The sequence below is a fragment of the Streptomyces cacaoi genome (genome assembly GCF_006539165.1).
GTDB lineage: Bacteria > Actinomycetota > Actinomycetes > Streptomycetales > Streptomycetaceae > Streptomyces > Streptomyces cacaoi.
In genome coordinates this window covers 55,843-113,513 of record NZ_BJMM01000007.1, presented here as the reverse complement: position 1 = coordinate 113,513, position 57,671 = coordinate 55,843, and the positions used below count along the sequence as shown (strand labels likewise).

The window sequence follows — 57,671 nt, the reverse complement described above, 5'->3', positions numbered from 1 at the left end:
GGAGGAGGGGCCGAACCGGTGCAGCAGGAACTCCGGCACCGAGCGGACCTTCGAGCCGTAGTAGAACGGCATCATCACCAGGCCCAGGAAGACCATCGCCGGGACGGCGCCGATCCAGTACCAGTGCACGGTGTAGGCGCCGTACTGCGCGCCGTTGGCGGCCATGCCCAGGATCTCGGTGGCGCCGAGGTTGGCCGCGACGAAGGCCAGGCCGGTGATCCACGCGGGGAGCGACCGTCCGGACAGGAAGAAGTCGAGGCTCGTCTTGACGCTGGTCCGGGCGGCGAAGCCGATCCCGAGCACGACGGCGAAGTAGATGCCGAGAAGTGTGTAGTCAAGGGCGTTGGTCGGAAGCCGTAGCCCTTCGGCCAGGTGCAACATGGATCACTCGCTTCGTTGCGCGATCGGAACGGACGTGAAGGTACCTGGAACCGTTCACCTTCTGAAAGGAGTCTTGCTGAGGTTTGTTTGATTGTGATGAAAACGGATGGGGGACGGTGAGTGAGCCGGACGCCTTGGGTGGTATGCGGCTTTTGTAGCGTGGGACGCCGGGAACTCGGCCCGTTGATCTTGCTGTTGGCTCATGGTTCCTTGTGTGTGATTATGTTCAGGTCAAGGAACGAGGAGCTCGCCCGGTGAAGAAGACCTCACACCGTCTCGCCGATGGCCGCGAGATCATCTACTACGACCTGCGTGACGACGTGACCCGCGAGGCCGTCGATCACCGCCCGCTGCCCCCGGCCCAGGCACACTCCGAGATCCGCCACGATCCGCTGCTGGACGACTGGGTCGGCGTCACCGCGCACCGCAACGTGCGCACCTACCACCCGCCGGCCGACGAGTGCCCGCTGTGCCCCTCCCGTGAGGGGCGGATGAGCGAGATCCCCGAACCCGGTTACGACGTCGCGGTGTTCGAGAACCGCTTCCCCTCCTTCGCCGGCGAGCCGGGCCTGGAGAACGCCGCCGACGCCGCCCCCGGCGAGCCGGGACTGTTCCGCAACCGGCCCGGCGCCGGGCGCTGCGAGGTGGTCGCCTTCACCGCCGACCACAACGCCTCCTTCGCCGACCTGAGCGAGGAACAGGCCCGTCTCGTCCTGGACGTGTGGACGGACCGCACCGCCGAACTCGCCCGCCACCCCGGCGTCGAGCAGGTCTACGTCTTCGAGAACCGGGGCGAGGAGATCGGCGTGACCCTCCCGCACCCGCACGGCCAGATCTACGGCTATCCGTTCACCACGCCGCGCACCGCACGGATGCTGCGCTCCGTGGCCGACCACGCCGGGATCTCGGGGCAGCCCGGCGGCGACAACCTCTTCGACGACCTCGTCGCCCGGGAACTCGCCGACGGCGAACGGGTGGTCATCGACGGCGAGCACTGGACGGCCTTCGTGCCCTACGCCGCGCACTGGCCCTACGAGGTGCACCTCTACCCCAAGCCCCGGGTCCCGGACCTGCTCGCGCTCGACGAGCCGGCCCGCGCCGAATTCCCCGGCATCTACCTGGAGTTGCTGCGCCGCTTCGACCGGCTCTTCGGCACGGAAGAACCGCGCACCCCCTACATCGCCGCCTGGCACCAGGCGCCCTTCCCCAAGGGGCGGGGCCGCGCCGGCCGGACCGCGCTGCGCGAGGAGTTCGCGCTGCATCTGGAGCTCTTCACCATCCGACGGGCTCCCGGCAAGCTGAAGTTCCTCGCGGGTTCCGAGTCCGGCATGAATGTGTTCATCAACGACGTGCCGCCGGAGCAGGCGGCCCGCAGACTGCGGGAGGTCGCCTCGTGACACGGGGACGGCCGGGCAAGCGAGCGCAAAGGGACACGCAATGAGCAAGTACCTGGTGACCGGCGGGGCCGGTTACGTCGGAAGCGTCGTCGCGGCACATCTGCTGGCGGCCGGGCACACGGTCACCGTGCTCGACGACCTCGACACCGGCTTCGAGCGGGGCGTGCCCGCGGGCGCCGCGTTCGTCCGGGGCCGCATCCAGGAAGCGGCGGACGTGCTGGACCCGTCCTACGACGGCGTGCTCCACTTCGCCGCGCACTCCCGCGTCGGCGAGTCCGTCGAGGACCCGGAGAAGTACTGGCGCAACAACGTCGCCGGCACCCTCGATCTGCTGGCCGCGATGCGCGCCGCCCAGGTGCGCACCCTGGTGTTCTCCTCCACGGCGGCCGTCTACGGCGAGCCGGAGCGCACCCCCATCACGGAGACCGACCCCACGGCGCCCACCAGCCCCTACGGCTCCTCGAAGCTCGCCGTCGACCACATGATCGGCGGCGAGTGCGCGGCGCACGGGCTGGCCGCCGCCTCGCTGCGCTACTTCAACGTGGCCGGCGCGCACTTCACCGACGACGGCGCGGCCTACGGGGAGCGGCACGACCCCGAGACCCATCTGATCCCGCTCGTCCTCCAGGTCGCACAGGGCCGCCGGGAGTCGGTGTCCGTCTTCGGCGACGACTACCCGACCCCGGACGGCACCTGCGTGCGCGACTACATCCACGTCGCGGACCTCGCCCGCGCCCATCTGCTCGCGCTGGAGCAGGCGATGCCGGGGGAGCACCTGATCTGCAACCTGGGCAACGGCAACGGCTTCTCGGTGCGCGAGGTCATCGAGACCGTCCGCGAGGTCACCGGGCACCCGGTGCCCGAGACCGTCGCCCCGCGCCGCAGCGGCGACCCGGCCGTGCTGGTCGCCTCGGCCGACCGGGCACGCGGCGAACTGGGCTGGCGCCCCGAGCGCGCCGATCTGGCCGCCATCGTCGAGGACGCCTGGCGCTTCGCGCAGCGCGTCGCCGAGGAGTCCGCATGAGCCAGGACGCACGGCGGGGCTTCCGCGAGGTGTACGGCGCCGAGCCGGAAGGGGTGTGGGCGGCGCCGGGCCGGGTGAACCTCATCGGCGAACACACCGACTACAACGACGGCTTCGTGATGCCGCTCGCCCTGCCGCACACCGTGCACGCGGCGGCGGCCCGCCGGGACGACGGGGTGCTGCGGCTGCACTCCGGCGATGTGCCGGGCGGCGCCTTCCAGTTGGCGCTGGACGCCGTCGAGCCCGGCGCGGGCGGCGGCTGGGCCGCCTACCCGTCCGGTGTGATGTGGGCGCTGCGCGAGGCCGGACTCCCGGTGGGCGGTGCCGATGTGCACATCACCAGCACGGTGCCGACCGGCGCCGGCCTGTCCTCCTCGGCCGCGCTGGAGGTGGCCACGGGCCTGGCGCTGTCCTCGCTGTACGGGCTGGAGCTCGCACCGGAGCGGCTCGCCCGGCTGTGCCAGCGCGCCGAGAACGAGTTCGTGGGCATGCCCAGCGGAATCATGGACCAGATGGCCTCCGCCTGTTGCACCGAGGGCCATGTACTGCACCTGGACACCCGCGATCTGACGCAGCGCCAGGTGCCGTTCGACCTGCGGTCGGAGGGCCTGCTGCTGCTCGTCGTCGACACCCGCGTCAAGCACACGCTGGCCGACGGCGCCTACGCGGGGCGGCGCCGCGCCTGCGAGGCCGGCGCCCGCGCGCTGGGCATCCCGGCGCTGCGCGACGTGCCCTACGAGGAGCTGCCGGCGGCGCTCGGCCGGCTGGCGGGCGAACCGGAGGACGTGCGCCGCTGTGTGCGCCACGTCGTGACCGAGAACCGCCGGGTCGAGCGGACCATCGCGCTGCTGGACGCCGGCGACACCCGGGCCGTCGGCGAGATCCTCACCGCGGGCCACGCCTCGCTGCGCGACGACTTCCGCGTCTCGTGCGAGGAGCTGGATCTGGTCGTCGACACGGCGCTCGCCGCCGGCGCGCTCGGGGCGCGGATGACCGGCGGCGGCTTCGGCGGCTCGGCGGTCGTGCTGCTGGAGGAGACGCTGGCGCAGAAGGTGTCCGAGGCCGTGACCTCGGCGTTCGCGGACGCCGGACGGCTGGAGCCGCATGTGTTCGAGGCTGTTCCCAGCGCGGGCGCGCGGGCGCTGTGAGCCGACTGCCCCCGGGCGTGCCCGGGGGTGCACCGCACTCGTGCGTGCGCCCGGGCGTCTTTTTCTCCTCCTCCCTCCGTTGACACACCCCGTCCCTACGCTGACCCTGAAGCAACAGCACCGGTGGGGGCCGGTGTTGGTCAGGGGGCGAGACAGCCGGGTACGACGCCCGGGGGCGGGGTAGGCAGCGTGCACGGCGGCGGCCGTGCGACTGCACCCCGCTCGTACCGGGCGCCGTGCCCGCACTGCCAGGGGGTGCCATGCAACGAATCCGCGTGCTGGTGGTCGACGACCACCGCATCTTCGCCGAGTCGCTCGCCGCGGCACTGGCGGCCGAACAGGACGTCGACGTGGCCGCGGCCGGCAGCGCGACGGCCGCACTGCGCCATCTGGAGCGCGGCGCCGCCGACGGACGGCGCTTCGACGTCCTCCTCGTCGACGCCGACCTGGGCGCACCGCTGCCCCCGCCACCGGGTGCGGCACAGGCCCTCTCCGCCGCCCTTCCCGCGCCCCGCGGCAACGGCAACGGCGACGGCCCGGCGGCCGTCCCCGGCCCGGGCTTCGTCGACGGCCCGCCCGCCGCGCTGGATCCCGCGCGCGGCGTTCCCCTCGTGGCGCGGGTGCGCTCCGAACACCCCAATGTGCGCTCCGTCGTGCTGGCCGAGCGGGACGACGCCCGGCACGCGGCCGCGGCCCTCCAGGCCGGGGCGGGCGGCTGGGTCGCCAAGGACAGCTCGCTCTCCCGGCTCCTCCAGGTGATCCGCGGGGTGCTGCGCAACGAGACGCATCTGTCCCCGGCGCTGCTCACCGGCGTCCTCAAGGAGTTGACGGCCACACGGAAGCACCGCACCGAGAGCGAGCGGCTGGTGGAATCGCTCACGCCGCGCGAGCGGGAGGTGCTGCGCTGCATGGTCGCCGGGCTGGGCCGCAAGGCCGTCGCCGAGCGGCTGTACCTCTCGCCGCACACGGTCCGCACCCATATGCAGAACGTCCTCGGCAAGCTGGGTGTGCACTCGACGCTCGCCGCGGTCGCCCTGGCCCGCAAGGCGGGGGTCGGCCCCGCCGAACTGGAGCCGGCCGCGGCCCGCTGAGGCCCGCGCCGCCGGGGCCGGTGGCGTCGTTGGCGCCGGTGGGACCGCCGGGACCGTCCCGGATCGTCCCGGATCACGCCCCGGGCGGGGCCGCGGAGAGCACGGCCACACCGCCGGGCGGCAGCGTCACCTGGTAGACGGGCGCGTCGGCGTCCCGGCCGGGGGTCAGCACATCCCGCATGGGCTGCGGCAGCCGGCAACGTGCCTGCCGCGCCCCGTGGTTGAGCAGCAGCACGAACCGGGCCCCGTCGGCCGCCCGGCGCTCCGCTGCCTGCACCTCGCGGGGCAGCCCGGGCAGCACCGGCTCGGCGCCGGCCCGTGCGCAGGCGGCGCCGAGCAGCCGCTCCAGCGCCCCGGCGTCCAGCCGGGTGGCGACGTACCAGGCCACCCCGTCGCCGTAGGAGTGCCGGGTCACGGCGGGGCCGCCGGCCGCGGGGCCGCCGGTGAACCGGGCGACGGCCTCCGCGCCGTCCAGGGTGAGCACCTCCGCCCAGGCGCTGCCGTGCCCGGAGCCCGCCGGGCCGCCCTCCACGGGCACGGTGACGCCCTCGGCCAGCGGCCACGGCTCCTCCACCGTCACCCCGAGCAGTTCCCGCAGCGGCGCGGCCCAGCCGTTGCCGTGCAGCCGGGCGCTCTCGTCGACGATCCCGGAGCAGCAGCCCACCAGCAGATGCCCGCCCCCGCGCACGTATCCCGCCAGCCGGCGCGCGTCCAGGACGCTGAGCAGATGCAGATGGGGGACGACGACCAGCCGGTAGCCGGGCCCGGTCAGATCGCGGCCGGGCGGGACGACGTCGCAGGCGACATGGGAGCGCAGCAGCGGCGCGTGGTAGCGCAGCAGGAGTCCGGGGGCGTCCAGACCGGCGGCGGGCGACTGTTCGAGCGCCCACCGGCTCGGCCAGTCCAGCACCAGCGCGGCCCGTACCGCGCTCACCCGGGACCCCTCCAACTCCGCCGGTGCGGCGGCCAGTTCGTGCCCGAGCGCACGCGCCTCGGTGAACATCCGGGACGCCGTGCCCGCGTGCGGGACGAGCGCCGCCCGGAACCGTCCGGCACCGCCCCGCGGCTGCCGCCACGGCGCCGGCAGCACCGCGTCCGCGCCCTGCGCCACGGCCTGCCACGCCCGCAGCCGCAGCGCGCCCGGCGGCCACGGGCCCTCCGCCGGGCCGTGGTCCAGCAGCATCCACGGCTGGCCGCCGCCCGCGCCGCGCGCCGCGTCGAACGCCGCCGCGGCGGCGAGCGGGCCGCCCGTACCCGCCGCCTCCCCGCTCCCGGCGGCCGGCCCGAGCGCGACGACGTCCTGGTGCCGGGCCCAGCCGAACTGGTCGACGGACCCGTCCAGCGGCAGGAAGCCCGTGGTCACCGGCACTTCGGGGGTCAGCGCGCGCAGCACCTCCCGCTCGGCCAGGAAGCAGCCCAGCAGCGCGTCGTGGGTGAAGCGGCGCCGGTCCAGCAGCCGGGCCGGGTCCGGGGCGCACTCCCCGGCGGACCCGGCGTGCCCGGGGAGCCGCACCTCCTCCCACGCCCCGTACGTCTGCGACCTGACGGCCGTCGTCCAGGCCGAGTTGAGCGCGTCCAGACTGCCGTACCGGGCCCGCAGCCACTCCCGGAACGCCTCCTCGCACGCCTCGCAGCCGCACGGGCGCGCACACCCGTGCCCGCTGCCGTACACGTCGCCGATGTGCCACAGGGCCACCGCCGGATGGTCGCCGTACCGGCGGGCCAGCTGCTCCACGAGCCGGGTGGCGTAGGTGTGCCGCACCGGCCCCGACGGGCAGGCCGTACCGTCCGGCGCCGCCTCGGGATGCCGGCGCAGCAGCCAGGGCGGCGGCCCGCCCGTCATGGTGCTCAGCACGACGTCGACGCCCGCGTCGGCCAGCAGGTCCAGCGCCCGGTCCAGCCAGCCGAAGTCCCAGGCGCCCGGCGCGGGTTCGGTCCGTGCCCAGCCGTGCGTCCCGGTCCGCACCAGTGTGATCCCGGCCTCCGTCATCAGCCGGACGTCCTCGCCCCAGGTCTTCTCGGGCCACTGCTCGGGGTTCCAGTCCCCGCCGTAGTGCATCACCAGCCGCCTCCCGGTCAGCCGCACCGCACATTGCCGAGGCGCACCGGGGCACCGGTGCGCCCGTCCGCCGGCTTCCTCGCCGGCGAGGTCAGGACGAGAGCGTGCGTACGCTCCAGCCACCGTCGACGACAAGGTCCGAACCGGTCATGTACGAGGCGTCGTCGGAGAGCAGGAACGCGATGGCGGCGGCGACCTCGTCCGGCCTGCCGTGCCGCCCCGCGACCGTCTGCCCGGCGGCGCGTCTGCGCTCCTCGTCGGGGACGCCGTCCCACGCACGGGTCATCACCGGGCCCGGCAGCACGCAGTTGACCCGCACCTGCGGCCCGTACTCGACCGCGAGCTGACGCCCGAGGCCGGTCAGCCCGGCCTTGCTCGCCGCGTAGCCGGGCCGGCCCGGCAGCCCCGAGTACGCCTGCACCGAGGACGTCAGCACGATCGCGCCGTGCCGCTCGCGCAGATCGTCGAGGCAGGCGCGCACCCCGAGGAAGGCGCCGGTGAGGTTGACGCCGAGCTGCGCCTCCCAGTCGGCCAGCGCGACCGTGCCGGCCGCGCCGGGGCGCACCGTGGCGGCGTTGCTGACCAGGCCGTCCACCGGCCCGAACCCGGCCCTGGCGGTCTCCACGGCGCGCCGCCAGGCCGGTTCGTCCGTCACATCGCCCCGGACGAAGGCGGCCCGGCCACCGGCCGCGGTGATCTCCCGTGCCGTCCGGTGCCCGGCCGCCTCGTCGCAGTCGAGCAGGACGACGGCCGCGCCCTCGTCGGTGAGCCGGTGCGCGGTCGCGGCGCCGATACCCGAGCCGCCGCCGGTGATGACGACCGTGCGACCTGCGAACCGCGTCCCCATGGCCATGCGCGCGATGCTACGGCGCCCCGCCGGGCCCTGCCAGACCGCCTCGGGGGCGCACGACAGCAGCTCGACGAGGGTACGGCCGCACGGGCCCGGTCCCCGATTCCCGTCTGTGACGGGGTTGTTGGGGATGCGTCTTCACGTCCCCGCGCCCCCCCGGAGCCTCGATGCCTTCCCCGTCTCGGCGTCGCCCGCGTTTCCGTGTCTCCGCGTTTCCGCGTTTCCGTGTCTCCGCGTCCCCCGTCTCTCGGTGTCTCCCGCCGCTCGGCGTCCTTGCGCCCCCGCGCCCCCGCGTCTCCGCGTCCCGGCGTCTCCGCGCCCCGGCCTCTCCCGCGTTTCCGCGGCCTCGCTTCCCCCGGGGGCACCCGATCCCTCCTCGGGTGAACGGCTGTTGGAACCGCGTCTCCCACGTCTCCCGTGTCTCCCGTGTCTCCCGCGTCTTCCGTGTCTCCCGCGTCTCCGCGTTCCTCGTGTCTCGGCCCGCGCCCTTGCGCCCCCCGCGTCTCCATGTCCCGGTGCCCCGGCGTCTCCGCTCCTCGCGTCCCCCGCGTCCGGATTCCCTGCGGACACAGGGCCGTTGGGGCCGAGTCTTCGCGCCCCGGCACCCCGGCGCCCCGGCGCCCCGACGTCCTCACCTCTCCGCGCCCCGGTGTCCTCGGTTCCACCCCGCCGCTCCGCCGCCCCGCCCGTCCGGGACGGCGATCCCGCGACCCGCAGCATCGATTCCCCGCGTACACAGGGCCGTTGGGGCCGGGCCTTCGTGTCTCCGCGCCGCGGCGTCTTCGCCTCTCCGCGTCCCCGCGTTCTCGGTCCCGTCCCGGCGACCCCGCCGCCCCGCCCGTCCCCGGACGGCGACCCCGCAGCCCACCACCACTCGCGCCGCCCGCGCTGCCCGCGTGCCCCTGCTCGCCCCCGCGGGGCCCCGGCCCCGCACTAACGCACCACGAGCACGATCTTGCCCCGGACATGACCGCGCTCGCTCTCCTCGTGGGCGTGCCGGGTCTCCGCCAGCGGGCGGATGCGGTGCACGGGCAGCCGCAGGGTGCCGGCCGCGTGCAGGGCGAGCGCCTCGGCGAAGGCGGGGCGCAGGTCCGTGACGTCGGTGCCGCCGGAGAAGGCGACGCCGTGCCGGGCCGCGTCGGCGGCGTCGGCGATGGCGACGACCCGCTCGGTGCCGCCCGTCAGTGCGCGGGACGCCACCGTCGAGCCCTGCTGCTGTGCGCCGTCCAGCGCCGCGTCCACCCCGTCGGATGCGAGGGCACGTACCCGTTCGACGAGCCCGTCCCCGTACGCGACGGGCTCGGCCCCCAACTCCCGCAGAAACGCGTGGTTGTGCTCGCTCGCCGTGCCGATGACGCGCACGCCGCGGGCGACGGCGAGCTGGACGGCGGCCGTGCCGACACCGCCCGCCGCCGCGTGCAGCAGCAGCGTCTCGCCCTCCCGCAGCCCCAGGTGGTCCAGGCAGCGCACCGCGGTCTCCGCCGCGACCGGCAGGGCGGCGGCCTCCGCCCAGCCGAGGGTCACCGGGCGGCGCACCACACAGCCGGGCCGGGCCAGCGCGTACTCGGCGCAGCTGCCCGTCTCGGTGCGGCCCAGCACCTCGTCACCCACGGACAGTTCCGTGACACCGGGCCCGACCGCGTCCACCACACCGGCCGCCTCGTTACCGGGCACGTGCGGCAGCGTCACCGGGAAGAACTCGGCGAGCCCGCCCCGCCGGAGCTTGTGGTCGAGCGGGTTGACGCCCGTCGTCCGTACGGCGATCCGTACCTGGCCGGGCCCCGGCTCGGGCAGCGGGAGCGTCGTCGGGGCCAGGACCTCGGCCGGGCCGTGGCGGTCGTACGCGATGGCGTGCATGGCGGGTGGTTCCTTCCCGTGGTGCGGTCTTCGTGCACTCACCCTCGCCCCGCGGGCGCCGGTGCCGCCCCGCCCTTCCGGACGGTCGCACCCGCCCGTCCGGCCGGGTGGCGGGGCCGGTACCCGGTGCACGCGCCGGCCGTACGGTGTGGCCATGAACCACAGCGGCCGGACCACCCCCGAGCAGGCGCTGGACGCCGCGGCCCAGCTGGTGGCGGCGCCTCCGGCGCATCTGCTGGAGCACACCTCCCGGGTGCTGCGCCGCCTCGTACCGCACACCGTCGCGGCCCAGTTGAGCGAGGCCAGCCCGCACGCACCGGCCCGGGCGGCCGGCGCGGAGCCGCTCGCCTCCCGGGTGACCGGCGCCGAGCTGGGCCGGATCTCCGTCGACGTCCGGGTGGGCACGCCCTGGCAGGGCACGGCCGTGCTCGGCGGTGAGCGGCACCGTGTCCTCGGGGTCGCCTCGGCGCCGCGCGGCACCGGGACGGCGGCGCTGCTGGTGCTGGGCGGGGTGCCGGTCGAGCCGGTGGCCGAGCCCGTGCTGGGGACGGTGCAGCGGCTGTGGGATCTGGCGACCGTGCACTCCGCCGGCGTCGTCGCCGCGGCGTACCCGGAGCACACCGCGCTGTCCGGGGCGGCGGCCGCGGCCCGCGACCGTGCCCTGACCGAGCTGGCCGACGTGTGCACCGTCTCCCTCAACGGTGTGCTGAGCGCGCTGCGTTCGCCGTCGCTGGACGACGCCCGGGCCCGCGCTGCCGCCACCGAGGCGGCCGTCGACGCGCTGTCCCGGCTGCGGGGCAAGCTGGACTGGCACGCGCGGTACACCGAGGAGCGGGCCACCGACGCGTTCCGGCAGCTCGTCCGGGAGCTGCGCCCGGTCTTCCGGCACGCCGCCACCCGTCTGGTGCTGCGCCCGCCGGCGGAGGAGCGCACGCTGCCGGCCGAGGTCGCGCACACGGCGCGGGCCGTGGCGCGCGCCGCCGTCCTGGCCCTGCTGGAGCAGGAGACGCCCGCCGGCCGGACGCATGTCGGCTGGTGGACGGAGCAGATGGCGGGCGGGGCGGGCGCGGCGAGGCTGCGTGCCGCCGTCCGCGACGACGGCGCCGGGCGCATCGACCCGGCCGGCCTGCTGTCGGGGCCGCTCGCCGAGCGTGTGGCCGCGCTGGGCGGCTCCCTCGCGGTGGACGCCGTCCCCGACTGGGGCACGACCGTGACGGCCACGCTGCCCCTGACCCGTGCCGGCGCGGCGACGGCCGCCGGCCCGCACCCGCTGGAGGGGCTGCATCCGCGCGAGCTGGAGGTCCTCGAACAGCTCACCCTCGGCCGCCGCAACCGGGAGATCGCCGAGCGGCTGCACATCAGCCCGTCGACGGTGAAGTTCCACGTCGCCAACATCCTGAACAAGCTGGGGGTCTCGACCCGGGGCGAGGCGGCGGCCCTGGCCCTGCGCCCCGGAACGGCCGGGGGCCGGACGACGGCGTGAGCGCCCCGCTCCCGGCGTCAGGGACGCGTCGCCACCAGCAGATCGACGACGTAGGTCTCCTCCACCGTTCCGTCGGGGAAGGCCGCGCGCAGCCGCTCGCGTTCGGCGTCGAGGAACGCGCGGTTCGCGGCCGGGTCCAGGACGAGGAACGCCGAGCGGCTGCCGAGGTTGGCGAGGTGGGTGTCGAGGGCGACGGTGCGCCGCCAGCGGATCCGGCGGCGGGCGACGCGCAGCCCGGCCAGCCCCGCGAGCCGGACGGCCTCGCCGTCGTCCGGCCGCACCGCGGGGCGCGGGGAGGTGCCGCAGTGGCGGGCGATGCGCTCGTGCTGGGCGCGGATCCACGGCACGTCGAAGGCGGTGGTGTTCCACCAGACGGCGAGCGCGCCGTCCGGACGCAGCACACGGAGCGCTTCCGGGACGGAACGCGTCGGATCGGTCCACTGCCAGGACTGCGCGTAGGTGAGCAGATCATGCGAACCCCCGGCGAGCGGAAGCGCGTTGCCGTCTCCCCTCACGAGCGGTACGCGCGGGAGCGCGCGGCGCAGCTCCGCCGCCATCCCGTCACCGGGCTCGACGGCGGTCACCCGGGCGCCCCGCTCGCCCAGCAGCAAGGTGGCGATCCCGGTGCCGGCCCCGACGTCGGCCACCCGGGCGCCCGCCAGCGGACGGCCCAGGAGTTCCTCGACGGAGTCGAGGAGCGCGGCCGGATAGGAGGGGCGGCTCGCCGCGTACCGGGCCGCGGCGGAGTCGAACGCGCGGGCACGGGGCCCGGCCGGGCCGTTCGCCGGCCGTCCGGTGGGCATCAGGTGGGGATGTTGTCGAACGGCGCCGTCAACTGCCGCAGCAGCGAGGCGAGTTCGCCGCGCTGGAGCGGGGAGAGTTCGGCTAGGATGGCGCGTTCCTGGGCGAGGAGCCCGGCCAGGGCGCTGTCGCCGCGGTCGCGGCCCTCGGCGGTGAGGCGGACGAGGACGCCGCGCCGGTCGCTGGGGTCGGGCAGCCGCTCGACGAGGCCCTTCTTGGCGAGCCGGTCGATGCGGTTGGTCATCGTCCCGGAGGTGACCAGCGTCTGGGTCAGCAGCTGGCCGGGGGAGAGCTGGTAGGGGGTGCCGGCCCGGCGCAGGGCCGTGAGGACATCGAACTCCCAGGGCTCCAGCTCGTGCTCGGAGAACGCGATGCGGCGTGCGCGGTCCAGGTGGCGTGCGAGCCTGCTGACCCGGCTGAGCACCTCCAGGGGCTCCACGTCGAGGTCAGGGCGCTCCCGGCGCCACGCTGCCACCAGTCGGTCGACCTCGTCCTCCATACGTCCCAGTGTAGAGGTTGTGTCGACATGAAGTCTCTTGACGTCGAGATATAGCGGGGGCAGGCTGTGGACCATGTGGGACCCCCAGCAGTATCTCCGCCATGCCGGGCCGCGTCTGCGCCCCCTCCACGATCTCCTCGCCCACGTACCCGAAGCCCTCCCGCCGGGAAGGGACGGACCGCCCCGCATCGCCGACCTCGGCTGCGGACCGGGCGGCCCCACCACCCACCTCGCCGACCGCTGGCCCACCGCACACCTCACCGGCTACGACAGCGACCCGGCCATGCTCGACGCCGCCCGCGCACACGCCCGCGACGGCGCCCCCGACACCGCCGGCCGCCTCGACTTCGCCCACGCCGACCTCGCCGACTGGCGCCCCGGCCGGGACGAGCGCTTCGGCCTGCTCTTCTCCAACGCCGCCCTCCAGTGGGTGCCCGGCCACCAGCACGCCTTCCCCGACTGGATCGCCGACCTGCCCTCCGGCGGCGTCCTCGCCTTCCAGGTCCCCGGCAACTTCACCGCACCCAGCCACACCCTGCTCGCCGCACTGCGCAACTCCCCACGCTGGCGCGACCGCCTCGGCGCACCCTCCCGCGCCGACGACGTCCTCGACCCCGCCGGCTACGCCGCCGTCCTCACCCCGCTCGGCTGCACCGTCGACACCTGGGAGACGACGTACCTGCACCGGCTCACCGGACCCGACCCCGTCCTGGAGTGGACCAAGGGCACGGCCCTGCGCCCCGTCCTCACCCTCCTCGCCGACGACCCACAGTCCCGCACCGCCTTCCTCGACGAGTACGCCACAGCCCTGCGTACGGCCTACCCCCCGACAACAGAGGGCACGGACACCGTCACGTACTTCCCGTTCCGGCGCGTATTCGTGATCGCCGTCAAACACTGAGACCGCTGGGGCCCGGCGGCCTGTGCACCCCGCATGCGTCCGCCTCGGACCTGTTCGTCCGGCTACGGCGCGGTCCGCGTGTCCTCCGTGCCGTCCGCCGGGCGCCGCCCCCGGCTCTCCGCCGCCCGCGGCGCGTCCCCCAGCGCGGTGCACAGCTGCCCCGCGAGTGCGCGCACCTGCGGTGCCGGTGTTCCCTGTTCGTACAGCGCTGCCCGCGCCGACTCCAACAGCAGTGCCCCCTGCGCCAGTCGGCGCTCCCGGGCCGCCCGCGCCTCCGGGGTCACGGCCACACGGCGCGGCCTGCCCTCCGGGCCCACCCACGGCAGCAGCCGCATCCCCGTGCCCGAACCGTTCTTCATGCCGTGCTCCCTCCCCCTCGGCGAGGAGCGCCCCCGCGCCCCCCGACGTTGATCCTCTGCCCAGCCGGAACGCCCGACACGCGTCCCGCGGCGCGGGGTTCGTCACCTGTCGGATTCCTCGCCGATCCGCCGGCGGTGTCGAGCGCCCGGCCCGAGCGGTGCGACGGCGCTGTTCGTGGCGGGAAGCGGGCGGTCCCCGGCGTTCGGTCCCGCGTCTCGGCGTGCGGACGGGCGGTCGGCGGGGGGTAGCGTTCTTCCTCACTCGGGGTCCTGGTGCCGGACGGTGCCAGGGCCCCTCGACGCGTCTCCCGAGAGGTGCCAGTGGCCGCGGACGACCCCACTCCGTCGAGCAATCTCGACGACGACGACTACCCCGCCTACACCATGGGGCGGGCCGCCGAGATGCTCGGCACCACCCCCGCTTTCCTGCGCGCCCTCGGAGAGGCTCGTCTGATCGTGCCGCTGCGTTCCGAGGGCGGGCACCGCCGGTACTCCCGCTATCAACTGCGGCTCGCCGGCCGGGCCCGTGAACTGGTCGACCAGGGCACCTCGGTGGAGTCGGCCTGCCGCATCATCATCCTGGAAGACCAGCTCGAAGAGGCCCGGCGCATCAACGAGGAGCTGCGCAACCGGGAGACCTCCTCGAACCCGGACGCCTGACGTTCCCGGCGCCCCCTGCCGCACCGGACCGAGCCGTCCGGAGGCGAAACTTCATTCCGCCGTTGCAGAAAAACTGGTGCTGCGCGATGAGAAGTTCCCTCGCGGCGGGTTCGCAGCAGGAAGCCATCGCGCCCGGCGAATTTCCCGTGTTACGGTTGCGGCAGTTGCAGTTGTGGTTCCCTAAAACTTCAAGTCCTTCTCCAGGTTTCCTGGGAAATTTCTTGTGCAGTTCGGTATTTTCCGGAGGGCGATCATCGCGGCAACTCCGGTTCCGCACAGTGCGGGTACCGGGTACCGCCCCCGAAGGAGATGTATTTTGGCTACTGGCACCGTCAAGTGGTTCAACGCGGAAAAGGGCTTCGGCTTCATCGAGCAGGACGGCGGCGGCGCTGACGTGTTCGCCCACTACTCGAACATCAACGCCACCGGCTTCCGTGAGCTGCTCGAAGGCCAGAAGGTGAGCTTCGACGTCACACAGGGTCAGAAGGGCCCGCAGGCGGAGAACATCGTTCCCGCCTGACACCGACGCGCACGACGAGCTGGGGCACGCACCTGCGTGCGGGTCCCGGCTCGTCGCGTTGTTGCCTGCTCGTCCCACGGCGACGGACCCTCCTCGCCGGCGAGTGCGCGCGCGGCGGCCCGGCCGTCGCCCCCACGAAGTCCCCGGGGAAGTGCGGAAAAAGACCCGCTCCCGGGAATCCCCGCACCGTGTGATCGGCCGCGTATTCCACGGCGGCTCCGGTGCAATTCTCATGACGACCCGGCAGCCACAAGCGGCTTCCGTTGTTTCGTCTTTCTTCGGCCCGGTCTTGCGAATCCGCCCGCTGCTCGTGGCGCCGCGGTGTATTCCTCGATACGTGCCGCATCGAGGAAGGTTCCGCATGAACCCCCCTTCTCGCACCACCGCCCACTCCTCCTCGTCGTCGTCACACAGTGGCGCGGGCCCCGGCCGTGACAGCCGCCGCCCGCACCGGTCGGGCCGCCGCGGCGGACCGCAGCGTGCGTCCCGGACCGGACGAGCCGGCGGACGGAATCGTCCCGCGGGCGCCCCGGAGGAGTTCGCTCTGCCGGCAGGCCGCACCGCACCGCTGCCGCCCGTCGAGACGTTCGCCGGTCTGGAGATGCCCGACCGTCTGAAGACCACGCTCCGTACCCAGGGCATGAGCGTCCCCTTCCCGATCCAGGCCGCGACGCTGCCCAACGCGCTGGCCGGCCGGGACGTACTGGGCCGCGGCCGTACCGGGTCCGGCAAGACCCTCGCTTTCGGTCTCCCGCTGCTGGCCCGCACCGCGGGCCGGAGCGCCGAGCCCGGAAGCCCGCTCGCGCTCGTCCTGGTTCCCACCCGGGAGCTGGCGCAGCAGGTGACGGCCGCGCTCACGCCGTACGCCCGCGCGCTGCGGCTGCGGCCGGCCACCGTGGTCGGCGGCCTGTCGATCGGTCGCCAGGCACGCGAACTACAGGCCGGGCGCGAGGTGGTGGTCGCCACGCCGGGTCGGCTCAAGGACCTTGTCCAGCGCGGTGACTGCCGCCTGGACCAGGTGGCCGTCACGGTCCTGGACGAAGCCGACCAGATGGCCGACATGGGCTTTCTGCCCCAGGTGACCCACCTGCTGGACCAGGTGCGGCCCGACGGACAGCGGCTGCTGTTCTCCGCCACCCTGGACCGCAACGTCGACCTTCTGGTCCGCCGCTATCTCACCGACCCGGTGGTCCACTCCGTCGACCCCTCGGCGGGCGCGGTCACCGCCATGGAGCACCACCTGCTGCACGTGCACGGGGCCGACAAGCACGCGGCGACCACCCGGATCGCCGCACGCGACGGGCGGGTGATCATGTTCCTGGACACCAAGCACGCCGTGGACCGTCTGACCAGGGACCTGCTGGCCGTCGGGGTGCGCGCCGCGGCCCTGCACGGTGGGAAGTCGCAGTCCCAGCGGAACCGCACGCTCGCCGCCTTCAAGTCGGGTCACACGAACGTCCTGGTCGCCACCGACATCGCGGCGCGCGGCATCCACGTCGACAGTCTCGATCTCGTCGTCAACGTCGACCCGCCGACGGACCCCAAGGACTATCTGCACCGCGGCGGCCGCACCGCCCGCGCCGGCGAGTCCGGCACCGTCGTCACCCTCGTCCTGCCCGGCCAGCGCCGCGGCATGAGCCGTCTGATGTCGGAGGCCGGCGTCACCGCGCGGGAGACCCGGGTGCGCTCCGACGGGGCGGACCTGAGCCGTATCACCGGCGCCAGGACGCCGTCGGGCGTCCCCCTCACCGCGGCGGACACCGAACCCCCCGAACGCACCGGCGCCCCGCGGCAGGCGCGCCGCGGCCGCCCGCCCCGGCGACGCCGCTCCTCCTTCCACAGGGCTGCCTAGGGAGTGTTTCGAAGTTCCGCCCCTCTGCCGGGCGGACGCCGCTCCTTCGAGCCGCTCCCGGGCCGGAGGCGTCGAAGGACGGCGGCAGCGGGCCCCACGGGCTCACGGGCCCACGGCCGTGTGCCCGGCGTTCAGCTCTTGCGGTGGCCTATCAGCCGCGGCTTGGCCTCCAGCCCGTCGAGCCCGTGCCAGGCGAGGTTGACGAGGTGCGCGGCCACCTCGGCCTTCTTCGGTTTGCGGACGTCGAGCCACCACTGCCCCGTGAGGGCGACCATCCCGACGAGCGCCTGGGCGTACAGCGGGGACAGCTTGGCGTCGAACCCGCGGTTCTTGAACTCGCGGCCGAGGATGTCCTCGACCTGGGTGGCGATGTCGGAGATCAGCGAGGCGAAGGTGCCGGTGGACTGGGCGACGGGCGAGTCCCGTACGAGGATGCGGAACCCGTCGGTGAAGTGGTCGATGTAGTCGAGGAGCGCGAACGCGGCCTGTTCGAGGAGTTCGCGGGGGTGGCCGCCGGTGAGCGCGCCCGTGACCATGTCGAGCAGCCGCCGCATCTCCCGGTCGACGACGACCGCGTACAGCCCCTCCTTGCCGCCGAAGTGCTCGTAGACGACGGGCTTGGACACCCCGGCCTTGTGCGCGATCTCCTCCACCGAGGTGCCCTCGAAGCCGCGCTCGGCGAACAGGGTGCGCCCGATGTCCAGCAGCTGTTCGCGGCGTTCCTTGCCGGTCATCCGGCGGCGTGCGCGTTTCTTGGGGCCGGGCTTCTCACCGCTGAACACGGCCTTCTCACCGCCGAAACCGGCCTTCCCGCCACCGGGGGCGGCCTTCTCGGCGTCGAAGGGGGTGGAGCTGTCGTCGGTCGGCACGGGATGTGGGGCCTTCCCTGTCGTGGAGCTGTCCTGCCGGCCGCCCCGCCCGGACGCGGCGGGCCGTGGCCGGCCGAGGCCCGGGGCGTCCTGCCCCGGGCTGGACAGCATCATGCCGCGCCGGTCGTCTGCTCCTCGCGGCGGGATTCCCCCGCGGCGACGGCCGCCTCGGCCTCCTGACGTGCGGCCCGCTCCCGGCGTACCTCGTCACGCCGCGACACCTCTTCGGTGGTGCGGCGCCCGTCCAGCCGCTCCTGCTTGGGCCAGCGCACGTCGTACGCCCAGCCCGCCTGCTCGAACCAGCGGATGATGCGCGCGCTGGAGTCGAGCTGGCCGCGGCCGACGCCGTGCCGGGCGCAGGTGGGGTCGGCGTGGTGCAGGTTGTGCCAGGACTCGCCGCAGGACAGGATCGCCAGCCACCACACGTTGCCGGACTTGTCGCGGGACTTGAACGGCCGCTTGCCGGTCGCGTGGCAGATGGAGTTGATGGACCAGGTGACGTGGTGGAGCAGCGCCACACGGACGAGCGAACCCCAGAAGAAGGCGGTCAGCGCGCCCTGCCAGGACCAGGTGACCAGTCCGCCGACGAGCGGGGGGATCACGAGGGAGACGACCGTCCACAGGATGAACTGGCGCGAGATGCGGCGCAGCACCGGGTCCTTGATCAGGTCGGGCGCGTACTTGTGCTGCGGCGTCTGCTCCTCGTCGAACATCCACGCCATGTGCGCCCACCACAGGCCCTTCAGCAGGGCGGGGATCGTCTCGCCGTAGCGCCAGGGCGAGTGCGGGTCGCCCTCGGCGTCGGAGAACTTGTGGTGCTTGCGGTGGTCGGCGACCCAGCGCACCAGGGGACCCTCGACGGCCATCGAGCCCATGATCGCGAGTGCGACGCGCAGGGGCCGCTTGGCCTTGAACGAGCTGTGGGTGAAGTGCCGGTGGAAGCCGATGGTGATGCCGTGGCACCCCAGGAAGTACATGAAGACCAGCAGGCCCAGATCCAGCCAGCTCACCCCCCAGCCCCAGGCGAGCGGCACCGCGGCGGCGAGCGCCACGAAGGGCACGACGATGAACAGCAGCAGTGTGATCTGCTCCAGCGAACGCCGCTGTTCACCGCCCAGCGTCGCGGACGGGAGGGGCGTCGGGGAGCCGGCGGCGGGACGCGGCGAGCGCGCCCGGGAGGCTTCGGGCGCTGAGGACGCTGAGGGCGCGGTGGGCGCGGTGGGCGCGGTGGGCGCTGTGGGAGCGGTGGGGTCTGCGGGATCTGCCTGCGGCGAACTGTCGAGCACGTCGGGGCCTGTCGTCATGGATGTCCCTCACGGACGGCGGTGGCTACGGTTCCGTAACCTACGGTTTCGTAAGTATGGCAGTCATCGGCCGGGGAAGACGAGGGGTGGCCACGCCCCCGGAGCGAGTGCCCTACCCGCGGGATGTACCGCGTGGCCCCGTCGCGGAACCCCGTGCTCAGCCTGTGGACGGACGGTGGTACCCGCAGACGGGCGACCTATCCTTGAGGCGTCGGACAGCGCGGTCCGCCACCTGCCAGAAGCGAAGCTGCAAGGAGCCGCACCTGTGAGCAGTGCCGACAGCAACCGCCCCCAGCCGGAGACCGACCGGGCAGCCGGGCCAGGATCCGCAGCCACCGTCACCGAGCCGGCGGACACCACCGACGCCACCTCCGCGCTCCGCGCCGACATCCGCCGCCTCGGCGATCTGCTCGGCGAGACGCTGGTCCGCCAGGAAGGCCCCGAACTCCTCGAACTGGTCGAGCGCGTCCGGGCGCTGACCCGCAGCGACGGCGAAGCGGCCGCCGCCCTCCTCGGCCGCACCGACCTGGAGACCGCCACCAAGCTCGTGCGGGCCTTCTCCACCTACTTCCACCTCGCGAACGTCACCGAACAGGTGCACCGCGGCCGCGAGCTGCGTGCCCGCCGCACCGCCGACGGCGGCGGCAGCCTCGCCCGCACCGCCGACATGCTCAAGGACGCCGACCCCGAGCACCTCGCCGAGACCGCGCGCCACCTGTCCGTCCGCCCCGTCTTCACCGCGCACCCCACCGAGGCCGCGCGCCGCTCCGTGCTCACCAAGCTGCGCCGCATCGCCGAACTCCTGGAGGAGACCGACCCCGGCGAGCGCCGCCGCACCGATCTGCGGCTCGCCGAGAACATCGACCTCGTCTGGCAGACCGACGAGCTGCGCGTCGCCCGCCCCGAACCCGCCGACGAGGCCCGCAACGCCATCTACTACCTCGACGAGCTGCACCGCGGCGCCGTCGGAGACGTCCTGGAGGACCTCGCGGCCGAGCTGGAGCGCGCCGGCGCCCCGCTGCCCGCCGGCACCCGCCCCGTCACCTTCGGCACCTGGATCGGCGGCGACCGGGACGGCAACCCCAACGTCACACCCGAGGTCACCTGGGACGTGCTGCTGCTCCAGCACGAGCACGGCATCGACGACGCGCTCGCCCACATCGACGAGCTGCGCGGCGCCCTGTCCAACTCCATCCGCAACTGCGGCGCCACCGAGGCCCTGCTCACCTCGCTGGAGGAGGACCTCGCCCGGCTCCCCGAGATCAGCCCCCGCTACAAGCGGCTGAACAAGGAGGAGCCCTACCGGCTCAAGGCCACCTGCATCCGGCAGAAGCTGCTCAACACCCGCACCCGGCTCGCCGAGAAGCTCCCGCACGCCGACGGCCGGGACTACCTGGGCACCGGCGAACTCCTCGCCGATCTCGCCCTCATCCAGGACTCGCTGCGCGAGCACCGCGGCGGCCTCGTCGCCGACGGCCGGCTGGAGCGGGTGCTGCGCACCATGGCCGCCTTCGGCCTCCAGCTCGCCACCATGGACGTCCGCGAGCACGCCGAGGCCCACCACCACGCCCTCGGGCAGCTCTTCGACCGGCTGGGCGAGGAGTCCTGGCGCTACGCCGACATGCCCCGCGACTACCGCCAGCGCCTCCTCGCCAAGGAACTGCGCTCCCGCCGCCCCCTCGCGCCCCGCCCGGCGCCGCTCGACGAGGCCGGAGCCCGCACCCTCGGCGTCTTCGAAACCGTCCGCAAGGCCCTGGAGACCTTCGGCCCGGAAGTCGTCGAGTCCTACATCCTGTCCATGTGCCAGGGCGCCGACGACGTCTTCGCCGCGGCCGTCCTCGCCCGCGAGGCCGGACTCGTCGATCTGCACGCCGGCTGGGCGAAGATCGGCATCGTCCCGCTCCTGGAGACCACCGACGAACTGCGCATCGCCGACGACCTCCTCGACGCGATGCTCTCCGACCCCTCCTACCGCCGCCTCGTCGCCCTCCGCGGCGACCTCCAGGAGGTCATGCTCGGCTACAGCGACTCCTCCAAGTTCGGCGGCATCACCACCAGCCAGTGGGAGATCCACCGCGCCCAGCGCCGGCTGCGCGACGTCGCCCACCGGCACGGCGTCCGGCTGCGCCTCTTCCACGGCCGCGGCGGCACCGTCGGGCGCGGCGGCGGCCCCACCCACGACGCGATCCTCGCCCAGCCCTGGGGCACCCTCGAAGGCGAGATCAAGGTCACCGAACAGGGCGAGGTCATCTCCGACAAGTACCTGGTGCCCTCGCTCGCCCGGGAGAACCTGGAACTCACCGTCTCCGCGACCCTCCAGGCATCCGCCCTGCACACCGCGCCCCGCCAGTCCGACGAGGCGCTCGCCCGCTGGGACGCCGCCATGGACACCGTCTCCGACGCGGCCCACAGCGCCTACCGCGCACTCGTCGAGGACGAGGACCTGCCCGCCTACTTCTTCGCCTCCACCCCCGTCGACCAGCTCGCCGAACTCCACCTCGGCTCCCGCCCCTCCCGCCGGCCCGACACCGGCGCCGGGCTCGACGGACTCCGCGCCATCCCCTGGGTGTTCGGCTGGACACAGTCCCGCCAGATCGTCCCCGGCTGGTACGGCGTCGGCACCGGCCTCAAGGCCGCCCGCGAGGCAGGGCTCGACAGCGTCCTCGAAGAGGCCCACACCCACTGGCACTTCTTCCGCAACTTCCTCTCCAACGTCGAGATGACGCTGGCCAAGACCGACCTGCGGATCGCCCGCCACTACGTCGACACCCTCGTCCCCGACGAGCTGAAGCACGTCTTCGCCCGCATCGAGGCCGAACACGCCCTCACCGTCGATGAGGTCCTCCGCATCACCGGCGAGCGCGAACTCCTGGAGGCCAACCCCGTCCTCAAGCAGACCCTCAAGATCCGCGACGCCTACCTGGACCCCATCTCCTACCTCCAGGTCTCCCTGCTGCACCGCCAGCGCCAGACCGTCGCCGAGGGCCGCCAGCCGGACGAGAACCTCGGCCGCGCCCTGCTCCTCACCGTCAACGGAGTGGCCGCCGGCCTCCGCAACACCGGCTGACCCCTCCACCGGCTCCCCACCGCGCCCGGCGGAACACCCGTTGTCCCGCCGGGCGCGGCATGTGCGCACACCCCGGACGGGCCGGCCACGGCCGCGACACCGACCCCGGCGACCGGCCACCATGGCGGGATGACCGACCCACCGTGGGACGAGGCGCACCACCTCCTCGACCCGGACCGGATGGGAGCGCTGCCGGACCTGCGGATCCCCGGCACCTGCGTGGCGGACTGGCAGCCCCAGCCCGGATGACCAGAACCGGCGGCGAGGCCAAGGCGTCCGGGCAGGGGCCGAGTCCAGCCCCGAGCCCGGCTGATCAGAAGCTCAACAGCGCCCAGGCCCCGCCCATGATCAAGGCTCCGCCCAGGCCCATCGCCCACGCCGTCCGCCGCATCCGCAGCCCGCCCGCCACCACCAGCGAGGCCAGCAGCAGCGCACCGCCCACCGGCACCCAGGCGTACAACACCCCCGCAGGACCCGTCCGCACCGCATGCCGCGACCCCGGCTTCACCGCCACATCCAGCGTCTCGCCCCGCTCCCCGGCGACGAACTCGGCGACGGACACCTTCGCCGGCTGCTTCCCCCCACCGCCGTCGCCCGCACCGGAGAACGGCCCCGAACACTCGCCGTCCCCGCACTCCGCGATCCGCACGGTGCCGCGCACATCCCCCGCCATCGCCGTCGAGACATTGCCCCACGAGGCCCACACCCCCGCGACGACCAGCACCACAGCCACCAACGCCATCAGCCCGGCCCGCGCGACGAGCAGCACCCCGAAGGCGCTCTCCCCCAGCCTGCGTATACCGCTGCGCCGGGTACGGGTACGGGTCGCTCTGCCTGACATGGCCGCGATACTTGAGGACACACCACCAACCGGTCAACCTCCGCGGTCCGCTTTGACCGCGCTTGTCACCGGCTGCGCCCCTCACCTCCCCGAAGGCCCGGACGGCCTGCCCTGTGTGTGACCAACCGACTACAGTCCTGGGGGTCAAGGGCGGAGAGCCGTTGACACCTCCAAGACTTCCAAGCTGCTGCACTGACCCGTCAGTTCGACCTGTGGGGGACGCAACTGAGCACACCGGGGGGAGAGATGAAGGAATCCAAGGTCGCTTGTACCGATCCGATGTCCGTCGATTTCGCGAGTGGAAAAATTCAGGAAGACGGTTCCGGACAGGGGGCCGGAATGGATGACGTGAGGAAGGGGTCCGGGATCCGGCCGGGAAAGTACATCATCTTGGCTGTCGCGGTTGTCGTTGTGATCGTCACGTCGGTCACCTGGTGGCTGTGGCCGACCTCTGAAGAGGAAGAGTTCACCCTACCCGCCAAGGTATGCCGCGGAGCATTTTCCGGCAGGGCTCTCGATTCGCTTTTCGAGAAGGAGACGGGGAAACTCCGTACCCACATCTACCGCGACTTCCCCGACTCTCCTGGCGAGCACCCGGTCTGCGAGTTGAGTGCAGACGTCAACAAAGTGGCTTTTCGTGTCGAGAAGCGCAGCGAGGGCGGAGAGTCACGAGAAGAGCTGAAGGCCGAGTACAAGCACGTGGGCGAGCTGGGTCCCGCTCACGGTGCTTACTCGCGGAGTTCCGGCACGATCAGCCTCTACATCCCCTGCCCGGCGGAAGAGAAGCCGCATCTCGAAATCTTTGTGAATGTCGGGTTCAACGCGGCCCAGATCGACGATGTGCATGCGAAGGGCGCCAAGAAGGCCGTCCGGAAGCTCGCCCACCTCACCGGCTACACCGCCCGGACCCTCGCTCACAAGTACCAGTGCGAGGGCGCAGACGAACTCCCCGACGGGCCCGTGCAGTTGCGAGCGGGAGACGGGAAGCTGTGAGCGGAGTCGGCGGGGATGCGGGGGCCGGGGGCGCGGGTGATATCTCAGGCCGCAGAGGGGCGAGCGGATGGTATCGAGGCGGCCGAGGACAAGGTGGGGGCTGCTGAGCGATACAACGAAGCACTCGAAAAGAAAAGAGAATTTGTCGGCGAAATTGTTGACATGGGAGTAGGGCGTCTTCCTTACGGTAGTGAAGCCGCTGGGAAGGTCGCGGATATGGTGCAGGAGAAGGTGTTCGACGGTTACGAAAAGAATCCCGAAGAGGTTGCACGGCAGGTGTTGGATGAGAGGGATAAATTCATTGCCGAAGTGAAAAGGAAGGAAAGTGATGTGATGGGTGGGGCTGCCGCGTCTGTGGGGCGGGATGCCGGGTTGAGTGGGGTTCCGCTGTCGCAGGTCGAGAACAGGGTGTGGAACCTGGTCAGTGGAGAAGTGGACCAAAATGCCCCGCATCGAGGTGGTAATTAGATGGGGGCTGTGCGGGGAAAGTTCGGTCGTCGGCCGGGGAAGTACGTCGTCCTGCCCATCGCGGTAGTTGTGCTGATTGCCGCATCGGTTGTCTGGTGGCAGTGGCCAGTTGATGAGGAAGAGAAGCTGGCTCTCCCCTCACGGGTCTGTAGGGGTACGTTCTCCGGTAGCGTTTTCAAACCGTTTTTCGAAGAGGATGAGGGGAAGCTTCGGACGAAGGTTGATCGAGAATTACCCGAGTATCCGGCCGAGTTTCCCGTCTGCGAGTTGTCCGGAGACACCAGTAGAGTTTCTTTCCGGATCGAGGAACTTCTCGCTGCACGTGAGTCGCGGAAAGAAATGAAGGCGTCGCACAGGCAGGTTGCGGAGTTGGGTCCTGCCTACGGCGCCACCTGGCAGTACGGCGGCACGATCGGTCTGTACATTCCCTGCCCCAGCTCAGAGAACTCCAGGGCTCACATCTACATGAATGTCGGATCCAGCGCGGCCAAGATGCGCGAGACCAATGTGAAGGCCGCCAACAAGGGGATGCGGAAGCTCGCCGATCTCACCGGCTACACCGCCCGGACCCTCGCTCACAGGTATAAGTGCGAGGGCGCAGACGAACTCCCCGACGGGCCCGTGCAGTTGAGAGCGGGAGACGGGAAGCTGTGAGCGGAGTCGGTGGGGAATGAGGGGGCCGGGGGCATGAGGGGGTGCCCGGGTGCCTAGCTGTTGAACGTGCCCTGTGCGCGCTCCAGGCCCTCCGTGGCGAGGGATTCCACCGCGTCGGCGGCGCGGTCCACGAAGTAGTCGAGTTCCTTGCGTTCCGGGCCGGAGAAGTCTTTGAGGACGTAGTCGGCCACCTGCATACGGCCCGGGGGGCGGCCCACGCCGAAGCGGACGCGGTAGTAGTCCGAACCGAGCACCTTCGTCAGGGACTTCAGACCGTTGTGGCCGTTGTCGCCGCCGCCCCGCTTCAGCCGCAGGGTGCCGTAGTCGATGTCCAACTCGTCGTGGACGACGATCAGCCGCTCCGCCGTCAGCCCGTAGAAGTCGAGCAGCCCCTTGACCGGGCCGCCCGAAAGGTTCATGAAGGCCATCGGCTTGGCCAGCACCACCCGGTGGCTGGAGACTCCCGGCACACCCAGCCGGCCCTCCAGCGCCTGCGCACGCCCCGCCTTGTGCGCGCGGAACGAGCCACCCAGCCGGGAGGCCAGCAGATCGGCCACCATGAAGCCCACGTTGTGCCGGTTCCCGGCGTACTCGCGTCCCGGGTTGCCCAGTCCGGCGATCAGCCAGGGCGCGTTGTCGGCCGCCGTCATCTGTGTGCCTTCCGTGCCGTCGGTGTCTCAGGGGCCCCGGCGCGCGGCCGGGGAGGGCGTCCGGGCCGGGCCGGACCGTGCAAGCCGCCCCCGCGCGGACGGGCCCGCAGCGCGGACCACGACCCGGGCGGGGGCGGACGGACGCCGGGCACCACGGCCCGGCAGGAGAAGAAGCCGAGGAACGTTACTCGGCGGCGGCCTCCTCGCCGCCCTCTTCCTCGCCGGGCTCCTCGGCCTGCGCGGCCAGGACCTGGATGACGGTCTCGTCGCCCTCGATCGCCAGCGACGTGCCCTTCGGCAGCTTGATGTCCTTGGCGGCCACCGAGTCACCCGCGACGAGGCCCTCGACCGACACCGTCACCGTCTCCGGGATGTGCGTGGCCTCGGCCTCGACCGGCAGCGAGTTGTAGACGTGCTCCAGCAGGTGCTGGCCCGGGCCCAGGTCGCCCTCGATGTGGATCGGCACGTCCACGCTGACCTTCTCGCCGCGCTTGACGATCAGCAGGTCCACGTGGATCAGGAACTGGCGGATCGCCTCACGCTGCACCGCCTTGGGGATGACCAGCTCCTGCTTGCCGTCGATGTCCAGGTTGATCAGGACGTTCGACGTCTTCAGGGCCATCATCATGTCGTAGCTCGGCAGGGCGATGTGCACCGGCTCGGCACCGTGCCCGTAGACCACGGCCGGGATCTTGCCCTCCTGGCGGAGCCGGCGGGAGGCACCCTTGCCGAACTCGTTGCGGACCGTGGCGGAAAGCTTGACGTCAGCCATCTGCGCTCCTCGTAGAAGTCGGAAACGAACAACACGTGCATGCCACTCGGTCCCGACGGACCTGCTACTCAGAGCGCGCGTCGATTACGGAGCCGCCGACCGCACACACGCGACCGGCCTCCCTCGCCGAGCGACCCGATGAGTCTACTCGGCGAAAGAGGCCGGCCGGAAATCGATCACAAACCGCCCGTACAGCCCCGGGCGCGGGGCCTCACGCCTGCTCGTCGAAGAGGCTCGTCACCGAACCGTCCTCGAACACCTCTCGCACGGCGCGCGCGATCGTCGGCGCCATCGACAGCACCGTGATCTTCTCCAGCTCCAGCTCACCCGGCGTCGGCAGCGTGTTCGTGAACACGAACTCGCTCACCTTCGAATTCTTCAGCCGGTCCGCCGCCGGACCCGACAGCACACCGTGCGTCGCCGTCACGATGACGTCCGCCGCACCGTTCGCGAACAGCGCGTCCGCCGCCGCACAGATCGTGCCACCCGTGTCGATCATGTCGTCGACCAGGACGCACACCCGGTCCTTCACCTCGCCGACGACCTCGTGCACCGTCACCTGGTTCGCCACGTCCGGATCCCGGCGCTTGTGGACGATCGCCAGCGGCGCACCCAGCCGGTCCGCCCACCGGTCCGCCACCCGCACCCGGCCGGCGTCCGGCGAGACGACCGTCAGCTTGTCGCGGTCCACCTTGGCGCCCACATAGTCCGCCAGCAGCGGCAGCGCGAACAGGTGGTCGACCGGGCCGTCGAAGAAGCCCTGAATCTGATCGGTGTGCAGATCCACCGTCAGGATCCGGTCCGCACCCGCCGTGCGGAACATGTCCGCCATCAGCCGCGCGGAGATCGGCTCCCGGCCCCGGTGCTTCTTGTCCTGCCGCGCATAGCCGTAGAACGGCACAATCACGGTGATGCTCCGCGCCGAGGCACGCTTGAGCGCATCGATCATGATCAGCTGCTCGACGATCCACTTGTTGATCGGAGCCGTGTGGCTCTGCATCAAGAAGCAGTCGGCGCCGCGCGCGGACTCCTGGAAACGGACGTAGATCTCACCGTTCGCGAAGTCGAAAGCCTTGGTCGGGACCACGCCGATTCCGAGCTGCTTCGCGACTTCTTCGGCCAGTTCGGGGTGAGCGCGGCCGGAGAAGAGCATCAGTTTCTTCTCGCCGGTCGTCTTGATCCCGGTCACTGCTGTTGTCTCCCTGTGTGTGCGCCGCACAGCGGCTGGTTCATCGGCGGCTGATCGGCGACGGGTCGGCGGCACGTCGGTTCCGGATCGGCGGCGCGTCGGTTTCCGGCCGCATGGCTCATCCGGCCCCTCTCAACCGTACGCGTTCGCCTTCACGCCCGGGATACCCGGTCAGCTGTTCCTCTCCGCCTCCGCGCCGCCACTCCGCGCAGCTTCCGAGCCCTCCGCGGCTTCGCCCTCCGCCTGCGCTGACTGCGCTGCCTGCGCCGACTCCGCGGCCTGCGCCGCCGCGCTCCCCGGACGCTTCCGCGCCACCCAGCCCGCGATATTGCGCTGCTGACCACGCGCCACCGCCAGCGAACCGGGCGGCACATCCTTCGTGATCACCGAACCCGCAGCGGTGTACGCACCGTCCCCCACCGTGACCGGCGCCACGAACATGTTGTCCGCGCCCGTCCGGCAGTGCGCGCCCACCGTCGTCCGGTGCTTGTTCACCCCGTCGTAGTTCACGAACACACTCGCCGCACCGATGTTGCTGTGCTCACCGATCTCCGCATCGCCCACATACGACAGATGCGGCACCTTCGTCGCCTCGCCGATCTCCGCGTTCTTCATCTCGACGAAACTGCCCGCCTTCACCTTCCGCTCCAGCCGCGTACCCGGCCGCAGATAGGTGTACGGACCGACCGACGCCTCCGGGCCGATCTCCGCGCCCTGCGCCACCGTGTTGCTCACCGAGGCGCCCGCACCGACCCGGGTGTCCGTCAGCCGCGAATTCGGCCCCACCTCGCAGTCCGCGCCCAGATGAGTGGCGCCCAGCAGCTGGCAGTTCGGGTGCACCGTCGCATCCGGCTCGTACGTCACCGCCGCGTCCAGCCACGTCGTCGCCGGATCGACCACCGTCACACCGGCCAGCATCGCGTCCTCGACCAGCCGCGCGTTCAGCATCCGCCGGGCCTCGGCCAGCTGCACCCGGTTGTTGATCCCCGCGATCTCCCGGTGATCGTCCGCCAGCGCCGCCCCCACCCGGTGACCGGCCTCGCGCAGGATCCCCAGCACATCCGTGAGGTACTCCTCACCCTGGCTGTTGTCCGTACGGACCTTGCCCAGCGCCTCCGACAGCAGCCGGCCGTCGAACGCGAACACCCCGGAGTTGATCTCCCGGATGGCCCGCTGCGCCACCGTCGCGTCCTTGTGCTCGACGATCGCCGTCACGGCGCCGCCCGCCGGATCGCGGACGATACGGCCGTAGCCCGTCGCGTCCGGCACCTCGGCCGTCAGCACGGTGACGGCGTTGCCGTCCGCGGTGTGGGTGTCGGCCAGCCGCTGGAGCGTCGCCCCCGTCAGCAGCGGGGTGTCACCGCACGTCACCAGCACGGTGCCGTCGAGCACCGCGCCCTGACGGCCCAGCTCCTCCAGGCCCGTACGCACCGCGTGCCCCGTGCCGTTCTGCTCGTGCTGGACGGCGGTGGAGACATCAGCGCCGGTCTCCGCCAGATGCGCGGTGACCTTCTCGCGGCCGTGTCCGACGATCACCACGAGCTGCTCGGGATCGAGCGTCCGTGCGGCGTTCACCACATGGCCGACGAGGGACCTGCCGCAGATCTCGTGCAGAACCTTGGGGGTCGCGGACTTCATGCGGGTGCCCTCACCCGCTGCGAGTACGACGACGGCTGCCGGGCGATTGGCGCTCACGGGTGTGCCCTTCGGCTTCGGGGGTGGGGTGCTGTTCGGCAGGATACCGGGGGGTTTGCGCACCTGAAGCGGGGGCGGGGCATGGCGGTGAGGGAACGGCGGAGCCGGAAAGGCTGTCGTGCGGGCTCCCCTGCCAGGACTCGAACCTGGAATGATCCGTCCAAAGCGGACTGTGTTGCCGATTACACCACAGGGGATGGCAAGTTGGTCAATTCGGACAACCTGCCTCGGCTGCCGAATCGATCCCCAACACTATGCCGTACCACCAGCCTTCGATGCGACGGTACAGCTCGGCGCCCTGCCGGACGCGCACGACCAGGCACCCTCGGTAATTCTCTCCGGTGTTCTTACGGACCGTTCTGGGATTGTGCCGCTTCAACGTCGTCTTGTTGAACGACTCGGGACCGGCCGCCGCGAGGTCGGCCCAGTACCGCTCGGCGGCTCGGACATCGGCCGATTCGTGGATCATGACGGTGAAGCGGAGACGGTCCCTTTCCACGCCCAGCAGGTCCAGCCACGCCAGGTACAGACGGATCATGTCCGGGTCGCTGTTGACGAATACGACGTTCTCCTCCCGGCGGTAGGGCTTGCTCTTGCTGCCCTCCGCCCAGTACAGCCCCACCCCGACCAGGAACAGCTCCCGGTCGGTGAGGGGGCCGATCTCCTCGCGGGCCCGCTGCCGGGTCTCCTCGCGCAGCCGGTCGCGCGCTCTGCGCTGCTCCGCGAGCCCCTCCCGCATCAGGGCCCGCTGCTCCTCCGGGGTGTAGCGGGGCTTCGGTCTCGGGAGGTCCCGTACCCACAGGGAGACCGAGCTGCGGGAGACGCCCAGCTCCAGCTCGATGCGGTCGTAGGTCCAGCCCAGCAGGCGCAGTTCGCGGGCGCGGGCGCGCAGGTCGTCCTTGGCGTTGGGGCGGCGGGTCCAGGCGGGTGGGGGCTCGCCGCGCAGCAGCCGGCCGAGGAGGTCGTTGTTGCCGATCTTGAGGCGGTCGCGGATCCGGCGACGGCTGAGCCCGGCGCGGCGGAGGGCGAGGGCCTGCTCGCGGAGGCGTGCGTACTCGGGGTCGTCCGGCGCGGTCGGCGCGTCCGGCGCGGCGGGTTCAGCGGGTTCGGCGGGTTCGGTGGGTTCGGCGGACGTGCCGGGTGAGTCGGGCCCGCCGGGTGAACCGGGTGGTGCGGGCCCGCCGGGTGGTGCGGGTGGTGCGGGTCCGCCGGGTGGTGCGGGTGCGCCGGGTTCGGGGTGTGCGGTGGAGGTGCCGGAGGCGGCCGGTGTGCTCGGGGTGCCTGGTGTCGATGGGGGCCGGTGCGGTTCGGGGGTCTCGGTCATGGATTCAGATTCCGGGAGCGAGGCCCTGTGCTCTGCCGAAAACGGTCACAATTCAGCGGTTCGAGTGCAGGTTCTCTGTTCGATTGCGAAAGAGGCAGGTCACGGCTAGAAGCACGGAACTGGGGGTTCCGGGGCTCGCACGGAAAGGGCGTGGAGCCCGGTCGTACGCTGGGCGGTATGACCGAGACGGGGGAAAACCGCGCCAGGGGCGCACCGTGGTGGTGGGGCCGTCCGCGCAGCGTGGTTCTCGATGTGTTCCTGGGGGTGGCCTCGGCCGCCGAATGCGGTCTTCAGGGGGAGAGCTTCGCCCGGGAGACGGGCCTTCCGACGGCGCTCACGGTGCTGCTGGGGCTGCTGGTGGGCGGTCTGCTGGTGCTGCGCCGCCGGTGGCCGATCGCCGTCGTGCTGGTGGCCATCGCGGTGATACCGGCCGAGATGGGCACGCTGATGAGCATCGTCGGGCTCTACACCCTGGCCGCGACGGAGGTGCCGCGCCGGATCACGGGGCTGCTCGCCTCGATGGCGGCCCTGGGCACGCTGGTGATGGTGATGGTCCGGCTGGGCCAGGGCATCGGCCAGGATCCCGACTTCAACCCGTCGGCGTGGTTCGTGCCGCTGATGTCGGTGCTGTGGTCCGTGGGGATGACGGCGCCGCCGGTGCTGCTGGGCCTGTACGTGGGGGCGCGGCGCCGGCTGGTGGAGTCGCTGCGCGAACGCGCTGACGGTCTGGAGCGGGAGCTGTCGCTGCTGGCCGACCGTGCGGAGGAGCGCGCCGAGTGGGCGCGGAACGAGGAGCGCACCCGGATCGCCCGGGAGATGCACGACGTCGTGGCACACCGGGTGAGCCTGATGGTGGTGCACGCGGCGGCGTTGCAGGCGGTCGCGCTGAAGGACCCGGAGAAGGCGTCGAAGAACGCGGCCCTGGTGGGGGACATGGGGCGGCAGGCGCTGGAGGAGCTGCGCACGATGCTCGGTGTGCTGCGGGCCGGGGATGCCGGGAAGTCCGCGGCGGGCGAGAGGTCCGGGGCGGCGGCCGGGGCGCTCCCGGTCGCGGCCGGGGCCGGAGCCGGTGCCGAGGCCGGGCAGCGCGGTGCCGGGTCCGGTGCGGCCGGGCAGCGGGTGTCCGGGGCGCGCCGGGGGACGTCGGCGGGGGCTCACGGTGCTGACGGCGCTGACGGTGCAGACGGCGGGGCCGGTGGGACCGGTGGGACCGGTGGGACCAGCGGAACCGGTGGGGGTGCGGTGCCCGGTGAGGACGTTGCGCCCGGTGGGACCCCTGCGGTCGGCGCGGTCCGTCCGGACGGTGTGGACGTGGACGTGGACGTGGAAGCGGTCGCGGCGGATGGTGTGAACGGTGCGGACGGCGCCGGCCGCGGGGAGGGCGCAGCCGTCGGTGCGGGCGTCGCGGAGCCGGGACGGGACGGTGTGGTCGGGCCGCGGGGCGCGCCGGCGGGGTCCGGCGGCGGGACGGTGTCTGCTTCCGGGGGCGCGGGTGTGGGCTCGGCGTCCGGTGCCGCGGGGGCCGGGCGGTCGCCCTCGGCGGCGGTCGGCGGTGCCGGTTCCGGTGTGGCCGAGGCCGTCGCGGGCGTGGGGGCGCCACGGCTGGCGGAGCTGGACGTGCTGGTCGGCCAGTCGCGCGCGGCGGGCATGACGGTGGAGTTGAGCGTGGAGGGCGAGCCGGTGCGCGAGTGCCCCGAGCCGGTGGAGCAGACCGCGTACCGGGTGGTGCAGGAGGCGTTGACGAACGTCCACAAGCATGCGGCGGGCGCGGCGACGCGGGTGCGGGTGGCGCACCGTGCGGCGGAGGTGGCGCTCCAGGTGGAGAACGAACCGGCGGTCGACGGTGCGGTGGAGGCCGGATTGCCCAGTGGGGGCAATGGCCTGGTGGGGATGCGGGAGCGGGTGACCGCGCTCGGCGGGGGGTTCGTCTCGGGCCCGACGGACGCCGGGGGCTTCCGGGTCTCGGCGATCATCCCGTACGCCCGCTCCTGACCCGACCCGCCGCCCGGCCCGTCTCCCTGCACCCGTACACGCCTCGTACCGGGGGTGCCTGGTGTCCGTGTGCCTCGCGTTCGGTGCCTTCTGCGCCTGACCTGCCTCGCGCCGTTGCCCTTTGCGCCTGAGCGCCTTGCACCGGTGCCCCTGTGCCTGACGTGCCTCGTGTCCGACGTGTCTCGCGCCGGACGTATGTGTGTCCGACATGCCGTATGCCAGGTCCGCCGCGAAATGCCCGGTGTGCCTTGCGCCTCGCGTGCGTCCGGCCCGGAAACCCTTGTCCTGGACGCGTCTTGTGCCGGACGCGTGTCATTCCTCCGCGACGGGAGCGGTGGACTGGGCCGACGAGGCGGTCGGATCGGGCGGAGAGGCCGGAGCGGGCGAGGCTGCCGGGGTCGGGTTCGGGTTCGTCGGGGCGGTGAGTTTGGTGGGGGTGAGGCCCATGAGGAGGGCGGAGAGGGCGGTGTCGAAGTCGGGGCCGAGGTACCAGTCGCCGGTGGGGTCGAGGCTGTAGACGCGGCGCTGGGCGTCGATGGCGAGGAGGGCCTCGCCTTCGCCGTCGGTGCCGAGCGGGCAGATCTCGGTGGCGAGCGCCCGGCCGAGGTCGCCGAAGGTGCGGGCGGCGTGCAGCCCGGTGAGGGGGTCGATGCGCACGGTGGAGGGCGCGAGGTGCCGGCCGGGCCCGGTGGGGACGATGTCGAGTCCGCCGAACTCGGCCCAGACCTCGACGGCTGCGGGGAAGACGGCGTGCCGGTGGCCGGCGGGGGAGACGTGGGCGCGGAGGGTGTCGGCCCACAGTTCGGCCTGGCGGATGTCCCAGCGGCCGGGCTCCCAGCCTGCGGTGCGCAGCGGGTCGTCGACGGCGACGGGGAAGCGCGTGGTGGTGCTCACGAGGCGCTCTCCTGGGCCGGGTCGACGGGCCGGACGCCGAAGTGGGCGAGGAGGGCGGTGCAGGAGCGGCAGGGGGGCGCGTAGGTGCCGTGCAGGGGGTCGCCGTCCTCGCGGATGCGGCGCGCGGTGAGCTTGGCGTGCTTGAGGGCGCGCTTGGCCTCGCTGAGGGTGAGCGGCTTGGGGGGTTTGGGGGCGCGGGTGTTCTTGCCGGCTTTGCCGGAGCCGCCGTTGCGGGTGGGGCGGCGGGCGGCGCGTTTGTCGGCGCGGGCGGCTTCGGTGGCCGTCAGATAGCGGGACAGGAGGGCGGCTTCGGGGCAGCGGCCGGTGTGGCGGGCGCGGTGGTCGGTGGTGAGGGTGTCGAGGAAGTCCTGGACGAGGGGGTGGTGTGCGGGGGGCTGGTCGCCGCGGCTGCCGGTGCAGGTGAGGGTTTCGCCGCGGATGGACAGGGCGGCGGCGACGGCGGGGAGGATGCCGTCGCGGCGCTGCCGCAGCACGGGGGCGGTGGCGGCGAGGGTGTCGGCGCCGGAGGTCCAGCTGACGCGGGGGTCGTGCTGGTGTGCCGGGCGGGCGGCGGGTGTGCCGTGTGCGGTGCCGGTGGCCGGGTCCTGGGCGGGGTGCTGTCCTGGCCGGCTGTGCGGTTGTTGAGCGGTGTGCATGTTGGAGCTTCCTCCCCGTGCGTCCCCCTCTGTGCCGGGGATCAGCGCCAAGTATGCAGTGTGGGGCATGAGTCGATCATTCCGCCGTTCCTGTCGGGGATGTGTGGCGGCGGTGTGTGTGCGGTGTGTGCAGCATTTCCGCCGCGGGGGTTGTGCCCACGGGGAGGGGCGTGTTCGACGGCGCTCAAGTGGGTTCACGGGAAAGGGGGTTTGGGCGGCCGGCGGGGTTTCAACGCGTCGTGTGCGGGGGTGGGCGCGGGTGGCGCGCGGAGGGGGTGGCGGTGCGCTGGAGGCGGTGTGGTGCGTCCGCCTCCGGTGGCGGGTGGGGGGCGCGGAGCCCGGGGCTCCGGGGGTTCGGGAGGCGGAGTTCTCCGTGTTCTCCGTATCGGCGCCGGCCGCCGGTGGTTTTCCTTCGATCCGGCGGGTTTCGGGACGAACCGGTCGGTGAAGAGGCGGTGTTCACGGTCGTCCCGCGGGGCCGGGGACGGCCGTGGCGGACCGGTCGGGGCGGGCCGGGCGTCGGCCGAGGGGCGGTGACCGGCTGTCGCCGTACCGCATAGGCTGTTCGGTACCAGCCAGAAGCAGCAGGGGGCTACCGCCATGACGACAGGTCCGCTCGGGCTGGGGGCACCTCCCGGCCCCCAGGGCCCGGGAGACGGCCAGGGAGGCGCCGGGAGCGAAGCGGCGCCTCCGAACCGGGCGTACGCCGGCCAGGTCGTGAACTTCCCGGATCCGGTCAGGGCGGCCCGGTATCCCCAGGGGGTCCGGGTCGATCCGTACGGGTATCCGGACTTCTCCGCGTACGCGCGTGCCGCGGCGGAGATCGCCGAGCCGCCGGAGGGGTTCGGCGGCGACGAACTGCGGCTGACGGACTTCGTCTCGGCGAACGCGGCGCTGCACGCGTCGGGGCACGAGTTGTGGGCTGAGCTGCCGGCTGTCGCGACGCCGCACGGCTGGACGTGGCACCACGTGGTGCGCAGCCGCCGGATGGAGCTGATCCCGGTCGAGGTGAAGGCGCTGCTGCGGCACCACGGCGGGCTGGCGACGGCGGCTGTCGACCATGCGAAGACGGGCACCCGGCCGTTGCAGGAGACGCGTCCCGCGCATTTCAAGGTGCCGCACGGCGGGGGTCCGGCCGTCCCGGAGCAGCAGGTGGTGGATGCCGAGGAGCGGCTGGGGTACCGGCTGCCGGGCGCGTACCGCACCTTCCTGAAGGCGGCGGGCGGCTGCGCGCCGCACGGTGTGGCGCTGGACGCCGAGCTGGGTCTGCTGGTGGACCAGCCGTTCTTCACGGTGCGGGACGAGGCGGCGGTGAACGACCTCGTCTACGTCAACAAGTGCCTGCGCGACCACCTCACCAAGGACTTCCTGGGCGTCGGTTTCGTCCAGGGCGGGCTGATCGCGGTGAAGGTGAAGGGCGAGTCCCTCGGTTCGGTGTGGTTCTGCGCGTTCGACGACGCGCGGGACGCGGACGGGATGGTCGTCCAGGAGCGGGTGGAGCGGCTGCTGCGGCCGTGCGGCGCGGACTTCGACGAGTTCCTGCTGCGGCTGGCCGGGTCCCCGCCGGAGTTGGAGACCGTGGCGAACCTGATGGTGGACGGCGGCTTCGCGCGTGCCGTCCCTGTGGAGAGGTGAGAGCGCGATGGTGACCTTGGCGCAGGCCCAGGAGCGCGCCGAGCGCTGGGTGAACGGGGACGTGCCGGGCTATCAGCACCGCCAGGTGCAGGTACGCGAGTTCGCCCTGGGGTTCGTCGCGTGGGCGGAGGACCGCGCGGGCGGCCCGGTGTCCGACGGCGGGAGCGTCCGGCTGGTCATCGCGCGGGACAGCGGGGAGTCGACGCTGTGGCCGGGGCTGCCGGTGGGCGAGGTCATCCGCCGGTACGAGGAGGAGTACGGCGGCCGTCCGGAGCAGCCGGTGCCGGCGCAGGCGCCCGCGCAGCGGCTGGATCTGGAGGCGACGTCGTTCCTGCTGACGCCCCCGGAGTGGCTCCAGCAGGCGGCCGATCAGATGGGCATCCCCGACCGCCGCGCGGAGGGCGCCCCGGACGCCGGCGCACCGGCCGCACCCGCACCGCCCACGCCGCCTCCGCCCCCGGCACCCTCCCCGCCCGCCGCTCCTTCTCCTGCCGCGGCCGGGGCGGAGGCGGGGCCCGGTACGCCCGGGCCGCCGTCCGGTGCCGGGCCCTGGGCGGGCGCGGACACGAGCAGCGCGGACGGCGAGGCCCAGGCTCCTCCGGCGACGGTGTTCGCGCCGCCGATCACCGGCAGCGACGAGGACGAGCCGCCGCCGAGCGCGTCCTCGGAGGCGCCGACCGCGCTGATGCCGGAGGGCAGTGCGCTGCCCAGGACGACGGTGGCGCCCCAGGTGGACGAGCCGTCCGACGGCGAACGGCCCGCCGCGCAGCCGTCTCAGCCGTCTCAGCCGTCCTCTTCTTCTCCGTCCGGCGGCCCGGACGCTCCGACAGCTCCGCGGGCCGGTGACGGCGAGTCGCCGGGCGGCCCCGGGGCGCCGGACTCCGGTGCGGGCACCGGCGGCGGGGTGCACCACGCCGCCACGATGCTGGCCGAGCCCTCGCAGGGCGGCGGCTCGCCGGCTCCGCCGCCTCCCGCGGCGCCGCGCCCGCCCGGCGCCGGTGACATCGCGGACGCCGCCACGAGCCGGGCGCCGCGCGGTGCGGCCCCCTCGCGCTCGTCGCGCGGTTCGGGCCCGTCCGTGCCGCCGCCTCCGGGCGCGCCGGGGACGCCGGGCGCCCGCCCGGGCGCGGGCACGCAGGGCGGCGGTTCGTCTGCGTCTTCGTCCGCCGCGTCTTCTGCGGCCCCTTCGTCGTCGACGCCGCCGCCTCCGCCGGCCCCGGGTGCCCCCGGCGGTCCGGGCGCGCCCGGTGGCGGCTATGTGCCGACGCAGATGGTCTCGGCGGACGACATCAAGGAGAGCGGCCGACACGGCACGGTGTCGCCGCCCGGCTCCGGCAGCGCGGGCGGCCCGCCCGGTGACGCCTCCGGTGGTTCCGCCGGCGGCGCGGGCGGTGTGCACCAGGCCGCGACGATGCTGGCGGGTCCCGGCGGCTCCACTCCGCCCCCGGCTCCCGGCCCGCCGCCGGCCGCTCCGGGCGCTCCAGGCGCTCCGCCGTCGGGTGCTCCCGGTACGCCGCCGCCCGCGGCGCCGGGCACCCCGCCGCCGGGCGGCGCCTACGGCTTTCCGCAGCCGCAGCAGCCCGCCGCTCCGGCGTACGGGTATCCGCAGCCGTCCGGCCAGCCGACGGTCGGGCCCGGCTACATGGCCGTGCTGCGCTACCGCGCGCACGACGGCTCGGAGCAGCAGCTCATCCGCCGCTCGGCGCCGGGTCTGCCGCACCCGGAGTGGCAGATCCTGCACGAGCTGCGCGGTATGAACGTGCCTCCGCAGCAGGTGCTGGAGCTGCACACGGAGCTGGAGTCCTGCGATCTGCCGGGCGGGTACTGCACCCGGATGATCCGGGAGACCTGGCCGCAGGTGCGGGTGAGCCACACCGCCTCGTACGGCACGGACCACGCCTCGCGGCAGCAGGGCATGCGTCATCTGATCGAGCACCAGGGCGAGTTGCACCAGGTCGCGGACGGTCCGGCGCGTCCGGCGCCGAACCGGGTGCCGCTGCCGCCGCCGCACCAGATCCCGCCGGCGCCGCCCGTCCCGCCGGACGCGATCGGCCAGGAACTGATGCAGGCGTTCGGTCCGCAGGGGGTCTTCCGGTTCGATCAGCGTGCGGTCTCCCGGCAGGGTGTGCCGGACATCGTGGCGCAGACGCTGGTGTGGGCCGGGGTGCCGGTCGACATGGGCCCGTTCTTCTGGGGGCAGGCGCAGCCGGGCCGTCCGGTGCCGACGCTGGCGGAGCTGGCGCAGGAGCGGGGCGTCCAGCCGGCGTCGGATGCGGCCTCGTATCTGGTGATGGGCTCGGACTTCGGCAAGCAGCTGTGTGTCCAGTACGGCACGGCGCACATCGTGGCGGTCCCGCTGGAGCCCGGCCCGGGTGGCCAGTCGCAGCCGCCGCAGTTCGTGAACACCGGGCTGCCGGAGTTCGTGCGCTGCATGGCGATGCTGGGCCGGATGTGGCGGCTGCGGTACGGGCTGACGCAGGAGCAGGCCGGGCGCTGGACGGTGGACTTCCAGGCCCAGTTGGCGGCGCTGGACGCGGCGGCGCTCTCCTCGCCGGACAACTGGTGGGCGGTGCTGCTCGAACAGATGTGGGACGGCCTGTTCTGACGGTCTGCCTGGCTCCGACGGCCTGCTCTGCCTGATGGCCTGCTCTGCCTGACGGTCCGCCCGGCTCCGATGGCCCGCTCGGCCCTGACGGTCTGCCTGGCCCCGGCGATCTGTTCCGCCTGATGGCCTGCACGGCCTGACGGTCCGCCCGGCTCGGACGGTCTGTTCGGGCTGACGGTCTGTTCGGCCTGACGGTCTGTTCGGCCTGACCGTGTGCCTGGCCCGCGGTCCGCCCGCCGCGACGGCCCGTCCCGCCGCTGCCGGGACGCCGGGTCCGCCCGGTGCCGGCGTGCTGCGGCCGTACGGACCAGTCCCGCGCGCGGGCGCGGCCGTGGTGCGCGACCGTCGGGGCATGCACGGCGGGGAGTACACGAGCACGGTCTACCGGTCCCGGCGCCGGGGGCCGGGCGGCGGCCGGTGGCGCACCTGGCTGCGGTGGACGCTGCTCGTGCTGCTCGTCCTGGTCGTGGTGGCGGTGTGCGGGCTCGCCGGCACCTATCTGTGGGCGGACGACCGGCTGCGGCAGACCCCGGCGCTGGCCGATCACCCGGGCCGCCCGGCCCCGGGGAAGGGCAGCAACTGGCTGATCATCGGCTCCGACACCCGCTCCGACCTGACCCGGAAGGAGCGGCAGGAGCTGCATGTGGGCGGCGGCGGCCGGCGCAACACGGACACGGTGATGGTGCTGCACCACGGCGCCTCGGGCCCGTATCTGGTCAGCATTCCGCGGGACAGCTATGTGCCGATCCCCGGCCACGGCCGCGGGAAGATCAACTCGGCCTATGCGCGGGGCGGTCCGAAGCTGCTGACGCGGACGGTCGAGGACGCCACCGGGCTGCGGCTGGACCACTACGCGGAGATCGACTTCCTCGGTTTCACCCGGGTCGTGGACGCGCTGGACGGGGTGCGCCTGTGTCTGCGCAGGCCGCTGCGGGACGAGAAGTCGGGCGCCGATCTGCGGGCCGGCTGCCAGACACTGCACGGCCGGGACGCGCTGGCCTTCGTCCGCGCCCGCTACAGCGATCCGCGGGGCGATCTGGGCCGGGTCGAGCGGCAGCGCATGCTGCTGCGGGCGCTGGTGCACGAGGGGACGGGCGCGAGCGTGGTGTCCGACCCGTGGCGGTTCTATCCGTTCCTCGGCGCGGCCCTGGACGCCGTCACCGTCGACGAGGGGACCGATGTCCTGTCACTCGCACGGATGGCCTGGAAGGTCAGGGGGCTGACGGGCGGGGACGGCGGGACGGCGACGGTCCCGGTGGCGAATCCGGGGCTCAGCGTGCCGGGGGCGGGCGAGGTCGTGGCCTGGGACCGGGCCAGGGCACGCGAGCTTTTTGATCAGTTGCGCCGGGATGTGCCGATTACAGCCGTGCGGGTGACGTGACGCATCCTGGAGTCGGGCGGAGTGTGGCGTTATGGCCCTCTCATGTCTCTCGCTCGAAATCATTCGAGTTCGCTGAAATGCCGAGCATGCCAAGCATGCCAAGCATGTCGAGCATGCCGAGAAAGCTGAGATTCTGCCCGGAAGTGTCGTCGCTGAGGTAAGGGGCTCGATATGGGTGCGTCGTCGCCGCACGGCTTCGTCGTCGTCAGGGGCCGCGGGTACCGGCCCGAGCAGGTCGACGGCCGCGTCACCGATCTGAACGAGGAGCGCGAGGCGGCCTGGGAACGGGTCGCGCAGCTGACGGCGCTCGCCGAGGAGCAGGCGCAGGAGGCGGAGCGGCTGCGCGGTATCGCGGCGTCGATGCCCCCGCAGACGTACGAGGCGCTCGGCGCACGCGCCCAGGGCCTGCTGGCCACGGCCGAGGCGGAGGCCGAGGCGCTCCGCGCTGCCGCCGAGGGCGAGGCCCAGGAGGTGACCGAGCAGGCGCAGACGGAGGCGGACCGGATCCGGGACGCGGCCCGGGACGCCTCGGCCCGGCAGCGCACCGAGGCGGAGGCCGCGGCGGAGCGCACCGTGGAGGAGGCGTCGGAACGCGCCGACGAGCTGCGCGCCGACGCCCGCGCCTACGCGGAGCGCCTGGTGCGGGAGGCGGCGGAGGCGCTCCAGGAGATGTCCCGCCAGTGCGCCGCCCTGCTGGAGCAGCAGGAGGAGGAGCAGGCGGCCGAGGCGGAGGCGCTGGACCGGGAGCTGGCCCAGCAGGAGGCGGCGACGGACGCGCGCGTCGTCGAGATGGAGGACCGCGGCGAGCGGGTGCTCGCCGAGGCCCGCAGGACGTACTCCGAGGCCGAGGAGGCCGCCCGGCACCGGGCGGAGGACGCCTCGGCCCAGGGCGAGGAGCTGCTGGCGCAGGCCCGTGTCCGGGAGGAGGGCATCCAGCGCGAGACGGAGCGGGTGCTGCGGGAGCACGACGAGCGCACCGAGGAGCTGCGGCGGCACATGGCGCATGTCCGCTCCTCCCTGGCGGCGCTGACCGGCCGCGCGGGTGAGGTGCCCGACGAAGAGGTGGAGGCCGTGGAGGCCGTGGAGGACGTGGCCCCCTCGGCCTCCCTGCCGGGCGGCGGCGCCCAGGGCGGCGCCGGCCAGGACTGAGCCGCCGCCCCGCACCGGCCCCGTTCCCGCCCCTTCCCGTACACGCTCCGTATACGGCCGTGCCCCTGCCCGTCCGGCGGGGGCACGGCCGTGTGCGCCGCCGCCGACCGCTCGTGCGCGGGTCCGCCCCGGCCGGGAGGGGGCGGGGCGGCCCGGGCGGGGCCGGGTCGCGTCCGGGCTGCACGCGGCCTCACCTGGGGCTTCCGCTGTGGCCGGGCGGCATTCGGGGGACGCGGCGTACGCTGGAAGAACCCCCGGCCCGCCGCGCGCGCCGGGTTCTTCGTCGTGCCCACCCCGCGCTTCCCGGACGGAAAACAGCCCCATGAGCCTGCACGGTCTGCTCGATGCCGTCACCCAGGACCCCGCCCTGGCGGAGGCCGTCAAGGCGGCCGCCGACGGCAACCGCCACCACGTCGACCTCGTGGGCCCCTCCGCAGCCCGGCCGTTCACCGTCGCCGCGCTGGCCCGCTCCGCGCAGCGTCCGGTCCTGGCGGTGACGGCGACGGGCCGGGAGGCCGAGGATCTGGCCGCCTCGCTGCGCTCGCTGCTGCCCGGCGAGGGCATCGTGGAGTACCCGTCGTGGGAGACCCTGCCGCACGAGCGGCTCAGCCCCCGCTCGGACACCGTCGGGCGGCGGCTCGCGGTGCTGCGCAGGCTGGCGCACCCCGATCCGTCCGACCCGCAGGCCGGCCCCGTCTCCGTCGTGGTGGCGCCGATCCGCTCGGTGCTCCAGCCGCAGGTCAAGGGCCTGGGCGATCTGGTGCCGGTCGCGCTGCGGCAGGGCCAGGAGGCCGATCTGGAGGAGACCGTCGAGGCGCTGTCCGCCGCGGCCTACTCGCGGGTCGAACTGGTGGAGAACCGCGGGGACTTCGCGGTGCGCGGCGGCATCCTCGACGTCTTCCCGCCGACCGAGGAGCACCCCGTACGGGTGGAGTTCTGGGGCGACGAGGTCGAGGAGATCCGCTGGTTCCGGGTCGCCGACCAGCGCTCCATGGAGGTCGCCGAGCACGGTCTGTGGGCGCCGCCGTGCCGGGAGCTGCTGCTCACCGACGAGGTGCGGCGCCGCGCGGCCGAGCTGGCGGCCGACCACCCGGAGCTGCACGAACTCCTCGGCAAGATCGCCGAGGGGATCGCGGTGGACGGCATGGAGTCCCTCGCCCCGGTGCTCGTCGACGAGATGGAGCTGCTGCTGGACGTGCTGCCGGCCGGCAGCATGACCGTCGTCTGCGACCCGGAGCGGGTGCGGACCCGGGCCGCCGATCTGGTCGCCACCAGCCAGGAGTTCCTCCAGGCGTCCTGGGCGGCGGCCGCCATGAGCGACGACGCGCAGGGCCGGGCGCCCATCGACGTCGGCGCCGCCTCGCTGCGCGGTATCGCGGACATCCGCGAGCACGCCCGCGAGCTGGGCATGATGTGGTGGACGGTCAGCCAGTTCGGCACGGACACCGAGCTGGACGCCGAGGAGCCGGGGGAGGAGAGCCTCCAGCTGGGCCTCCAGGCGCCCGAGACCTACCGGGGCGACACGGCGCGTGCCCTGGCCGACACCCGGCGCTGGCTGTCCGAGGGCTGGCGGTGCGTCTACCTCACCGAGGGGCACGGCCCGGCCGCCCGCACCGTCGAGGTGCTCGGCAACGAGGACGTGCCGGCCCGTCTGGCCGGGCCCGACCTGGCGACGCTCGACCCGTCGCTCGTGCACGTCGCCTGCGGCTCCCTCGACAACGGTTTCCTCGCGCCGGGCCTGAAGCTGGCCGTGCTCACGGAGACGGACCTCACCGGCCAGAAGGCCGCCGGCAGCCAGACCGCGCGGATGCCGGCCCGGCGCCGCAAGCAGATCGACCCGCTCACCCTCCAGCCCGGCGACTACATCGTCCACGAGCAGCACGGCGTGGGCCGCTACATCGAGATGGTGCAGCGCACCGTGCAGGGCGCCACCCGCGAGTACCTGCTGGTGGAGTACGCGCCGGCGAAGCGCGGCCAGCCCGGCGACCGGCTGTTCGTGCCCACCGACCAGCTGGAGCAGATCACCAAGTACGTGGGCGGCGAGCAGCCCACCCTGCACCGGCTCGGCGGGGCCGACTGGACGAAGACGAAGGCCCGAGCCAAGAAGGCCGTCAAGGAGATCGCCGCCGACCTCATCAAGCTCTACAGCGCGCGCATGGCCGCGCCCGGGCACGCGTTCGGCTCCGACACCCCCTGGCAGCGGGAGCTGGAGGACGCCTTCCCGTACGCCGAGACCCCCGATCAGCTGACCACGATCGGCGAGGTCAAGGAGGACATGGAGAAGTCCGTCCCGATGGACAGGCTGATCTGCGGCGACGTCGGCTACGGCAAGACGGAGATCGCCGTGCGGGCCGCGTTCAAGGCCGTGCAGGACGGCAAGCAGGTCGCCGTGCTGGTGCCGACCACGCTGCTCGTGCAGCAGCACTACGGCACCTTCACCGAGCGGTACGGGCAGTTCCCCGTCAACGTCCGCGCGCTGTCCCGCTTCCAGACCGACACCGAGTCCCGGGCGACGCTCGACGGGCTGCGCGACGGCACGGTCGACATCGTCATCGGCACGCACCGGCTGTTCTCGTCCGAGACGAAGTTCAAGGAGCTGGGGCTCGTCATCGTCGACGAGGAGCAGCGGTTCGGTGTCGAGCACAAGGAGCAGCTGAAGAAGCTGCGGGCCAACGTGGACGTGCTGACCATGTCCGCGACGCCGATCCCGCGCACGCTGGAGATGGCCGTCACCGGCATCCGGGAGATGTCGACGATCACCACGCCGCCGGAGGAGCGGCACCCGGTGCTCACCTTCGTCGGGCCCTACGAGGACAAGCAGATCGCCGCCGCGATCCGGCGCGAACTGCTGCGCGAGGGGCAGGTCTTCTACATCCACAACCGGGTCGAGTCCATCGACCGGGCGGCGGCCCGGCTGCGGCAGACCGTGCCCGAGGCGCGGATCGCCACCGCGCACGGGCAGATGTCCGAGCAGGCGCTGGAGCAGGTCGTCGTCGACTTCTGGGAGAAGAAGTTCGATGTGCTGGTCTCCACGACGATCGTCGAGTCCGGCATCGACATCTCCAACGCCAACACCCTCATCGTCGAACGGGGCGACACCTTCGGCCTGTCCCAGCTGCACCAGCTGCGCGGCCGGGTCGGCCGGGGCCGGGAACGCGGATACGCCTACTTCCTCTACCCGCCGGAGAAGCCGCTGACGGAGACGGCGCACGAGCGGCTCGCCACCATCGCGCAGCACACCGAGATGGGCGCCGGCATGTACGTCGCGATGAAGGACCTGGAGATCCGGGGCGCCGGCAATCTGCTCGGCGGCGAGCAGTCCGGGCACATCGCGGGCGTCGGCTTCGATCTGTACGTCCGGATGGTGGGCGAGGCCGTCGCCGACTACCGCGCGGCGCTGGAGTCCGGTGAGGCGCCGGAGGAGGCACCGCCGGAGGTGAAGATCGAACTGCCGGTCGACGCGCACGTCCCGCACGACTACGCGCCCGGCGAGCGGCTGCGGCTCCAGGCGTACCGGTCCATCGCCGCCGCCACCTCCGAGGAGGACATCAAGGCCGTCCGCGAGGAGCTGGCCGACCGCTACGGCCCGCTGCCCGAGCCGGTGGAGAATCTGCTGCTGGTCGCCGGGCTGCGGATGCTGGCCCGCGCGGCCGGTGTCACCGACATCACCCTCCAGGGCAACAACATCCGCTTCAGCCCCGTCGAACTGCGCGAGTCCCAGGAGCTGCGGCTCAAGCGGATCTACCCCGGCTCCGTGATCAAGGGCGCCACCCACCAGGTCCTCGTCCCCCGCCCGAAGCCCCAGGGCATCGGCAGCAAGCCGCTCACCGGCCGTGAACTGCTCGCGTGGGTCGGTGAGTTCCTGACGACGATCCCCATGGGCTAGGAGAGGTCCGGCGGTTGACCGGCAGGCGGCCGGCGGCTGTTACCGAATGCGGACACGAACCGGTGAACAACGCCTGCCCGGAGGCCATCTCACAGGGGGAGCAGACAGCAGTTTGCGGCCGGCACCCGCGCTGGAACGGGGAGCCGGAACCTGACCACCCTGGGGGGCCTTGATCATGATCACTCGCCGTACTCGTACCGTCCGTTCCGCCGGCCTGGTGGCCGTCGCCGTCGCCGCGGCGCTCTCGCTGACCGCCTGCCAGGGCGGGGACTCGGACGGTGCGTCGGACAAGAAGGACTCCTCCGCCTCCGCCGCCGCCTCCTCCACGGAACACGGCGGTGCGGACAGCGAAGGCGACCGGACGACGGCAGGCAAGGACCGGGTCGGCGCGCAGAGCGGGTCGTCCGCGGAGGAGACCGGCACCCGGAGCGCGGCCGCCGAGAAGGGGTCCCCGGACCGCACCGAGAAGCTGGTGGACGGCAGCACAGCCGAGATCTACGAGCTGGGCGAACAGCACTACCGCGCCAAGATCGTCAGCCGCGGTTCGGTCCTGGCCACGCTGGAGACGGACAAGCACGACGCCGGGCTGAACGCCAACGACATGTCCGTCGTGCTCACCCTGGGCGGCGAGGTCCACTCCTGGATGGGCGGCGGACAGCAGGGACCGGGCACCTTCAAGATCGCGGGCGGCTGGACGGCCAAGGTCAGCAAGCTCGGTGAGCTGCGCTACCGGGCACAGATCATCGGGAACGACGGGGTGGCCGCCACGCTGGAGACCGACGGGCACGACGTCGGGCTCGACGCCAACGGCTCGTACATCGTGCTCAGCGCCGGCGGCATGATCAGCGCCGACGCGTAAACGTCCGCACCGCTGTGGCGGTGGAGCCGTCCTCGGGCGGCTCCACCGCCACAGTGCTGTGTGCCCGCGTATGTGCCCGCGTATGTGCCCCGTGCGACGGGGAGCCGTTCGCCGTTCCACCGTCCGTTCGTTCGGCAACGATTGTGTCTCTCTGTTCCCTCGGGCATGCGTGCGGCGATACCGCTGTATACGCTCACCTCCGGCAATGTCCGCCGCTGTCCTGTCAGGAGGAAACATGCGCGGTTTGTCCGCCTCGGTGTGCCGACAGCCGCTGCACGGGTCCGCCTCCCCGGCGCGGTGGACCGGCGGGCCGCGCGCCCCTCGGCCGTGACCCCGCCGACTCCTCCTCCCACAACCCCCACGCCCCCCCCACACGGTCAGCATCCACACCATCCCTCTGTGAGGCAGGCGTTGAAGAACACGAGCATCGGCACGGGCACGACGGGCGGCGGCAGAGCGGGCCGCCCCGGCGCGGACGGACCGGCCGGCGGGCCGGGGCACGGGCGGGGCGGACGGAACGGCCGGCGCAGGGCGGTGACGCGGGCGGCCGTATGGGCGGTCGCCGGGCTGCTGGCGCTCGCCGGCTGCTCCGGAGCCGACACCTCGGAGACGGCCGCCGACCGCAGCCCCGCGCCGGCCACCTCGTCGGCGACGGCCTCGCCGTCCCCGAGCCGCACGTCCTCACCCGCTCCGAGCCCGACCACGTCCTCGCCGGCCGTCTCGCACACCGCCCCCGCGCCGACCACGGCCCCGGCGACGCCCGCACGGCCCGCCGTTCCGCCCGCGACCCCGGCCGCTCGTCCCTCGACACCGGCGGCACAGCAGCCGACCCCCACCGCGGCCACGCTGCCGGACCTGCGCTCACCGGCCGGAAACCGGTACCGGGCCGGCCAGTTCTGCAAGCGAGCCCATCTGGGGATGGCCACCCGCGACGACGCCCGCCGGGTGATCCACTGCGACCGTGACGCGGGTGGCACCCCGCGCTGGCACTACTGACCTTCCGGGCCGGGGCGGCCCGGGGCCTACCGGGCGGGCCCGGGGGCCTACCGGGGCCCAGGCGAACCGGCGGCGGGCCGGGCGGAGAGGGGCTCGTGCCCAGCCAGTGCCAGGGCGAGTGGCCAGGGGCCGGGGGCCAGGAGTCAGGGTGAGGGCCAAGGCCCAGTGCGCAGTGACCAGGGGCCGGGGGCGGTCGTTCCGGGGCCGTCTAGGATCCTCTGGTGATCATCGAACCCGACATATCCCCGCACGCCCGCCCGGCCACCGGCCGCCTCCGGCGCACCCGCCGCCGCACCGCCGTCGGCGCCGGAATCGTCCTCGTCACCCTGCTCGGCAGCGGATGCGAACCGCCGGGCGACGGCGACGGTAAGGACGGGGCGAGCGGCCGGGGCGGTGGCGCGGGGGCCGTCAGCCCGTTCGACAACGAGCGGGGCACCGGGCGCGGCCTGGCCCCGGTGACCTCGTCCGCCGAGCAGGGCAGGGCCCGGGAGCTGATCGACACACTGGACGAGCGGGGCCGGGGTCCGAGGACGGGATACGCGCGGGAGCGGTACGGCTACGCCTGGATGGACACGGCGGACGGCGTGCCGCTGGCGCACAACGGCTGTGACACGCGCAACGACCTGCTGAAACGGGACGGCAGCCGGCTGCGGTTCCGGTCCGGTTCGGACTGTGTCGTCGTCTCTATGACGCTGCACGACCCGTACACGGGCAAGGACATCGACTGGAAGAAGGAGAGGGCCACCGAGGTCCAGATCGACCATGTGGTGCCGCTCTCCTACAGCTGGCAGATGGGGGCCGCGCGCTGGCCGGAGAGCAAGCGCAAGCAGCTCGCCAACGATCCGCTCAATCTGCTGCCCGTCGAAGGCCGGGCCAACGGGGCCAAGTCGGACTCCGGGCCCGCCTCCTGGCTGCCGCCGGACCGGACGATCCGGTGCGCCTACGCGGTCCGCTTCGCGCAGGTCGCGCTCAAGTACGAACTGCCCGTGACGGGCGCGGACAAGCGGATGATGACGCGGCAGTGCGGCGGTTGAGCGGGTCCGTGCCGCGCTCCGTGCCGCACTGCGCGCCGGTGTCTCAGTCCAGCGTGTAGGCGAAGGTGTACGGGATGGCCCGCATGCCGCGCTCGGCGGTGAAGCTGCCGCTGCCGCCGAGGCCGGTCAGCCGGCCCGTGGCGGAACCGGCGACCACCTCGAACTCGCAGTGCACGGTGGTGCCTTCGAAGTGTCCGCGCTCCTCGACGACGAAGGTCCCTTCCCGCCCGTCGACGCTGCCGCTCAGCAGCTCCAGCCCGGTGAACGTGCCGACGGGCCCGGACTCGCCCTCGCCGGTGTAGACGATGCTGTACTCGCAGAGGGTGCTGTCGGCCTCGATCCCGCCGGAGAAACCGTTGGTGACGGTGGCGTGCGCGAGCCGGGGGAGCCGGTCGTCGGGGCCGGGCCCGATGGTCTTCTCCTCCCACTGCGCGTAGGTGAAGCTGCCGTTCGTGGTCAGGGGCGTGCTGGGCACGGGGGTGTCCTCTCTGGTCGGGATGTGCGTACGGCACGGGTGTGCCGCGGTGCGGCGTCGCCGCGGTGACCAGCCTGGACGGTGTACCTGACACCTTCTGTCAGGTACACCGGAGCGGGCGGGAACAATGGCGCCATGCGTGCCGACCGGCTTGTCTCCCTGCTCCTGCTGCTCCAGAACCGCGGCCGGACGACCGCCCGGGAACTCGCCCGTGAGCTGGAGGTCTCGGTGCGCACCGTGCACCGGGACGTCGAGGCGCTGGGGGCCGCCGGCGTACCCGTCCGGGCCGACCGGGGCCCGGCCGGCGGCTACCGGCTGGTCGAGGGCTACCGCACCCGGCTCACCGGGCTGACGACCGGCGAGGCCGCCTCGCTCTTCCTCGCCGGAATGCCGGGCCCCGCCGCCGAGTTGGGCCTCGGCGCCGAACTGGCCACCGCCCAGCTGAAGGTGCGGGCCGCGCTGCCGGACGAACTGGGCGGCCGGGCCGGGCGTGTCCAGGAACGGTTCCACCTCGACGCGCCGGCCTGGTTCCGGGAGGCCGACCCCGTGCCGTTTCTGGCGCGGGCCGCCGAGGCGGTGTGGGAACAGCGTGTGCTGCGGGCCCACTACGAGCGCTGGGGCGGCAGGGTGCGGCGCGAACTGCGGCCGCTCGGGCTCGTGTTGAAGGGCGGCATCTGGTACCTCGTCGCGCAGGCACGGGCGGAGGGGCAGGGGCAGGAGCAGGAGCAGACCCGGGCCCGGGTGGAGGGTCGGGCGGCGGTCGGGGAGGCGCGCACCTACCGGGTGTCGCGCTTCCTCGAACTGGAGCCCACCGGCGTGTCGTTCGAGCGGCCGGCGGACTTCGATCTGGCCGCCTACTGGCAGGAGTCGGCCCGGCGCCTGGAGGAGCGGCTGCGCCACGACGTGGCCGTGCTGCGGCTGTCCCCGCGGGCCCGGCGGCTGCTGCCGATGCGGTTCGGCTCGGCCGGGGTACGGGCGCTCGCGGCGGCCGGGCCCCCGGACGAGGACGGCTGGGTGCGGGTGGAGATGGACGTCGAGGCGGAGCCGGTCGCGGTCGGCGATCTGCTGGCGCTCGGGGCCGAGGCGGAGGTACTGGGTCCGCCCGGCCTGCGGGAGGCCGTCGCCCGTACCGTCACGGCGCTGGCCGGGCGGTACGGGGCGACGGCGGAGACGGGCACGGGGACGGGGACGGAGGCGGAGACCGGCCCGGGCACGGGCACGGGCACGGGCACGGGCACGGAGGGGGACATGGCTGCGGACACGGAGGCGGAGGCGGACGCGGAGGGGGGAGGGGCGGTGGCGGAGGGCTGATCCGGTGTGCCGGGGGCGTGCGCGTCGCTCCCGGGCGCGTGCCCCCGTGGGGCGTTGGGTGAGCAGGCGCACGCGCCCGGGATCAGGCGCCCCGAGGTCAGGCAGCCCAGGGAGCGGGTGGTCGGGAGCAGGAGTCCCGGTGTCAGGGGAGCGGCGTCCCGGTGCGAGCGGAGCGGCGTCCCGGTGCGACGGGAGCGGGCGTCCCGGTGTGCAGCGTCAGCTCCAGGCCCGTCGTTCCTCGCCGCGGGGGTCGTCGACCAGGGCCCACTCGGCGTCGATGCGCATGGTGGCCCGGCGACCGGTGTCGTAGCGGTCCCAGCCGGGGTCGCCGGTCCGGGCGAACCGGACCCATGCGCCGTGCATCCGGGCGGCGAGATCCGCCGGGGGCTCGTCGGGCCCGAGCAGCGCCGCGGGGCCGTGCAGGGCGGCGAGGTGCGCACGGTCGAAGACGAAGGGCAGCTCGACGGCGTGGGTCGCGCCGAGCCGTCCGTCCAGCGCCCGGGAGCGCCAGGCGAACTCGTAGGTGTAGGTGGCGGTCCGGGCCTGTGCGGCGTGCGCGTCGGCCAGGGCCCAGCTGCCCGCGCCGAACAGCGCGTCGCCCAGAAGGGCCGAGCGCAGTGCGCCGGGCGACGCCTCGGGGCGTGTCGTGCGGTACGTCCCGACGAGACGCGCCGGGTCGGGGTGCGAGCGCGCGGCCACGTCGTCGACGTCCTCGGGCGTCGAGGTGTCGTACGCGCCCACCGGGGCCAGATAGAGGTTGCCCTCCTCGGTGTTGGTGCCGACGAGCAGATCGACGCCGTCGCCGCTGCCGGCGGCCACGGACGCGGCGGGCTGGGTGTCGAGGACGAGGCCGAAGGGGCTGAGGCCCAGCAGCGGGTCGCGGTGGGCCGCGGTGCGCAGTTCGATGCCCGCGAGCCGGGATGCGGCCGCCACCAGACGCTCGTCGGAGACCTCGGCGAACGCGTCGGCGTGCGCCTCGACGCCCAGGGCCTCGGCTGCCGCCCGGGCGACGCGGGCGGCCTGTTCGCGGCTGAACGCGCCGAGTCCGCTGCCGCTCTGGACGATCGCCCGCCGGAAGAGGCCCGTGGCCTCGGGTGTGGCCAGCACGCCGCCGACGAGGGTCGCCCCGGCCGACTGGCCGAAGAGGGTGACGCGGTCCGGGTCACCGCCGAAGGCGGCGATGTTCTCCCGCACCCAGTGCAGGGCGGCGACGATGTCGAGCAGGCCGCGGTTGGCGGGCGCCCCGGGCAGGTCGAGGAACCCGGCGATGCCGAGGCGGTGGTTGAGGGTGACGAGGACGACACCGTCGCGGGCGAAGGCGGAGCCGTCGTACAGCGCGGACCGCGTCGATCCGGCCACGGAACCGCCGCCGTGGACGAAGACCATGACGGGCAGCCCGCCCGTCGCGTCGGCCGGCGTCCACACGTCGACGGTGAGGTGGTCGTCGCCCGGGACCCAACCGGGGCCGAAGTAGGGCGACATGTCGATGCCGCCGAGCCTGCGTGCGGACTGCGGCGCGGTGGGGCCCGGCACGGTGGCGTCCCGCACCCCGGACCAGGGCTCGTGCGGCCGCGGCGGCGCGAACCGGCCGGCGCCGTGCGGCGGGGCGGCGTAGGGGATGTTCACGAACGCGGCGACGTCGCCCCGGCGCAGACCGCGGACGGCTCCCTGCGCCGTGCCGACGACGGGGCCGGGGCCGGGATCGGGGCCGAGATCGGGACGGGGGCCGGGACCGGGATCGGGGTCAGGGCCGGGACGGAGGTCGGTGGGGTGGTTCACGGTGGTGCCTCTCCGCGGGGTCAGCCGCGCTCGGACTGCCGGGCGTGCCGGGTGGGTCGGGTGCTGTCGGCGTGTTCGGAGTGCCGGGTGTGCTCGGCGCGTCGGGGGTTCTCGGTGGGCCCGATGGGTTCGGTGGGCCCGGCGGGTTCGGTGGGTTCGGCGGGCTCGGTGTACGGGGCGAAGGGGGCCCAGCGCTTGATGGCGAACCCGCTGCCGTTGCGCGTCACTTCGGCGGCGCCGTGGCCGCCCAGATGCGCGGGAACCACGAGGGCGTTGTGGTCGGCCGCCCAGCCGAGCAGCTTGCGGCGGGTGGCGCGGGCGCCCGCGGGGTCCTCGCAGAAGCAGCTGTTGGCGTCCGGTTCGAGGATCTGCACCGGGCTGTGCAGCAGATCGCCGACGAACACGGCACGGTCCGTCCCGGAGGCGAGGGTGAGGACGCTGGAGCCCGGGGTGTGCCCGGGGGCGGCGTCCAGCCGCAGATGCGCATCGATGCGGTGGCTGTCCTCCCACAGCAGGGTGCGGCCGGCCCGGTGCACCGGGGCCACGCTGTCCTCGAAAACATTCTGGTTTCCCCGGCCGAGGCGCGGCGCGTGGCCGTTCTCCGGGTTCCAGAAATCGAAGTCGGCCTTCGGCATCAGATAGGTGGCGTTGGGGAATGTGGGCAGCCATTCCCGGCCGTCCAGGCGGGTGTTCCAGCCGACGTGGTCGATGTGGAGATGGGTGTTGACCACGATGTCGACGTCCTCGGGCGCGACCCCGGCCCGTGCGAGATTCGCCAGGAAATCCGTCCTGAGATGGCTCCAGACCGGCGCGTACGGGCGCTCCTTGTGGTTGCCGACGCCGGTGTCGACGAGGATGGTCTTCCCCTCGCTGCGCAGCAGCCAGGTCTGGATCGCCGACTGCACGATGCCGGACCCGGGGTCCACGAAATGCGGGGAAAGCCAGGAGGAGTTGTCTTTCCAGGCGCCCTCCGTACTCTCCGGGAAGAATTCCTCGGGACGCATGTCGACGGGGCCGAAGTATTCCCATATCCGGGTGACGGAGACATCGCCGAGCATGAGGTGGTTCATCGGTTCCTCGAAAAATCGGGGTGGGGGAAAGGAATTTCCTGAACCGTACGAGCGGCACCGGCGGCCCGGTATCCGTCAGATGACTGCACCTGCGCGCGACTCGTCCGCGGGGGCGGCGCTTGTAGCCTGGCCGGGCAGGGCAGGGCGGCCCGCCTGCGCGGGCCAGGACGCGTGGAGTTCCCGTGGACGAGCACAGCGGCCACGCCGGTGCGGCCACGGGACCGCGGGCGGAGCCGGGCGAGCCGCTCGTCGGCCGGGACGCGGAGTGGGAACGTCTCGCCCGCGCGGCGGTGCCGCCGTCGGCGGACCCGGTGGTGATGCTCGTCGGCGGCATGGGCACCGGGAAGAGCGCGCTGCTGGACCGTGCGGCGCGCCGGGCCGAGGCGAGCGGGGTGCGCGTCCTGCGCGCCGAGGGCAGCGAGACGGAGGCGAAGCTGGCGTTCTCCGCGCTGCACCAACTGCTGCGGCCGCTCCTGGCGGAGGCGGGCGCCGACGCCCTGCCGGAGGGACAGCGCGACGCGCTCCGCGACGCCTTCGGCGCGGGACCGGCCGCACCCCCGCGGGCCGGCGCGCCCGATCCGATGCTGCTCGGGGTCGCCGTGCTGAGCCTGCTGGCACACCAGGGCGACCGGAGGCCCGTGCTCGTGGTGCTGGACGACGTGCAGTGGTTCGACCGTGCTTCCCTCGCCGCGCTGTCCTTCGCCGCCGGGCGGCTGGCGGGCGAACCCGTCACCATGCTGATCGCGGCCCGGGACGGCGCGCACCCGGCGGGCTTCGACCGGCACGTGCCCACGCTCGTCCTCGGACCGCTCGACGACGCCGCGGCGAACCGGCTGCTGGACCTCCAGCCGGCGGCCGTCGACGGCCGTATCCGGGCACGCGTCCTCGACCAGGCGGGCGGCAACCCCCTGGCGTTGACGGAGCTGGCGAGGACGGCCGCTGCCGCCGCCCGGGACACGCCCGCAGGGCCGCCGCCCGCCGGCCCGCTTCCCCTCGGCGAACGCCTGGAACGGGTCTTCGCCGCGCGCCTCGACGGCCTCCCCGCCGACACGGCCCGGCACCTGCTGCTCCTGGCCGCCATGGACAGCGCCGACTCCGCGCTCGCCGCCCCGGCCGGACCGTGGCAGCACACCGAGGACGACCCGTGGACGCCGGCCGAGCGGGCCGGGCTGGTCCGGCGGACCGGCCGGCAGGTGCGGTTCCGCCACCCGCTGGCCGGATCCGCCGTGTACCAGGCCGCCTCGGCGGACGCCCGGCGCGCGGCCCACCGCACGCTCGCCGGGCTGCTGCGGGACGCACCGGACCGGCGTGCCTGGCACTTGGCCGCCGCCTGCCCGGGGCCGGACGCGGCCGTGTCGGCGGAGCTGGAGCGGACCGCCGACCGGGCCCGGGCGCGCGGCGGCCACGCGGCGGCGGCCGACGCCCTCCAGCGCGCCGCGGAACTCGCGCCCCGGCGCGCGGACAGCGCCCGGCTGCTGGTCGAGGCCGCCACGGCGGCCGTGCCCACCGGTGACCTCGCCCGCGTCGAGGAGCTGACCGCCGCGGCCCGCGCCCGCACCGACGACCCGTCGCTCCTGGCCGCCGCCACCGTGCAGGCAGGACGGCTGGCGACGCTGACCGCACGCCACACCACGGTGTTCTCCCGGCTGGCCGACTCCGCCGAGGAATGGGCCGCCGCCCGGCCCGACGTGGCGCTGGACCTCCTGGCCGGGGCCGCCGTGGTCCGCTTCTACTCCGGCGAGCACGCCCAACTCCGGCGTATCCACGACATTCTGCGGCGCCTGCCCGAGGACGCTCCGTCCGCTGCCTCGTCCGCCGCACTGCGTACCTGGGTACGGGCGGTGGCCGACCCCTTCGGCGACCGGAGCGCGTTCCTCGCCCGGCTGCCGCAGCTGACCGCCGAGGCCAAGGCCCGGCCCGAACAGCTCGTCACCGTCGGGATCATGGCCTGGCTGCTGGACGAGACCCCGCACGCCGTCCGCGCCTTCGACGCGGCCGTCGGCAGCGGGCAGGCGCGGGGCGCCCTGCCGGAGGGGCTGGGCGGAGCCGTCGCCTGGGCCCAGGTGGAACGCGGACGGTGGGACGAGGCTCGAGAGGCCTGTGCCCGCCTCGCGGCCGTCGGCCGGGCGGCCGGGCTCGACCACGCCGTGGCCTGTGCGGCCACCGTCGAGGCCACCGTGCTGGCCCACCAGGGAGACGCGACGGCGGCCCGCGCCCGGGCCGACGAGGCGCTCGCCCTGGTCGATCCCCTGGAGAGCCGCTCCGTCGCGGTCTACGCCCGCCGCGCACACGCCGCCGCTGCGGCAACGGACGGCGCGCACGCGGCCGCCTACGGCCAACTCCGCAGGGTTTTCACGGCAGACGGCGACCCCGTGCACTACCACGCCTCCTTCCCGGCCCTCGCCGAGCTGGCCGCCTCCGCCGTGCGGTGCGGCGCACACGGGGAGCGCGAGGAAGCCGCCGCGATCGTCGAACGCAGCGCACACACGCTCGCCGGCCACGCCTCGCCCCGCCTGCGCGCACTGCTCGACCGGGCCCGCGGCCTGCTGGCCGGTCCCGGGGACGCCGAACCGCACTTCCGGGCAGCCCTGGCCGACCCGGTGCTGGAGCACTGGCCCTTCGAACGCGCCCTGACCCTGCTCGACCTCGCCGAATGGCTGCGCCGCCGCCGACGGGTCGCCGAGGCGCGGGCCCCGCTCACCGAGGCACTGGAGACCTTCCGCCGCCTGGGCGCCCGCCCGTGGATCGAGCGGGCCCGGACCGAGGCACGCGCCGCCGGCCTCGACGTCACCGGCACGGCCCCGGACGCGCTGGCCGAACTCTCCCCGCAACAGCAGCAGATCGTCCGGCTCGCCGCCCGGGGACTGACCAACCGCGAGATCGGCGAAAAGCTCTTCCTCTCCCCGCGCACGGTCGGCTCACACCTCTACCGCAGCTTCCCCAAGCTCGGCATCACCGCCCGCGCCCAACTGCGCGACCTCGTCGACGACACCGCCGCGCCGACGGCTCCACCCGTCGACCGGGGGCCGTGACCGCGGACCGTGGACTGCGGACTGCGGACCGTGGACTGCGGACCGTGGACTGCGGACTGTCGTATCGCTGATCGCGGACCGTCGTATCGCTGATCGCTGATCGCTGATCGCTGATCGCTGATCGCGGACCGCTGACCGTCGGGCGCCGTGTCGCGGGGCCCTGTCGGCCGCCGCGAGAACCGCCCTGCGGGGGGCCGTCGGGAGGGGGTGTCCGCCCGGTGCCCGAGAGCCACGTCTCGTGAACGGTGGTGCGGGGCGGTAGTGGTGCGGGGCTTCAGCAGTGCGTATCGGATGCGGTGTCGGTCCGGTGCCCGCGTGCCGGGGCTGCTGCGGAACTCGGCGGCCGGGCTGGGTACTTGGGGAGAGCGCTCGCTGTACTTGGGGAGAGCGTGCGCTCTGGTGGCTCGAACGGGCCTCTTGTGGCACGTACGGGGCGCAGGGTGCTACCGGGCCGGGTGCGAATCGTTGGGCGATTTGGTGTCGAAGCGGTGGTCCGGACCGCTTCCACTCCCTACCATCGATCATCGCCGGGTCGTGCGAGGACGCACGACCTCCTCGCCCGCCGCCGGGAGGCCCCATGGAAAGCCGTCGCCGTAGGTCCGTGCTCACCCTCTCCGCCAGCGCAGCACTTCTCGTCGCCGCCCCACTGCTCAGCGCGTGCGGCAATGACGCGCACCCGGGGGCCGCGGCTCTCGTGGAGGGCAACCGGATCACGATGGGGCAGCTCCAGTCGCGGGTCGGTGCCGTCCGGGACGCCCAGCGCGGAGCGCCCCAGGGCGAGCAGATGATCAAGCAGACGGGGCAGCTGACCCGCGCCACGCTCGACGGGATGATCCGGGAGCGCATCGTGGAGAAGGCCGCGCGGGACTCCGACGTCAAGGTGTCACGGCGCGAGGTCCAGCAGCTGCGCTCCCAGCTCGAACAACAGGCAGGTGGCCACAAACAGTTGGAGAACACGCTGCTGCGGCAGCAGGCCGTCGCACCCGACGAGATCGACGACCGGATCCGGATGCAACTGCGCGTCGAGAAGATCGCCAAGGCCGCGGACATCGACCCGCGCTCCCCGGAGGGCAACCAGCGGCTGAACGCGGAGCTGGCCAAGGCATCGAAGGCGATGAAGATCGATGTGAATCCGCGCTACGGCAAGTGGGACACGGGCAGGTCCACGCTCGCGGGCGCGAAGACGCCGTGGCTGCGCGACCTGACGGGCGCCGCGGCGGACCGGCAGCAGCAGGGGGTTTGAGGGGCTGAGGGGGTTGAGGGGGTGGGTGGGGGGTTGGGGTGGGTTTTCGGGCGTGAGGTGACCTCGTGGGACCCACCCAACAAGGAACCGCGCCCACCCAGCCCGCCACCCCCTGACCTGCAAAAACCCTACCTCGCCGCGCTGTTGTCGTCGCCGTGCCGCAGCTGTGTCCCTTCTGCGGCAGGCCACGACGAAACCACCGGAACAAGTGAACTCACCCCGCCGGTCCCTCTCCTGCGGCGGAACCGAAACAACCGGCGCACGCAGAACGGCATGGGCATAGCGGCGCCTACGCAGCGGCACAGGCAGAGCCGCGTAGGCAACCCCGCATAGGCAACCCGGCGTAGGCAACCCGGCGTAAGCAAACCGACCTACGCACAACGGCATATGCGTAGCTGCCCAGCCAAACCGACGTAGCCAAACCGGTGTAGCCAAACCGACGTAGCCAAACCGGTGTAGCCAAACCGACGTAGCCAAACCGGTGTAGCCAAATCCGGGCGCAAGCAGACCGACGCAGCCAAACCCTCCGCAGCCAAACCCTCCGCAGCCAAACCCTCCGTAGCCCAACCCGCATAGGCAGCACACGTGCTCCGCGCCGGCGTGGGCAGCACGGGCCCCCGCTCCCCTCACGGCCCGGGCGGCGCGCGGTGTTTCAGGCGGCGCGGTCGATCGGTGCGCCCTGTGTCTTCATGCGGCGGACCGTCTCCAGGTACTCGGCGATCGAGTCCCGGTTGCGGGTCAGACAGTCGATCCGCTGGGTCAGATGGTCGTGTTCGCGCTCCAGGATGGCGACCATTTCCGGGGTCAGGTCGTCGAAGTAGATGCTCCTGGGCTGGTCCAGGCAGGGCAGGATCTGGCGGATGATCCGGGTGGGCAGTCCGGCGTCGAGCAGTCCCTTGATCTGCATGACGCGGCCCACGTGGAACTCCGCGTACTCGCGGTAGCCGTTGTCGGAGCGGCCCGGCG

The 57,671-nt window shown here is 73.4% G+C and carries 46 protein-coding genes and 1 tRNA gene (2 of these 47 only partly in view); 25 read left to right on the top strand and 22 right to left on the bottom strand.

Features of this window, described 5'->3' with window-relative positions; genetic code table 11:
• Positions 1–381, bottom strand: partial view of a sodium:solute symporter family protein gene (locus SCA03_RS09610; RefSeq protein ID WP_030877365.1) — the 5' end (the start) only. Its footprint begins 1,290 nt before the window's first position; 381 of the gene's 1,671 nt are visible here — the first part of the coding sequence; its start codon is at positions 379–381; its stop codon lies off the left edge, out of view.
• Positions 382–635: 254 nt separating this feature from the next.
• Between SCA03_RS09610 and galT the strand changes: the two genes are divergently transcribed.
• The 4 genes from galT to SCA03_RS09590 all read left to right on the top strand — a co-directional run bounded on the left by galT (position 636) and on the right by SCA03_RS09590 (position 5,041).
• A complete protein-coding gene (galT, locus tag SCA03_RS09605) occupies positions 636–1,778 on the top strand; it encodes a galactose-1-phosphate uridylyltransferase (RefSeq protein WP_086814779.1) in 1,143 nt (380 codons plus the stop codon).
• 40 nt (positions 1,779–1,818) lie between these two features.
• Positions 1,819–2,802 (top strand): UDP-glucose 4-epimerase GalE, encoded by a 984-nt coding sequence (gene galE, locus SCA03_RS09600; protein ID WP_086814780.1) that lies wholly within the window; start codon positions 1,819–1,821, stop codon positions 2,800–2,802.
• Entirely contained in the window at positions 2,799–3,950 is a 1,152-nt protein-coding gene (gene galK / locus SCA03_RS09595) for a galactokinase (RefSeq protein ID WP_030877372.1), read from the top strand. The genes galE and galK overlap by 4 nt, the downstream gene beginning before the upstream one ends.
• 260 nt (positions 3,951–4,210) lie before the next feature.
• On the top strand, positions 4,211–5,041 hold the full coding sequence (locus tag SCA03_RS09590) for a helix-turn-helix transcriptional regulator (protein ID WP_030877377.1): 831 nt from the start codon (positions 4,211–4,213) through the stop codon (positions 5,039–5,041).
• Between the two features lie 73 nt (positions 5,042–5,114).
• Here the strand turns inward: SCA03_RS09590 and SCA03_RS09585 are convergent, their stop codons facing one another.
• From SCA03_RS09585 to SCA03_RS09575, 3 genes are all read right to left on the bottom strand, one after another.
• A complete protein-coding gene (locus tag SCA03_RS09585) occupies positions 5,115–7,100 on the bottom strand; it encodes a beta-galactosidase (protein WP_086814782.1) in 1,986 nt (661 codons plus the stop codon).
• 91 nt (positions 7,101–7,191) lie between these two features.
• Entirely contained in the window at positions 7,192–7,947 is a 756-nt protein-coding gene (locus tag SCA03_RS09580; RefSeq protein ID WP_037851108.1) for an SDR family NAD(P)-dependent oxidoreductase, read from the bottom strand.
• 936 nt (positions 7,948–8,883) lie between these two features.
• Complete coding sequence (locus SCA03_RS09575) at positions 8,884–9,807, bottom strand: NADP-dependent oxidoreductase (RefSeq protein ID WP_086817755.1); 924 nt, start codon at positions 9,805–9,807, stop codon at positions 8,884–8,886.
• Positions 9,808–9,961: 154 nt separating this feature from the next.
• Between SCA03_RS09575 and SCA03_RS36950 the strand changes: the two genes are divergently transcribed.
• Complete coding sequence (locus SCA03_RS36950; protein ID WP_086817754.1) at positions 9,962–11,290, top strand: LuxR C-terminal-related transcriptional regulator; 1,329 nt, start codon at positions 9,962–9,964, stop codon at positions 11,288–11,290.
• Positions 11,291–11,307: 17 nt separating this feature from the next.
• Here SCA03_RS36950 and SCA03_RS09565 read toward each other — a convergent pair whose 3' ends face one another.
• Positions 11,308–12,093, bottom strand: a complete 786-nt coding sequence (locus SCA03_RS09565; protein ID WP_086817753.1) for a class I SAM-dependent methyltransferase — start codon at positions 12,091–12,093, stop codon at positions 11,308–11,310.
• The gene (locus SCA03_RS09560; RefSeq protein WP_030877388.1) at positions 12,093–12,590 is read right to left on the bottom strand and encodes a MarR family winged helix-turn-helix transcriptional regulator; all 498 of its coding nucleotides are present in this window, start codon (positions 12,588–12,590) and stop codon (positions 12,093–12,095) included. The genes SCA03_RS09565 and SCA03_RS09560 overlap by 1 nt, the downstream gene beginning before the upstream one ends.
• 73 nt (positions 12,591–12,663) lie before the next feature.
• Between SCA03_RS09560 and SCA03_RS09555 the strand changes: the two genes are divergently transcribed.
• On the top strand, positions 12,664–13,491 hold the full coding sequence (locus SCA03_RS09555; RefSeq protein ID WP_030877393.1) for a methyltransferase domain-containing protein: 828 nt from the start codon (positions 12,664–12,666) through the stop codon (positions 13,489–13,491).
• Between the two features lie 62 nt (positions 13,492–13,553).
• On the opposite strand, the gene SCA03_RS09550 is transcribed toward SCA03_RS09555, so the two are convergent.
• Positions 13,554–13,850 carry a hypothetical protein gene (locus SCA03_RS09550; protein WP_030891469.1) on the bottom strand — a complete coding sequence of 99 codons (297 nt, stop codon included), beginning with the start codon at positions 13,848–13,850 and terminating at the stop codon, positions 13,554–13,556.
• Positions 13,851–14,171: 321 nt separating this feature from the next.
• Between SCA03_RS09550 and SCA03_RS09545 the strand changes: the two genes are divergently transcribed.
• The 3 genes from SCA03_RS09545 (at position 14,172) to SCA03_RS09535 (ending at position 16,882) form a co-directional block, all read left to right on the top strand.
• The gene (locus tag SCA03_RS09545) at positions 14,172–14,510 is read left to right on the top strand and encodes a MerR family transcriptional regulator (protein WP_170297973.1); all 339 of its coding nucleotides are present in this window, start codon (positions 14,172–14,174) and stop codon (positions 14,508–14,510) included.
• A 316-nt stretch (positions 14,511–14,826) separates the two neighbouring features.
• Positions 14,827–15,030 (top strand): cold-shock protein, encoded by a 204-nt coding sequence (locus tag SCA03_RS09540; protein ID WP_030877404.1) that lies wholly within the window; start codon positions 14,827–14,829, stop codon positions 15,028–15,030.
• 361 nt (positions 15,031–15,391) lie between these two features.
• On the top strand, positions 15,392–16,882 hold the full coding sequence (locus tag SCA03_RS09535; RefSeq protein WP_086817752.1) for a DEAD/DEAH box helicase: 1,491 nt from the start codon (positions 15,392–15,394) through the stop codon (positions 16,880–16,882).
• Between the two features lie 131 nt (positions 16,883–17,013).
• On the opposite strand, the gene SCA03_RS09530 is transcribed toward SCA03_RS09535, so the two are convergent.
• A complete protein-coding gene (locus tag SCA03_RS09530) occupies positions 17,014–17,664 on the bottom strand; it encodes a TetR/AcrR family transcriptional regulator (protein ID WP_086817757.1) in 651 nt (216 codons plus the stop codon).
• 197 nt (positions 17,665–17,861) lie between these two features.
• Positions 17,862–19,055, bottom strand: coding sequence for an acyl-CoA desaturase (locus SCA03_RS09525; RefSeq protein WP_086817751.1), 1,194 nt, complete (start codon positions 19,053–19,055; stop codon positions 17,862–17,864).
• A 265-nt stretch (positions 19,056–19,320) separates the two neighbouring features.
• On the opposite strand from SCA03_RS09525, the gene ppc reads away from it, so the two are divergent.
• Complete coding sequence (gene ppc / locus SCA03_RS09520; RefSeq protein ID WP_030891479.1) at positions 19,321–22,122, top strand: phosphoenolpyruvate carboxylase; 2,802 nt, start codon at positions 19,321–19,323, stop codon at positions 22,120–22,122.
• A gap of 313 nt (positions 22,123–22,435) precedes the next feature.
• On the opposite strand, the gene SCA03_RS09515 is transcribed toward ppc, so the two are convergent.
• Entirely contained in the window at positions 22,436–22,963 is a 528-nt protein-coding gene (locus SCA03_RS09515) for a hypothetical protein (RefSeq protein WP_030877420.1), read from the bottom strand.
• A gap of 246 nt (positions 22,964–23,209) precedes the next feature.
• Between SCA03_RS09515 and SCA03_RS09510 the strand changes: the two genes are divergently transcribed.
• Genes SCA03_RS09510 through SCA03_RS09500 form a run of 3 tightly spaced genes read left to right on the top strand, consistent with a single transcriptional unit; the run spans position 23,210 to position 25,078 of the window.
• A complete protein-coding gene (locus tag SCA03_RS09510) occupies positions 23,210–23,956 on the top strand; it encodes a hypothetical protein (RefSeq protein WP_141275306.1) in 747 nt (248 codons plus the stop codon).
• A gap of 36 nt (positions 23,957–23,992) precedes the next feature.
• Positions 23,993–24,424 carry a hypothetical protein gene (locus tag SCA03_RS09505; RefSeq protein WP_141275305.1) on the top strand — a complete coding sequence of 144 codons (432 nt, stop codon included), beginning with the start codon at positions 23,993–23,995 and terminating at the stop codon, positions 24,422–24,424.
• Positions 24,425–25,078, top strand: a complete 654-nt coding sequence (locus SCA03_RS09500) for a hypothetical protein (protein WP_141275304.1) — start codon at positions 24,425–24,427, stop codon at positions 25,076–25,078.
• Between the two features lie 53 nt (positions 25,079–25,131).
• Here SCA03_RS09500 and pth read toward each other — a convergent pair whose 3' ends face one another.
• The 6 genes from pth to SCA03_RS09470 all read right to left on the bottom strand — a co-directional run bounded on the left by pth (position 25,132) and on the right by SCA03_RS09470 (position 30,708).
• Entirely contained in the window at positions 25,132–25,728 is a 597-nt protein-coding gene (gene pth / locus SCA03_RS09495; RefSeq protein ID WP_030877433.1) for an aminoacyl-tRNA hydrolase, read from the bottom strand.
• A gap of 184 nt (positions 25,729–25,912) precedes the next feature.
• Positions 25,913–26,500, bottom strand: a complete 588-nt coding sequence (locus SCA03_RS09490; protein WP_030877436.1) for a 50S ribosomal protein L25/general stress protein Ctc — start codon at positions 26,498–26,500, stop codon at positions 25,913–25,915.
• A 211-nt stretch (positions 26,501–26,711) separates the two neighbouring features.
• A complete protein-coding gene (locus SCA03_RS09485) occupies positions 26,712–27,689 on the bottom strand; it encodes a ribose-phosphate diphosphokinase (protein ID WP_030877440.1) in 978 nt (325 codons plus the stop codon).
• A 171-nt stretch (positions 27,690–27,860) separates the two neighbouring features.
• On the bottom strand, positions 27,861–29,384 hold the full coding sequence (gene glmU, locus SCA03_RS09480; RefSeq protein WP_086816584.1) for a bifunctional UDP-N-acetylglucosamine diphosphorylase/glucosamine-1-phosphate N-acetyltransferase GlmU: 1,524 nt from the start codon (positions 29,382–29,384) through the stop codon (positions 27,861–27,863).
• A gap of 125 nt (positions 29,385–29,509) precedes the next feature.
• Positions 29,510–29,581, bottom strand: a tRNA-Gln gene (locus SCA03_RS09475).
• An 11-nt stretch (positions 29,582–29,592) separates the two neighbouring features.
• Positions 29,593–30,708 carry a hypothetical protein gene (locus tag SCA03_RS09470; protein ID WP_230988560.1) on the bottom strand — a complete coding sequence of 372 codons (1,116 nt, stop codon included), beginning with the start codon at positions 30,706–30,708 and terminating at the stop codon, positions 29,593–29,595.
• A gap of 177 nt (positions 30,709–30,885) precedes the next feature.
• Between SCA03_RS09470 and SCA03_RS09460 the strand changes: the two genes are divergently transcribed.
• A complete protein-coding gene (locus SCA03_RS09460; RefSeq protein WP_086816586.1) occupies positions 30,886–32,700 on the top strand; it encodes a sensor histidine kinase in 1,815 nt (604 codons plus the stop codon).
• Between the two features lie 312 nt (positions 32,701–33,012).
• Here SCA03_RS09460 and SCA03_RS09455 read toward each other — a convergent pair whose 3' ends face one another.
• Positions 33,013–33,594 carry an SUKH-3 domain-containing protein gene (locus SCA03_RS09455; RefSeq protein ID WP_086816588.1) on the bottom strand — a complete coding sequence of 194 codons (582 nt, stop codon included), beginning with the start codon at positions 33,592–33,594 and terminating at the stop codon, positions 33,013–33,015.
• Positions 33,591–34,250, bottom strand: a complete 660-nt coding sequence (locus tag SCA03_RS09450; protein ID WP_037851425.1) for a YwqJ-related putative deaminase — start codon at positions 34,248–34,250, stop codon at positions 33,591–33,593. Before SCA03_RS09450 ends, SCA03_RS09455 begins: the two co-directional genes overlap by 4 nt.
• A gap of 600 nt (positions 34,251–34,850) precedes the next feature.
• Between SCA03_RS09450 and SCA03_RS09445 the strand changes: the two genes are divergently transcribed.
• The 8 genes from SCA03_RS09445 (at position 34,851) to SCA03_RS09410 (ending at position 47,795) form a co-directional block, all read left to right on the top strand.
• Positions 34,851–35,885 carry an SMI1/KNR4 family protein gene (locus tag SCA03_RS09445; RefSeq protein WP_037851426.1) on the top strand — a complete coding sequence of 345 codons (1,035 nt, stop codon included), beginning with the start codon at positions 34,851–34,853 and terminating at the stop codon, positions 35,883–35,885.
• 7 nt (positions 35,886–35,892) lie between these two features.
• Positions 35,893–38,490, top strand: coding sequence for an SUKH-4 family immunity protein (locus tag SCA03_RS09440; RefSeq protein WP_086817817.1), 2,598 nt, complete (start codon positions 35,893–35,895; stop codon positions 38,488–38,490).
• Positions 38,491–38,842: 352 nt separating this feature from the next.
• Complete coding sequence (locus SCA03_RS09435) at positions 38,843–39,871, top strand: LCP family protein (RefSeq protein ID WP_078872867.1); 1,029 nt, start codon at positions 38,843–38,845, stop codon at positions 39,869–39,871.
• 171 nt (positions 39,872–40,042) lie between these two features.
• A complete protein-coding gene (locus tag SCA03_RS09430) occupies positions 40,043–41,020 on the top strand; it encodes a coiled-coil domain-containing protein (protein ID WP_141275303.1) in 978 nt (325 codons plus the stop codon).
• A gap of 322 nt (positions 41,021–41,342) precedes the next feature.
• Complete coding sequence (gene mfd, locus SCA03_RS09425; RefSeq protein WP_030877467.1) at positions 41,343–44,906, top strand: transcription-repair coupling factor; 3,564 nt, start codon at positions 41,343–41,345, stop codon at positions 44,904–44,906.
• A gap of 175 nt (positions 44,907–45,081) precedes the next feature.
• Positions 45,082–45,765 (top strand): hypothetical protein, encoded by a 684-nt coding sequence (locus SCA03_RS09420; protein WP_086817897.1) that lies wholly within the window; start codon positions 45,082–45,084, stop codon positions 45,763–45,765.
• 399 nt (positions 45,766–46,164) lie between these two features.
• Positions 46,165–46,761 (top strand): hypothetical protein, encoded by a 597-nt coding sequence (locus tag SCA03_RS09415; RefSeq protein WP_141275302.1) that lies wholly within the window; start codon positions 46,165–46,167, stop codon positions 46,759–46,761.
• 311 nt (positions 46,762–47,072) lie between these two features.
• Positions 47,073–47,795: an HNH endonuclease family protein gene (locus SCA03_RS09410; protein WP_086818446.1), complete on the top strand. Its 723-nt coding sequence runs from the start codon at positions 47,073–47,075 to the stop codon at positions 47,793–47,795.
• 43 nt (positions 47,796–47,838) lie between these two features.
• Here the strand turns inward: SCA03_RS09410 and SCA03_RS09405 are convergent, their stop codons facing one another.
• Positions 47,839–48,270 carry a DUF3224 domain-containing protein gene (locus SCA03_RS09405; protein ID WP_030892420.1) on the bottom strand — a complete coding sequence of 144 codons (432 nt, stop codon included), beginning with the start codon at positions 48,268–48,270 and terminating at the stop codon, positions 47,839–47,841.
• Between the two features lie 135 nt (positions 48,271–48,405).
• Between SCA03_RS09405 and SCA03_RS09400 the strand changes: the two genes are divergently transcribed.
• A complete protein-coding gene (locus SCA03_RS09400; protein WP_141275301.1) occupies positions 48,406–49,581 on the top strand; it encodes a helix-turn-helix transcriptional regulator in 1,176 nt (391 codons plus the stop codon).
• Between the two features lie 216 nt (positions 49,582–49,797).
• On the opposite strand, the gene SCA03_RS09395 is transcribed toward SCA03_RS09400, so the two are convergent.
• Positions 49,798–51,360: a carboxylesterase/lipase family protein gene (locus SCA03_RS09395; RefSeq protein WP_141275300.1), complete on the bottom strand. Its 1,563-nt coding sequence runs from the start codon at positions 51,358–51,360 to the stop codon at positions 49,798–49,800.
• A 20-nt stretch (positions 51,361–51,380) separates the two neighbouring features.
• Positions 51,381–52,430: an MBL fold metallo-hydrolase gene (locus SCA03_RS09390; protein ID WP_141275299.1), complete on the bottom strand. Its 1,050-nt coding sequence runs from the start codon at positions 52,428–52,430 to the stop codon at positions 51,381–51,383.
• A 182-nt stretch (positions 52,431–52,612) separates the two neighbouring features.
• Here SCA03_RS09390 and SCA03_RS09385 point away from each other — a divergent pair, with 182 nt between their 5' ends.
• Entirely contained in the window at positions 52,613–55,462 is a 2,850-nt protein-coding gene (locus SCA03_RS09385; protein ID WP_086817907.1) for a helix-turn-helix transcriptional regulator, read from the top strand.
• Positions 55,463–56,039: 577 nt separating this feature from the next.
• Positions 56,040–56,705 (top strand): SurA N-terminal domain-containing protein, encoded by a 666-nt coding sequence (locus SCA03_RS09375; RefSeq protein ID WP_086817906.1) that lies wholly within the window; start codon positions 56,040–56,042, stop codon positions 56,703–56,705.
• A 652-nt stretch (positions 56,706–57,357) separates the two neighbouring features.
• Here SCA03_RS09375 and SCA03_RS09370 read toward each other — a convergent pair.
• Positions 57,358–57,671 carry the 3' portion of a MerR family transcriptional regulator gene (locus SCA03_RS09370; RefSeq protein WP_086815781.1) on the bottom strand. It continues 79 nt past the right edge of the window, so only the last 314 of its 393 coding nucleotides appear in the window; its start codon lies beyond the right edge, outside the window; it ends in the stop codon at positions 57,358–57,360.

What these genes read in the sequence shown, in the direction of transcription:
- SCA03_RS09450 (WP_037851425.1), bottom strand. Translation starts at nt 34,250, where the DNA reads ATGCACACCGCTCAACAACCGCACAGCCGGCCAGGACAGCACCCCGCC.
- SCA03_RS09390 (WP_141275299.1), bottom strand. Translation starts at nt 52,430, where the DNA reads ATGAACCACCTCATGCTCGGCGATGTCTCCGTCACCCGGATATGGGAA.
- SCA03_RS09550 (WP_030891469.1), bottom strand. Translation starts at nt 13,850, where the DNA reads ATGAAGAACGGTTCGGGCACGGGGATGCGGCTGCTGCCGTGGGTGGGC.
- SCA03_RS09500 (WP_141275304.1), top strand. Translation starts at nt 24,425, where the DNA reads ATGGGGGCTGTGCGGGGAAAGTTCGGTCGTCGGCCGGGGAAGTACGTC.
- SCA03_RS09510 (WP_141275306.1), top strand. Translation starts at nt 23,210, where the DNA reads ATGAAGGAATCCAAGGTCGCTTGTACCGATCCGATGTCCGTCGATTTC.
- SCA03_RS09575 (WP_086817755.1), bottom strand. Translation starts at nt 9,807, where the DNA reads ATGCACGCCATCGCGTACGACCGCCACGGCCCGGCCGAGGTCCTGGCC.
- SCA03_RS36950 (WP_086817754.1), top strand. Translation starts at nt 9,962, where the DNA reads ATGAACCACAGCGGCCGGACCACCCCCGAGCAGGCGCTGGACGCCGCG.
- SCA03_RS09535 (WP_086817752.1), top strand. Translation starts at nt 15,392, where the DNA reads ATGAACCCCCCTTCTCGCACCACCGCCCACTCCTCCTCGTCGTCGTCA.
- SCA03_RS09440 (WP_086817817.1), top strand. Translation starts at nt 35,893, where the DNA reads ATGGTGACCTTGGCGCAGGCCCAGGAGCGCGCCGAGCGCTGGGTGAAC.
- SCA03_RS09470 (WP_230988560.1), bottom strand. Translation starts at nt 30,708, where the DNA reads ATGACCGAGACCCCCGAACCGCACCGGCCCCCATCGACACCAGGCACC.
- SCA03_RS09420 (WP_086817897.1), top strand. Translation starts at nt 45,082, where the DNA reads ATGATCACTCGCCGTACTCGTACCGTCCGTTCCGCCGGCCTGGTGGCC.
- SCA03_RS09590 (WP_030877377.1), top strand. Translation starts at nt 4,211, where the DNA reads ATGCAACGAATCCGCGTGCTGGTGGTCGACGACCACCGCATCTTCGCC.
- SCA03_RS09555 (WP_030877393.1), top strand. Translation starts at nt 12,664, where the DNA reads ATGTGGGACCCCCAGCAGTATCTCCGCCATGCCGGGCCGCGTCTGCGC.
- SCA03_RS09375 (WP_086817906.1), top strand. Translation starts at nt 56,040, where the DNA reads ATGGAAAGCCGTCGCCGTAGGTCCGTGCTCACCCTCTCCGCCAGCGCA.
- galE (WP_086814780.1), top strand. Translation starts at nt 1,819, where the DNA reads ATGAGCAAGTACCTGGTGACCGGCGGGGCCGGTTACGTCGGAAGCGTC.
- SCA03_RS09525 (WP_086817751.1), bottom strand. Translation starts at nt 19,055, where the DNA reads ATGACGACAGGCCCCGACGTGCTCGACAGTTCGCCGCAGGCAGATCCC.
- SCA03_RS09560 (WP_030877388.1), bottom strand. Translation starts at nt 12,590, where the DNA reads ATGGAGGACGAGGTCGACCGACTGGTGGCAGCGTGGCGCCGGGAGCGC.
- SCA03_RS09515 (WP_030877420.1), bottom strand. Translation starts at nt 22,963, where the DNA reads ATGTCAGGCAGAGCGACCCGTACCCGTACCCGGCGCAGCGGTATACGC.
- mfd (WP_030877467.1), top strand. Translation starts at nt 41,343, where the DNA reads ATGAGCCTGCACGGTCTGCTCGATGCCGTCACCCAGGACCCCGCCCTG.
- SCA03_RS09400 (WP_141275301.1), top strand. Translation starts at nt 48,406, where the DNA reads ATGCGTGCCGACCGGCTTGTCTCCCTGCTCCTGCTGCTCCAGAACCGC.
- pth (WP_030877433.1), bottom strand. Translation starts at nt 25,728, where the DNA reads ATGACGGCGGCCGACAACGCGCCCTGGCTGATCGCCGGACTGGGCAAC.
- SCA03_RS09490 (WP_030877436.1), bottom strand. Translation starts at nt 26,500, where the DNA reads ATGGCTGACGTCAAGCTTTCCGCCACGGTCCGCAACGAGTTCGGCAAG.
- SCA03_RS09445 (WP_037851426.1), top strand. Translation starts at nt 34,851, where the DNA reads ATGACGACAGGTCCGCTCGGGCTGGGGGCACCTCCCGGCCCCCAGGGC.
- SCA03_RS09585 (WP_086814782.1), bottom strand. Translation starts at nt 7,100, where the DNA reads ATGCACTACGGCGGGGACTGGAACCCCGAGCAGTGGCCCGAGAAGACC.
- SCA03_RS09435 (WP_078872867.1), top strand. Translation starts at nt 38,843, where the DNA reads ATGCACGGCGGGGAGTACACGAGCACGGTCTACCGGTCCCGGCGCCGG.
- galK (WP_030877372.1), top strand. Translation starts at nt 2,799, where the DNA reads ATGAGCCAGGACGCACGGCGGGGCTTCCGCGAGGTGTACGGCGCCGAG.
- SCA03_RS09430 (WP_141275303.1), top strand. Translation starts at nt 40,043, where the DNA reads ATGGGTGCGTCGTCGCCGCACGGCTTCGTCGTCGTCAGGGGCCGCGGG.
- SCA03_RS09565 (WP_086817753.1), bottom strand. Translation starts at nt 12,093, where the DNA reads ATGCCCACCGGACGGCCGGCGAACGGCCCGGCCGGGCCCCGTGCCCGC.
- SCA03_RS09460 (WP_086816586.1), top strand. Translation starts at nt 30,886, where the DNA reads ATGACCGAGACGGGGGAAAACCGCGCCAGGGGCGCACCGTGGTGGTGG.
- SCA03_RS09580 (WP_037851108.1), bottom strand. Translation starts at nt 7,947, where the DNA reads ATGGGGACGCGGTTCGCAGGTCGCACGGTCGTCATCACCGGCGGCGGC.